This is a genomic window from Mesorhizobium sp. LSJC269B00 (genome assembly GCF_000502815.1).
Taxonomy (GTDB): Bacteria; Pseudomonadota; Alphaproteobacteria; order Rhizobiales; family Rhizobiaceae; genus Mesorhizobium.
Genome location: NZ_AYVN01000008.1, coordinates 1 through 54,435 on the forward strand (window position 1 = coordinate 1; position 54,435 = coordinate 54,435).

Genomic DNA, 54,435 nt, shown 5'->3' on the forward strand with positions numbered 1-54,435 from the left:
AAGCGATTCGTGTGTCATCGCAGTGTAGAATCACACCCGATTCCGCAGGGCAATACCTATCTTAGCGCCTATGCCCTCAAGGGGGGAGATTGGCAGCTCGCGCGCCTCGGTTACCAGTCGAGCTTGAACGCAAGCTTGCCGAAATGCTGCCCGCCTGCCGCCATGTGCGCGTAGGCTTCGGCCGCCTGCTCCTGGCTGAACACCTTGTCGACGACCGGGTCGATGCGGGCGGCGGCGATGGCGCGGACGGCGGCGCGAAGGTCAGATACCGACCCGGTGTTGTTGCCGACCACCTTCAGTGCCTTGATGATGATCGGCAGCAGGTCGACCGTGGCCTCGGCGCCGGTGACGAAACCGATGGTGAACAGCGTGCCGCCAGGCGCGGTGGCGTTGACGGCGCGGGCGAAGGTGGCGGTGCCGGCGGTCTCGACGACGAGGTCGGCGCCGAGGCCGCCGGTCAGTTCCAGCACCTTGCCGTCCCAGTCGGGCGTTGCGCGGTAGTTGATGAGATGATCGGCGCCGAGTGCCTTCGCCCGCTCCAGCTTCTCGTCCGACGAAGAAGTGATGATGACGGTTGCGCCGGCGGCTTTCGCCAGCTGAAGGGTGAAGATGGAGACGCCGCCGGTGCCGAGCAGCACGACGACCGAGCCCGGCCCGACATCGGCGGCGCGGACGGCGTTCCAGGCGGTGGTCGCGGCGATCGGCAGGGTCGACGCCGCCTCGAAGGAGAGACGAGCCGGTACCGGCACGAGCGAGTTGGCCGGCAGCGCGACATATTCGGCGAGCGACCCCGGCAGCGAAATTCCGCGCATCTGCGTCATCTCGTTAGGCCGGGGCGGACCGCCGATCCAGCGCGGCTTGGCATGGGCAACGACGCGATCGCCGACGGCGAAATCCGTAACGCCCTCCCCCAGCGCGACGATCTCGCCGGCGCCGTCGGCGACGGGAATGAGCGGAAAGCCGGGCACGCGATAATTGCCGCTGGCCACCGCCACATCGACGAAATTCAGGCTCGCGGCGCGCTGGCGGATCAGCACTTCGCCGCGCTGCGGTTCAGGCGTGGCAATGGTGGTGGCGCGAAAGGCGTCCAGCTTGGCGGCGGTCAGTTCGATGGCTTTCATGGCTCACGCATTCCTGTTTAAGGGGTCAATCGTCAGGATTGAGTGAAGCTATCTGCTGCGCTACAAGCAGATAATCTGGAATTTTTACATTTGAATCCTGTGCTTTATGCAGCAATCACACGACCCCGCCAGCCTTGCCGAAATGGCCGCCTTTGCGGCCATCACGGAAGCGCGCTCCTTCACCAAGGCAGCGTTGCGCGTCGGGCGCGACTCGACGGTTCTGTCACGCCGCCTGCAATCGCTGGAGGAGCGGCTCGGCGTGCGGCTGCTGCACCGGACCACCCGAAGCGTGTCGTTGACGGAGGCCGGAGCGGAGTTCCTGGTGCGTGTCCGCGCCATCCTCGCCTCGGTAGACGAAGCTGAGGCTGCTGCTTCCGCGCATGCCAGCGGGGCTCCGCGGGGCTTGCTGCGGCTGGCGATGCCGGGAACCTTTGGCCGTATGTGGATCGGGCCGCTGCTGCCGCAATTTCTAGCGACGTTCCCGGATGTCCGCATCGAGGCCGAGTTCTCCAACCGGTTCGTCGATCTCGTTGCAGAGAACTTCGATGTCGCCGTCCGTCTCGGCGCGCTGGAGGACTCGCGCCTGGTGGCGCGCAAGATCGCGACACGGCGGCGGTTGCTGTGCGCTGCTCCCTCCTACCTCGCCCGCCGGGGCACGCCGGAAGCGCCGGAAGCGCTCACAGAACACGCCTGCCTCGGCTTCTCCGGCTTCCAGACCTTTCCAACCTGGGAGATGACCGACAGTTCGGGACGCCGCGTCAACGTCGACGTCTCGGGGCCGATGGTGTGCGACGATGCCGAGGTGCTGGTCGAAGCCGCGGTGCAAGGCCTCGGCCTGATGATGAGCACCGACTGGCTTGTCGGACGCGAACTCGCCGACGGACGGCTGGTGCCGGTGCTGGCGGACTGGACGCTGGCCGACGAAGGCGCGGTCTATGTCGTCATGCCCTCGGCCAAGGGACAAGCCGCCAAGACACGCGCCTTCGCCGAGTGGATCGGCAAGCGCTTCGCGCCGGAGCCGCCCTGGACGTCGAGGCCGGTCTCAAAGGCTTGATCAATGGGGCGCGCCGGGGGCTAAGACGGCATATGCCGCTGTCACCAGGCCTTTTGTCCTGTATGATCTCGTTGAATGTAGCTTGGGAGGGGATCATGCAAAGTGCATTGGCGAAGTTCATGATGGCAGGTTCCGTTCTGGCCGCGCTGCAAGCCGCGCAGCCGGCTTTTGCCGCATCCTGCAACTGGAGCGCCAAGATGGAAGAAGACGAAGGCGGCAGCGTGCTGACGGCTTCGGTGTGCGGCGGACCGAAGGCCGATGCGCATCTGATGCTCGTCTGTTTCGACAAGCCGGTGCTGAGCTACGATCTGGGTGCGGCCGGCCAGCAGCTGGAACCCGGCATCAGCGCTTCCTTCACCTTCAAGGGCGGTGACAAGAGCGTGACCAAAAAGCTCGACCTCGAGGCCATGTATAATTACTTCACGGCTGAGCTGAGCAAAGACGATCCACTGCTCGGCCTGTTGCGCGGCAAGGGCGACGTCACGGTTACGGCCGACAAATATGGCGAGAACAGCTTTCCGCTGACGGGCTCGAGCGCTGCGATCGGTAAGGCGCTGGCGCAGTGCGGCAAAAGTTCGGCCGGCGACGCGGACTGAAGCTCCCTACTTTCGACCACGCAGCTTGGTCCCGCGCCTCCGTCAGGGCAAAGCCAAGCAGGTTCTCGCCGCGCCCGGTTTGCCGTTTCGCTCATCGACGAGGGCACGGGTTTGGAGGCGGCAATATGGGGCGCGAGTTTTCAACGCGAGCTGCGCTCTCCCTCCGGTGTCGCCACCAGCAAGGCGGCGGCGGCATTGGCCGTGGCAATCGCCGCTTCCATCTGATGGCCACGCGCAAGGCCTGCCGCGAAGGCGCCGACGAATTCGTCGCCGGCGCCATGGGTGCTGACGACCTTGACCGGGACGGCCGCCAGTGCGAAGGCCGCGCCGGTCCGGTCGCAATAGGCGACACCTTCGCCGCCGGCGGTGACGATCGCCGAGGGGTAGGTATCGATCAGCCGCCGCGCGGCTTCGGTTGCGCCGGCGAGCGTATCGACGACCGGAACGCCGGCCAAAAATTCCGCTTCGATGGCGTTGACGATGACGATGTCTATCAGCGCGGTCAATTCGGCCGACAGTGTTCGCGCCGGTGCGGCGTTGAGCACGACGCGGCCGCCGGATGCCTTCACCGCGCGCGCGGCAGCGATGTTTGCGGCGTCGGGCACTTCGTTTTGCAGCAACAGCACTGCCGTCTGTACCACCACCTCCCTTGCTGCCACGACGTCATCATCGTCCAGCGTGAGATTGCTGCCGGAGACGATCACCGCACCATAGTCGCCATCGCTGTCGAAGATCGCCACGCTCATGCCGGAGCCTGCGCCTGCCGCCACGCGCACGAAGCGGCGATCGACGCCGGCGCGATCTAGATTGGCCAGCAGCGCCGTGCCGAAATCGTCGTCGCCGACGGCGCCGATCATCGCCGCACGCACGCCGGCGCGTGCCGCCGAGACCGCCTGGTTGCCGCCCTTGCCACCGCATTTCGGCTGCCAGGCATGGCCGGTCACCGTCTCGCCCTTGCGTGGACGGTCGGGCGCGTCGACCATGATGTCGTAGTGCAGGCTGCCGAAGACGGTGACCAGCGGAACCGTCATGTGCCCCGGTCTTTTCGTTTCGAGGTGACGGCCGACATGGTGCGGCCGAGATTGCGCTCCGCCGCCTGATAGTCGCGCTGCGCCACCGCCACGAACAAAGCGTCGAGGATGTTGAGCTGCGCGATGCGCGCCGCCGCGTTTTCGCCCATCAGCGGCGAGCCTTGCGCGGTCGAGCACAGCACGATGTCGGCAATCTGGGCCAGCGGCGAGTTGTCGTAGTTGGTGATGGCCAGCGTGCGGGCGCCGCTCTTGCGGGCAAGATGGATGGCGTCGATGACGGCCGACGTGTTGCCGGAATGCGAGAAGCCGACGGCGATGTCGTCGGCGCCGAGGAGCGAGGCCGACATCAGCATCATGTGCGAGTCGTCATAGACAGACGCGCGGATGCCGATGCGTAGGAATTTGTGCGAGACGTCGCGGGCGATCTGGGCGGAGCCGCCGACGCCATAAAAATCGCGGTTCCTGGCGCGGTAGAGCAGATCGGCGGCACGGTCGAAATCGTCCATGTCGAGGATCGCGAGCGTCTCCTCCAGCGCCTGGATCGAGGTGCGGAACACTTTCTGCACGATCTCGGCCGAGCTGTCGTCGACCGACAGTTCCTGGTGCATCTCGGCGGTCGGGAGGCGGCTGTATTCATAGACGGCGGTGCGGAAGTCGCGGTAGCCGGAGAAGCCGAGTTTCTTGGCGATCTTGACCACCATCGCCTCCGACACGCCGGCCTCCTCGGCGATCTGCTTGAGCGGAATGGTCTCGTCGAAACCGCGCCGGCCGAAGACGGTTTCCACCACCTTGGCCTCAAGCGGGGTGAGATGCGGCATCATCATGCGGATGCGCGGCCCCACGGCTTTCAGATCGAGATTGCTCAACGTCATCCACGTCCCCTCGTCTCCGGCCCGAGCATGGCTTCCTGGACGATAGCCTGCGACGTCACGGCGTCCTGGCTGGCCATCGCGGCGGACAGGCGGTTATCCTTCTCCAGCCGGTCGACAACGCGCAGCAGGCGCTTGACGGTGGCGATGTTGACTTCGCATTCGCGCACCGGATCGAGCCCGGTCATGTCGGGGAAAGTGTCGAAGTAGATGGCGCCGGCGTAGCCGTCGCGACGGATCTGGCACAGCAGTTCGATGGTCTGCAGCGTGTGCACCGCGCCGACCATCAGGCCGTCGTCGCGCTTGGCATAGCCATCGTTGAGATGGACGCCGAGCAGCTTGCTGTGGCGAGCGATCAGCGCCGCGGCGAAGGCCGGCTGTTCGTCGGCATAGAGCACATGGGCGAAATCGAGCGTGACGCCGAGATTGGGTAGGCCGACCTCGCGGATCGCCAGCAAGGTGGTCGCCGCATCCGGCATCAGCGAGTAGGAGCGCGGTTCGTTAGGCTTGTACTCCAGGCTGATCTGGCAGCCGGGATCATGCGCGGCAACTTCACGAATCCCCTCGATTTCGTGCTGCCAGAGCGTCGCATAGTCAGTTTGAAATGCATAGTCGAAGCCATCCTGGCCCAGCCACAGCGTCATCAGACTGGCGCCGGCCGCGCGCACCGCATCGATACCGGCCTTGGTCAAGTCGATGGCTTCGCGGCGCACCGCCGGGTCCGGATTGGTGAAGGCGCCGAGCTTGAAGGCCGGATTGGAGTAGTAACGCATGGCAAAGCCATTGATGGAAAGCCCGAAATCGCCGAGCTTTCGGGCGATTTCAGCCGGCTTTTCACTGACATGATCGGGGAAATTAAGATCAAGATCGGTCAACCCGTCGACCTTGGCCGCGCGAGTGGCCATCTGCAGCATGGACGGCTTGCCGGTGAGATCAGGCCATTCGGCTTGCGGCCGCGAGGCGAAGGAATTCAGGCGGGTGGCGAAGCGACTGTTTGTCATGATCGACCTTTCAGTGATTTACTTCACATAAATACGAGTATTTGTAAAGTTATCATTTGCGAGGCGGTTTGTAGCGCGCAACATCCTGCTTGGCCGAGATCTTCGGCTGCGCCTCTGCATCCATGCCGGGAGTTTCGAGTCCCGCAACGGTGCGGATGCTGGTGCGAGCCCTTGCGCCCTGCCTGCCGATTGACCAATCTGGCCGACACTGTCATGAGCCGCGGTTGGGGGATCGCACATGCCAACGCTTTATCAACTGAAACCGGCCTTTCAGGCCAGGCTGCGGCCGTTGGCCGACCGGCTGGCCGATGCCGGCGTCACCGCCAACCAGATCACGCTTCTCGCCGCAGCACTGTCCATCGCCACAGGCCTGGTGGTCACTGCCTTTGCCTTCCGTCCCCTGGTGTTCCTGTTGATGCCGGTGGTGCTGTTTGTGCGCATGGCGCTCAACGCCATTGACGGGATGCTGGCCAGGGAACATGGACAAGCATCAAAACTCGGCATGTATCTCAACGAACTCTGCGACGTCGTCTCGGACCTGGCGCTGATCCTGGCCTTTGCCACCTTGTTCCCGGCCTGGGGTGTCGTCGCCTTCGCTATTACCGCCATGCTGGTCGAGTTCGCCGGCGTGCTTGGCGTTGCCGCAGGCAGCGGGCGCAACTATGCCGGGCCGTTCGGCAAGAGCGACCGGGCCCTGGCGCTCGGCGTCATCGCCTTCCTCATCGCCTGCGGCCTGTGGTTCCAAGCGATTGTGCCCTTTGTGTTTCCGGTCATGGCTACACTGTCAGTCGTAACCGCCATCAACCGGATACGCGGCGGCCTTAGAGCGGGCGGCGCATGATGCCAAAGCGTCAGGCGCCCGACCGCCAGAGGGAAACCATGATCCACCAGACCATTGCAGCCGGAGCACCGGCAAGCCTCGAGCGCATCGCGCTGGAGCGCACGTTCAAGAGCCATGACGGCACCGAGATCTTCTACCGCTACTGGCCGGCCGCCGGGTCGACGCCAAAGGGTGCGATCCTTCTGTTCCATCGCGGCCACGAGCATGGCGGCCGCATGGCGCATCTGGTCGACGAACTCGCCATGCCCGACCATGCCTTCTACGCCTGGGACGTGCGCGGCAATGGCCGCTCGGCCGGCGAGCGCGGCTATGCGCCATCCTTTGCCGCCCTGGTTCGTGACATCGACTGCCTGGTGCGTGAGATCGGCCGGGATGGTTTTGGCCAGCGCGACATCGCGCTGATCGCGCAGTCGTTCGGCGCCGTGCTGGCTGCTGCCTGGGTGCATGACTATGCGCCCGACATCCGCGCGCTGGTGGTGGCTTCACCGGCCTTTTCGGTCAAGCTCTACGTGCCCTTCGCCAAAGAGGGCATTGCGCTGTGGCAGAAGCTCAAGGGCCGCTTCTTCGTCAATTCCTACGTCAAGGCGAAGTTCCTGACGCATGATGCCGAGCGCATCGCTTCCTTCGACGCCGATCCGCTGATCACGCGACCGATCGCCTCCAACATCCTGGTCGAGCTTTACGACCACGCTGCCCGCATCGTCTCGGACGCGCGCGCCATCACCGTGCCGACGCAGCTCTTGATCTCCGGCAGCGATTGGGTGGTGCGGCATGGACCGCAGCACGAGTTCTTCGTCAATCTCGGCAGCAGCGCCAAGGAGCGGCATGTGCTGCCCGGCTTCTTCCACGACACGCTGGGCGAGCGCGATCGCAAGCAGGCGCTGGACCTGATCCGGCCATTCCTCGAAAAGCAATTTGCCACGCCGGAGAAAACCATCTACTTGCTTCAGGCCGACCGCGCCGGCTACACCCGCGACGAGGCCGAGAGGCTGGCCTCGCCGCTGGCGCTGCTGTCGCCAAAGGGTATCTACTGGGCGATAAGCCGCGCCTCGATCGGCATCGGCGCCTGGCTGTCTTCGGGCATGAAGATTGGCATCGCCACCGGCTTCGATTCCGGCTCGACGCTCGACTATGTCTACGAGAACGACGCGCGCGGCATCGGCTTCATCGGCCGCATGATCGACCGCACCTTCCTCGACGCCATCGGCTGGCGCGGCATCCGCCAGCGCAAGCTGCATCTGGAAGAGCTGATCGGCAACGCCGCCGCCAGCCTGAAGGCAGCCGGCCGTCCCGTCCACATGCTCGACATCGCCGCCGGTCACGGCCGCTATGTGCTCGATGCCGTCGCCAAATGCACTGAACCACCAGCAAGCGTGCGGCTGCAGGATTATTCCGAGCTCAATGTCGGGTTGGGTTCGAAGCTGATCGCCGAGCGGCGTCTGCCGACCAGCGTCAGCTTCCACCAGGCCGACGCCTTCGATGCCGACATGCTGGCCGGGCAAAAGCCGGCGCCGGACCTCGCCATCGTCTCCGGGCTTTACGAATTGTTCGCCGACAACACGATGATTTCCCGCTCGCTCGGCGGGCTGGCCAGCGCCATGCAGTCCGGCAGCCTGCTCGTCTACACCAACCAGCCATGGCATCCGCAGCTGGAGATGATCGCGCGCAGCCTGACCTCGCATCGCGGCGGCCAGGCCTGGGTGATGCGGCGGCGCACGCAGGGCGAGATGGACCAGTTGGTGACGGCTGCCGGTTTCGAAAAGATCGACCAGCGCATCGACCAATGGGGCATCTTCACCGTCTCGGTCGCACGGCGCGTCTGAGACCATGGCCCTGCCTGTCACTGACCCTGCCCCGGCGCGGGAACCCTATTTGGGCATCGTGCTGAGGGCCGCCCTTTGGCTGGCGCTGCTGGCGCCGTTCTTCTATTCGACCTATGGCTTTGCCAACTGGCTGGCGTCGCGGCGCGACCATGTCGGCAGCATCATGTTTGCCTGGGAACACGCCATCCCTTTCGTCGCCTGGACGATCGTGCCCTATTGGTCGATCAATCTGTTCTACGGCCTATCGCTGCTGCTCAACACGACCAGGCGCGGTGTCAACCGGCTCGCCGGCCGTTATCTCTCGGCGCAGATCATTGCCGTCGCCTGCTTCATCGCGTTCCCGCTGACGGCGACATTCGTGCGGCCGGAAACCACCGGCCTGCCGGGTTTCCTGTTTGCAGTGCTCGGTGGTTTCGACAAGCCGTTCAACCAGGCGCCATCCCTGCACATCGCACTCCTGGTGATCATCTGGGACCATTGGCGTCACGTTCTGGCACGTCACCGTCTCGGCGGCATTCTCCGCCCGGTCTGGCACGTCTGGTGTTTTCTCATCGGCGCCTCGGTGCTGACGACCTGGCAGCATCATTTCATCGACATTCCGACCGGCGCCCTGCTCGGCCTGTTTGCGCTGTGGCTGTTTCCGTCCAAGGGCGAGCTGCCATTCTGGGGTTTTCGGTTGACCGCCGACCCAAGGGCGCGGCGGCTGGCGGGTTATTACGGGCTGGGGGCGGCCCTTGCCCTGGCCGGCGCTGCCGAGGGCGCGTTGGTCTCCGCCGATTTTCTCATCCTGTTGTGGCCGGCATTGGCGCTGGCCATCGTCGCCTTCGGCTATGCTGGGGCCGGCGCCAAAGTGTTCCAGAAGGCAGCCGATGGTAGCGTCTCACTGGCCAACCGTATCCTGCTCCTGCCCTACCGGCTTGGCGCCCGGATCAATGTGTGGGTATGGACCCGCCAACTGGCGCCGCAAGCGGAGATCACCGACGGTGTTTTCCTCGGCCGGTTTCCGAGTGCCGACGAGGCCAACCGCTTCGGCACAGTGATCGACCTTGCCGGCGAGATGGAACGGCCGCGCGGCGTGACCTGCCGCTGGATCAGCTACGCGATGCTCGACCTCGTGGCGCCGCCTCACGACAGGCTGGAGCGAGCGGTGGCGGCGATCGAGCTGGCGCGCCGGCGCGGCACCGTCCTGGTCTGCTGCGCGCTCGGCTTCCAGCGCAGTGCGGCCATCGTCGCCGACTGGCTGGTGGTGACGGGGCGCTCGTACACAGCTGCACAGGCGCGCAAGAAACTCGCCGCGTCGGGCAGGCCCGTGCATCTTCAGATCGGGCTGGAAGAACCGACATGAGTTGGCCGGCATGAGTGGCGAGAATTTTCCCGAGAACGCCGAAATATTCGCCGCCGGACTGATGGTGCAGGCGGTGTGGCCGATCCTGCTCGTGGTGGCGGCTGTGATGGCAGCGCCGGTCATCGGCCTGGTGGCCGGGCCGCAGACGACAGCGCTGTCCGCGGCGGCCTGGCTGGTCACGGCGGCGAGCGCCGTGGCCACGCTGGCTCTTTCGGCCTTGCTTTTGTTCGATGCGCTGCTGTTCCGGCTGATGGCAAGCCACGCCAGCGAGGCCGCCGGGGGTGCCGCGGTCGACGATGTGCTGGCGCGCATGCGCCTGAAATCCACCACTGCCGGCGGCCGCTCGCTCGACCATCGCATGGCAGGCACGCGCCGCCTGCTGACAAGGCAGCGCATGGCGCTCGCCATGTTTGCTGCGGCATCCCTTTTCGCAGCATTTGTTTGAGCCATGACAAAACTTCACCTGCGCGCCAACACCTTCACCTTGCTGCAGACGGTGACGTCGGTCGGCCTGTCGGCGGCGGCCTGGGTGGTAACCGGCGTCAGACCAATCTGGAACGGCAGCCAGCCGTCGGAGCGGCAGCGCATCTACTTCGCCAACCATGCCAGCCATGGTGATTTCATCCTGCTGTCGGCTTGTCTGAGCGAGAAGGTGCGCGCCCGCACCCATGCGATCGCGGCGGCCGAATATTGGGGCAAGTCGCGGCTGCGCCGCTTCATCGCGCAGGACATGCTGTCGTCCGTGCTCATCCACCGGCAGTGGACCGACGAAACGCAACACCCGATCTCGATCATGCTGTCGGTGCTCGACGACGGCCACTCGCTGATCCTGTTTCCCGAAGGCACTCGCAACACGACGGAGGCGGATCTGCTGCCGTTCCGCTCCGGCCTCTACAATCTGTCGATGGCGCGGCCGGATGTCGAACTCATCCCGTGCTGGATCGAGAACATGTCGCGCGTGCTGCCCAAGGGCCAGTTCCTACCGGTGCCGCTTTTGTGCCGCGTCGTCTTTGGTCCGCCGGTGGCGATCGCGCCCGGCGAAGAACGCCGCACCTTCCTCGAGCGCGCGCGCCAGACGCTGCTGTCGCTCAACCCGCGTCCCGATCGGGACCACTAGCATGACCAGGCAAAGAGACTTCGTATGACACTGCCGCCAATGCATGAAACCGTCATCCTGCTGGCCGGCCTGATCTGCGTGCTCACCATGGCGAGCATCGTTGCCGGTATCCTCTCATGGCGGGCGCCGAAGCCGCTGCCCTCGACGCTCGTCAACTTGAACCAGCGCATCAACGCCTGGTGGGTGATGGTGCTGGCGATCACCGTCGCCTTCTTCTTCGGCCGCACCGGCATGACCATCCTGTTTGCGCTGATCTCGTTTGCCGCGCTGCGCGAGTTCGTGACGCTGACGCACAGCCGGCGCAGCGACCACTGGGTGCTGCTCGGCATGTTCGGCATCATCATTCCCTTCCAGTACTGGCTGGTGTGGACCGCCTGGTACGGGCTGTTCACCATCTTCATCCCCGTCTACTGCTTCCTCTTGATGCCGGCGATCACCGCGCTCAACGGCGACACCGAGCGCTTCCTCGAGCGCGTGTCCGCGCAGCAATGGGCGGTCATGATCTCGGTCTACTGCGTCAGCCATGTGCCGGCGCTGCTGACGCTCAACGTGCCCGGTTTCGAGGGCCGCAACCTCCTGCTCATCGCCTTCCTGATCATCACCGTGCAAGGCAGCGACGTGCTGCAATACATTTTCGGCAAGCTGTTCGGCCGGCATTTTTTGTCGCCGTCCGTTTCGCCATCAAAGACTTGGGAAGGGCTGATCGGCGGGCTGGTGTCATCGAGCCTGCTCGGCGCGCTGCTGTCGTTCCTGACGCCGTTCTCGCCGCTCGCGGCGGCAGGCGTCGCCTTCATCGCCTGCCTGATGGGGTTCCTCGGCGGGCTGGTGGCGTCGGCGATCAAGCGCGACCAGGGCGTCAAGGACTGGGGTCACCTGATCGAGGGTCACGGCGGCATGATGGACCGCGCCGACAGCCTGGTCTTCGCCGCACCGGTGTTCTTCCACATCGTCCGCTATTTCTGGACGTGAGCTAAGCCGTTCAATCGCGGATGGCGCGGCCTGCCTGCTGCAGCAATTCGAAGGCGGCGAAGCGCTTGTCGTGCCAGGGCACGAGGTCGCCACCGGCCGGGCGATAGATGTCGCCGATGCGCGACATGCCGGTCATCGCCGCGATCACATCGGGAAATTTTTGCGCCGCCACCGCAGCCAATATGGCTGAGCCGAGCAGCACCGGTTCGGGCGAGGTCGAACCGGCGACGGTCAGGCCTGTGGTGTCGGCCAAAAGCTGACGTACCAGCTCGCTTTGCGCCGCACCGCCGCTGACGACGATAGTGTCGATGGCAATGCCTTTTTTGGCCATCGCCGCCAGGATCTGGCGAACGCCGTAGCCGATGCCCAGCAGGCCGGCGACATAGAGCGCGACCAGACTGTCGAGGGACGTGTCCATGCCAAGCCCGGCGATCAGGGCCTTGGACTCGGGATCGGCGAAGGGCGAGCGGTTGCCGAGGAATTCCGGCACGACATGCAGTCCATCGGCCAGGTGCGCTACTGCGGACAGGTCGGCGGACTGTTTCGCCGCCTGCTGACCAAGCCAAGCGGTCAGGCCGAGACCTTCCGCCTTGGCTTTTGCGGATGCCTCAGCCGTGGCCGGATGGAAAGCGACGAGGTGGTCGATTGCAGCACCCGCCGCCGATTGCCCGCCTTCATTGAGCCAAAGCCCCGGCACCATCGAGGAAAAATACGGACCCCAGACGCCGGGCACGAAGGCCGGCTCGCTGGTGCTGGCCATGGTGCAGGCCGAAGTGCCGAACACATAGGCCATGCGCGACTGCAAGGTGCCGACGGAGCCCTGCCCGCCAACCGTGCCGACTCCCCCGGCATGGGCATCGATCAGTCCGGCAGCAACCGGCGTTCCCGGCAGCAGGCCGAGATCGGCCGCGGCGGCCTCAGTCAGGCCTTGGGCAAGTGCCGTGCCGCCTTCGACGATTTCGGTGCCGATGCGGGCAAAGCCTTCATCGGCGAGCGCGCCGAGGCCGACGGCACGGAAATAGGCGTCGTCCCAGCGCCGCTCATGACCGAGATAGGTCCATTTGCAGGTCAGCGTGCAGATCGAGCGCGCCAGGCTGCCGGTTGAGCGCCAGGTCAGATAGTCCGTCAGGTCGAAGAAATGCTCGGCCGCATCGAAGGTGGCGGGCAGGTTCTCGCGCAGCCACAGCAGCTTCGGCGTTTCCATTTCCGGCGAGATGGTGCCGCCGACATAGTCGAGCACGGCGTGCTTGCCGGCATTGATGCGCTGCGCCTGGTCGAGCGCGCGGTGATCCATCCAGACGATGATGTTGCGCTGGCTGTCGCCGGAACTGCCGGCCGGCAACGGCGCGCCATCCTGGCCGACCACGACCAGCGAACAGGTGGCGTCGAAGCCAATGCCGGCAATGTCGCGCCCGGCAAGCCCCGACTCCGTCACCGCCTCGCGCACGCTGGCGCAAACCGCGCGCCAGATGTCCTCGCTCGACTGTTCGGCGATTTCGCCGGGCTCGATGAACAGAGCGATGTCGCGCTTCGCCGAGGCAAGCATGGTGCCCTTGCTGTCGAACACCCCCGCCCTGGCACTGCCAGTGCCGACGTCGATGCCGAGGAAGTGGGACATGGGAAACCTCAGAAGTTAGGCAGTAGGCAGTAGGCGAGATGGTCGGCAGTGAATGGTCAGTTGCAAGAGCCTCTCCCCATTCCCTGCTGCCTAACGCCTAAGGCCTAACGCCTACTGCCTCACAAATCATTGCTCTGCGGCAGGATCACCAGATCCCTGATGGTGACGTTCCTTGGCCGCGTCAGCATGAACAGCACGGCTTCGGCGACCTCGACCGGCTGAATCAGGCCGCCCTTGGCCAGTTCATCCTCGAGCTTGTCCTTCGGCCAATCGCTGATCAGCGCTGTCACCACCGGCCCCGGCTGCACCGCGCCGACGCGCAGGCCGTGCGGGGCGACCTGGCGGCGCACCGTATGGACGAAGGCCTGCACGGCGTGTTTCGACGCTGTGTAGATCGGCTCCCAGACCACGGGCACCAGTCCGGCGATCGAAGACGTGACGATGATGTCGCCGGTCTTGCGTTCGACCATATGCGGCAGCACGGCGTGGATGGAACGAAAGACCGCATTGATGTTGAGGTTCAGCATGCGGTCCCAGGCATCCGGGTCGCCTTCGAGCACCGGGCCGCCGACATAGGCGCCGGCATTGGCGTGGAAGATATCGAGCTGGCCTGCCTTGTCCAGGATTTGCGGCATCATCGTCGCGACGCTGGCCGGCTTCATCAGATCGATCACCAGCGGGATCGCGTTGGGACCGAGTTCGGTGCAGACGCTTTTCAGCGCGTCTTCGGCGCGATCGACGAGCACAACGCGAACGCCGGCGGCAATCAGCGCTCTCGCGCATTCCAGGCCTATGCCCGACGCGGCGCCGGTGATCGCCGCGACTTTTCCACTCAAATCCTGAGCCATTCTTCTATCCTCGTATTCTCTGTTGGTTCAGGCTCGGCCGTGGGAAACCCGCGAGCGGCGTGCCAGGGAGTCGACGATGACCGCAATTGCCAGAACGGCGCCGGTGATCATGTAGCGAAGCGACGATGACAGATCGAGCAAGGTCAGCCCGCTGGCGATCGACTGGATGACGATGATGCCGAGCAGCGCGGAATAGGCGCTGCCACGGCCGCCAAACAGGCTGGTGCCGCCTATGACCGCCGCCGCAATGGCGTTGAGGTTGACGTCGCCGGTGCCGGCCTGCTGGCTGGCGGAGGCCAGCCGCGCCGCCGACAGGACGCCGCCGAGGGCGGCAAACATCGAGCACATGACGAAGGCGCTGAGGTAGATCGAGCGCACCTTGATGCCGGCCCGGCGCGCCGCTTCGCGGTTGCCGCCGACGGCGGTCATCGAGCGGCCCCATTGGGTGCGGGTCAGCGCATAGTTCATCGCCACCACCAGGCCGACGAACAGGCCGAACATCCACGGTATGCCGCGCGCCTGGTTGAGATAACCGACGATCAGTTCTAGCAGGATGGTCAGGGCGGCGACGCGCACGATGAGGCCGCCGACAGACGGCGCCGACAAATTGACGGCCCGGCGGCGGCTGACGGTGCGCAGGCCGGTGATCAGCATGACGATGCCGGGCAATGCCGCCAGTGCATAGGACAGCCAGTCCGGCATGACCAGCAACTGGCCGAAATTCACCAGGTTCGAGCCATAGGGCAGATTGATCGAGCCGGTGGAGCCCAGAATATACAGCTGCAGGCCCAGCACGGCGAGCAAGCCGGCCAGCGTCGAGACGAAACTCGGCATGCCGAGCCGGTTGAACAGCAAGGCATAGAGCGCGCCGATGAAACCGCCGACGGCAATCGCGGCGAGGATGGCGAGCGCCACCGGCCAGCCCTGGTTGACCCACAGCGTGCCCACCATGGCCGAGGCAAAGCCGCTGATCGAGCCGACCGACAGGTCGATCTCGCCGACCATCAGCACGAAGACTATGCCGAGCGCGATGACGCCGACGGTCGAGCAGTCGAACAACAGATTAACGAGGTTGCTTGACGAAACGAACACCGGGTTGAGCGCGGTGAACACGCTCCAGATGATGACCAGGCCGACGATGACCGGCAACGAGCCGAGGTCGCCGGAGCGGACGCGGTCGAAGAAGGCGCTGATGGCGCCACCGACGCCGGCCTGGTGCTTGACGCGGACGTCGCTGCGGTCGAGCGCCGTCGACGAAGAGGTGTCCTGCTTGGGCTCCGCGCTCATGGCCGCTGCTCCTGGTTGTGCGCTTGTTCGGCGGCCTTGCGCCGTTCGGCGCGGCGCGACACTGCATTGTTGGCGGCGCCGGTGATGGCGCTGACCAGTTCCTGGTTCGAGGCGTCGGGTTCGAAGACGCCGTTGTTGCGGCCGAGCCTGAGCACGACGATGCGGTCGGCGACGGCGCGCACGTCCTCCATATTGTGACTGATCATCAGCACGCCGAGCCCACGCTCGCGCACCCGGTCGATGAGGTTCAGCACTTCCGCCGTCTGGGCGACGCCAAGAGCGGCGGTCGGCTCGTCGAGCAGGATGACCTTGGGGTCGAGCAGCAGCGAGCGGGCGATCGCCACGGTCTGGCGCTGGCCGCCGGACAGCGAGGCGACCGCCTCGCGGACGCTTGGAATACGCGCCGACAATTCGTTGAGCAGCGTCCAGGCGCGAATTTCCATCGCCACCTCGTCCAGCCGCAGCGGGTTGATCTCCTTGCCTAGAAAGATGTTGGCGACGACGTCGAGGTTTTCGCACAGTGCGAGATCCTGGAAGACGGTGGCGATGCCGAGCGTCAGCGCGGCACTCGGGTCAGGCATGGTCACCTGCCTGCCGCGGAAATTGATGGTGCCCGAGCTCGGCTGGTGGACGCCGGCCAGAATCTTGACCAGCGTCGACTTGCCGGCGCCATTGTCGCCGACCAGCGCCACCACCTCGCCGGCATGGACATCGAGATCGATATCGGTGAGCGCCGAAACGGCGCCGAAATTCTTCGAGATGCCGCGCAGGCTGAGCACCAGCTCGCCTGCCGAAACCGGTCCGTCAGAGATGTCAGACATGGTGGCAAACCTTTCCGGATGGGCGGTCAAGAGTGACTGCGAACTTCCGGCCGCCGCAAGGGCGGCCGGAAAGCAGGATCAGGATTCTAGGTCATCCTTTTATGCATGTCGTTATCCCAAAACCGCTGCGCACTTTTGGGGCGACCTGCATTGTCACTTTGTGATGCCGAGCTTCTTGCAGCCTTCGGCATAGCGGTCGACGCAAAGCTCTTCGGCGGTGTTGATCTTCTTGTCGATGATCTCGGCCTTGAGGTTTTCCTGCGTCACCACCGCCGGCGTGAACAGCTGCGACGGGGTGTCGTAGAGGGTCATTTCGGCCTTCGGCGTCTCGCCCGACAGAAGCTGGACGGCGACGTTGGCTGCAGCCGCCGCAACGATCTCGCTCGGCTTGGAGATGGTGTTGTACTGGTCGCCGGCGATGATCAGCTGCAGGGCGGCGATGGTCGCATCGTTGCCGGTCACCGGCGGCACCGGATCGACACCGGCGGCCTTGAAGGCGGCGATGGCGCCACCACCGGTGCCGTCATTGGCCGCAACGACGCCGACGATCTGCGTGGAGAAGCGGGTGATCTGGCCGCTTGCCCATTGCTGCGCCTTCGGCGGCGCCCATTCCGGCGTGTCGTATTCGGCAAGGATCTTGTAGCCGCTGTTGTCGAGGCTGGAATGGATGCCCTTCTTGATCAGCCCGGCGGCCGCGTCGGTCGGCGATCCGTTGATCTGCAGCAGGCCGCCGCTGGCGGGGTCGACCTTCAGCGCCTTGAGGTGTTCGACGAGCGAGTCGGCAATGGCCTTGCCGATGCCTTCATTGTTGAACGAGACGTAGAAGTCGGCAGGTGCGGTCGGGATCGGGCGATCATACGCGATGACCTTGACGCCCTGGCTCTGCGCCAGCTTGACCAGCGAGGCGGCGGCGGTCGAGTCGACAGGGTCAAGCACGATCGCCTTGGCGCCCTGCGAGATTACCGAGTTGAACTGCTGCTGCTGGCGCGAGGCGTCGGCATCGGCGTTCTGGTAGATCACCTTGCAGCCGGGGCAGAGTTTTTTCATCTCGGCGACGAAGCCGGGATAGTCGTGCTGCTCGTAGCGCGTCGAGGCCTGGTCGGGCATCAAGAAGGCGACCGTGGCGTCGGTAACCGGGGCGGCAAAGGCAGCGGTGCCGCCAAGAAGAGACAGAGTGAGCGCAATGGCTCCCGTCGATTTCCAGGCAAATCTGGTCATTTTGATAGCTCCGTTTCAAGGAATGGTTTCATGAAGCCCTGGACACCACATGGCGCCGGGCCTTGACTGCAGTCGGCTGTTGCGAGGAACAACGGAGCACTTGATCCGTGCTGCGCATCCCCTTGATATCCCTGGATTTCGGGACAAGCGATCTCCAGCACGGGGCGCCTCCAACGCACCCCGCGTTCTTACCTCAGTAAATGTCTAGGCTCCTCCCGGTCCTCCCTGTTAGGCGGCAATCTCCGCGCTGATGTTTTCCGCCAGCAGGGCCCTGAAGCGCGAAGGCGACATGCCTTTCTGGGTCAGGAACTGGCGGTTGAAATTCGAGATGTTGTTGTAGCCGGCGGCATAGCAGATCTCGGTGATCGGCATGTCGGCCTCGCTCATCAGCAGTTGGCAGGCGAGGTTGATGCGCAACCGGTTGACATACTGCACCAGCGCCATGCCGGTATGGCGGCGGAAGCTGCGCGAAAACGCGCTCGGGCTGCGGCCGGCGATCGCCGCCAGATCGCTTTCGCTGAACGGCTCGGTCAGGTTGGCGTTGATATAGGCAAGCGCCTTGTTGACGCCGGCCGACATGAAGCCTGAGGGATCTGGCAGATAGCTGGCGCTGGTGAGCGTCCGCACATCGGCGGCGCGGCTCAGAATATCGATCAGCTCCATGAACAAAGCGATGCGGCGAACGCCTTGCGCTTCGACCAGTTCGGCCAGCACAGGTGCGGCGAGCTTGGCGGTAGCGGTGGAGAACAGCGCGCCGCGGCGGCTGAGCTCGAGAATGTTTTCACAACCGGCAAGTTCCGGCAACGCGGCGGTGGCGTCGGCAATGAACTCTTGCGAGAACTGCACGACGCGGCCGCGCAGCGGCACGCTGGCGCCTGCCGGCACGTCGCTGACCCAGTTGTGCGGCAGGTTCGGGCCGGTGAGCACGAGATTGCCGGGCTCGAACTCGCCGATGAAGTCACCGACGAAATAATGGCCCGTGGTGGCGACGACGTGATGGATTTCGTATTCGGGGTGGAAGTGCCAGCGCACCGTGTGGAAGGGGTAGCCGTGGGCCCAGGCCTTGAACGACTCGCCGCGTCTGATCTGGACGACTTCCAAGTCCGGATTCATGTCAGTTCCTCCCGGCGCCGGTCCGGTCATGCGACCAGTTGCAGTGCCATCTCCCGCAGGCCGCGTTTGCCGCTCTCTGCAGTGATCGAAGCTTAGGCGGCAATTCATGCAGCCGCCACCACGGTGTGTCCACCTCACTGATACTTTTTTGACGTTTTTGTGGTCAAGGCGATACGTTTGCGAGTACGCGGGAGAGATCAGGCCCCGCTTGCGAGACGGTGACGACGCAAACGATGTCGCCGGCGGCGAGAGCTGGTCGCTCGATTTCGGCTCCGTCACAGTGATAATATGCAAAGGGAGCGGATCGGCATGACAAGGACGTTCACCTACTCCGGCAGCCCTGCGCATATTGTCTTCGGCAATGGCGCGTCGTCCGAGGTGGGCACCTGGATCGAAAAACTCGGCTGCAATCGCGCGCTGGTGCTGTCGACGCCGCATCGGGCTGCCGACGGCGAGGCGCTTGCCAAATCCCTCGGCGCGCTGGCGGCCGGCACCTTTTCGGGCGCCGCCATGCACACGCCGGTCGAGGTAACCCAAACGGCAATGGCCAAGGCAACCGAGGTCAAGGCTGACTGCGTTGTCGCGCTTGGCGGCGGCTCGACCACCGGTCTCGGCAAGGCGATCGCCTGGCGCACCGACCTGCCGCAGATCGTCATCCCGACCACCTATGCCGGCTCGGAGGTGACGCCGATCCTCGGTCAGACCGAGAACGGCGAAAAAACCACAATGCGTGACGCAAGGATCCTGCCGGAAGTGGTGATCTACGATCCAGAGCTGACCGTCGGCCTGCCGATAGCGATGAGCGTCGCGTCAGGACTCAACGCCGTGGCGCACGCGGCCGAAGCGCTTTACGCGCAGGATCGCCATCCGATTTCCACCCTGATGGCGAAAGAAGGATTGCGCGCCATAAAGGCGGCGCTGCCGGTGTTGACCAAGGAGCCTGGAAATATCGATGCACGCGGCGATGCGCTTTACGGCGCCTGGCTGTGCGGTACGGTGCTCGGCGCCGTCGGCATGGCGCTGCATCACAAGATCTGTCACACGCTGGGCGGCTCTTTCGACATGCCGCATGCCGAGACCCATGCGGTGATGTTGCCGCACACGATCGGCTTCAACGCCGTCGCGGTGCCCGACTTGTTGAAGCCGGTCGCCGACTTGTTTGGCGGCAGCGCCGGTAGCGGTCTCCACGATTTCGCCAAGGCGGTCGGCGCGCCCCTTACATTGAAAGAACTCGGCCTCAAGCAGGCCGATCTCGACCGCGCCGCCGAGATTGCGACCAGGAACCCATACTGGAATCCGCGGCCTTTCGACCGCGCCGCAATCCGCGCCCTGTTGCAGCACGCGTGGGAGGGAAGGCGTCCGCAAAACTGACGGCAACAAGCAAGGAACTTACCCGCCGCGAATTCATCAGGATACCGCCACGACCGGTGTGCTCGCGGCGGCCTCGCGGTGCCGGCGATCGCCTGCCCTTTCGCATATAGCCGACAGGCATGAGTGGCTCCGCCTGATCGGCGCAGGCCGCTCACGCTTTTGTGCGCGTGAAAAACTGCGCGGCTCGAAAAGCCCATTGACATCAGCCGTATTTTCGACGCAAACGTTATATTGTTACTGTTATACAGTTACACAGCCCGCCTCTCCGGCGACATACATTTCAGACTGCAAGGAGACCACGGATGCGTCGCATTCCCTTTCTCGCCGCGCTGCTCGTCGCTGTGCCGCTTTTGACCGGCACGGCTGTCGGCGCCGAAGACAAGCTGACCATCGTGGCGGCCGAGAATTTCTATGGCGACCTTGCCCGCCAGATCGGCGGCAGCAACGTCACCGTCACCAGCATCCTGGCCAATCCCGATGACGATCCGCATCTGTTCGAGACCAGCCCGTCGACGGCGCGCACTATCGCCGACGCCAAGATCGTCATCTACAACGGCGCCGATTACGATCCGTGGATGGACAAGCTGCTGTCGGCCTCGACAGCCAAGGATCGCACGACCATCGTCGCCGCCGACCTGATCGGCAAGAAGTCGGGCGACAACCCGCATCTGTGGTACGACCCGGCGACGCTGCCGGCCATCGCCAAGGCGCTGAGCGCCGACCTTGTCAAGCGCGATCCGGCCAATGCGGTGCACTACGAGGCGAACCTGAAGGCATTCCAGACCTCGCTCGAGGCCATTGACAAGGAAATCGCCGACGTCAAGAACACCTATGCCGGCACCGAGGTGACGGCTACCGAGCCGGTCTTCGGCNGAGTTCAGACGTGTGCTCTTCCGATCTCTTCGGCTACATGGCGGAAGCGCTCGGTCTCAAGATGCTGAACTACGATTTCCAGGTGGCCTTGATGAACGATGCGGAGCCGAGCGCCACGCAGGTGGCGGCGTTCGAAAACAGCCTGAAGGACGGCTCGGCCAAGATCCTGTTCTACAATTCGCAGGTGACCGACGGGGCAACGACAAGGCTGCTCGACATCGCCAGGCAGAACAAGGTCACGATCATCGGCGTCACCGAGACGGAACCGGCGGGCCAGACGATCCAGACCTGGTTCCGCGGCCAGATCGACGCGGTCCAGAAGGCGCTCGCCGCCCGCACACAATGAACGTGACCTGCGAATGAATGTGACTAAATGAACGCAATCGAATTCGACAAGGTCACGCTGACCTATGGGGGACGCCGGGTTTTATCCGACGTCTCCTTTTCTCTACCGCAAGGCGCCTTTGTCGGCCTGCTCGGCGCCAATGGCGCCGGCAAGACGACGATGCTGCGCGCCATTCTCGGCCTGATCAAACCGGCCGGCGGCGCCATTTCGGTGCTTGGCAAATCGCCGACGCGCGGCAACGCCGACATCGGCTATATGCCGCAGGCGCGGCGCGCGCTTGGCGATGTCGGCGTCAGCGGCCTCGACTTCGTGCTGAGTGCCGCCGGCGGGCATCGCTGGGGCTGGCCCGTCGCATCGGCTGCCGAGAAGGAGGCGGCGTGGAAGGCACTTGAAGAGGTGGGCGCCGGCAGCCTCGCGCGCCGTCCCTTGGGCGAGCTTTCCGGTGGCGAGCGCCAGCGCATCCTGATCGCGCAATCCTTGATCGGCAATCCGCAACTGCTGCTGCTCGACGAGCCGCTGATCAGCCTCGATGCAGGCCATCAGCGCGCGATCATCGACCTGGTGCATCAGATCGGCGAGCGGCTCGGCATTGCCGTGCTGTTCTGCTCGCACGAGATCAACCCGCTGCTGCGCGCCGTCGACCGCGTGCTCTATCTCGGCAACCGCAAGGCGGCGATCGGTTCCGTCGACGAGGTCATCAGCGGTCCGGTGCTGTCGAAACTCTATGGCACGCATATCAATGTGGTGCGGGTTGCCGGCCGCATCTTCGTCATGGCCGACGATGTCGAACTGGAGAGCGGGGCGCATGTCCACGATCTTTGACTATGAATTCATGCGCAACGCCTTCTATGCCTGCACCATCGTCGGCATCGTTTCGGGCGCGGTCGGCTATTTCCTCGTGCTCCGGGGCCAGACCTTCGCCGGTCATGCGCTCTCCCATGTCGGCTTTCCCGGCGCCACCGGCGCCGGCCTGATCGGGCTGTCGCCGTTTCTCGGCCTCACCGTGTTTACCGTCGCCGCCGGCATCGGCATCGGCCTGCTCGGCGAACGCGCGCATCGCGACGTCGCCATCGGCATCGTTTTGACGCTGTCGCTCGGCTTGGGCTTGCTGTTTCTGCATTTCTACACCGCCTTCGCCTCGCAGGCGACCAACGTGCTGTTCGGCAATGTGCTGGGCATCAGCCTGCGCACCGTTATCGTGCTTGCGGTGCTGGCGGTGGCGATCCTTGTCGCGCTTTTGCTGATCGCGCGGCCGCTGCTGTTCGCCAGCCTGCAGCCGGAACTCGCCGAAGCGCGCGGCGTGCCGCTCACTCTTGTCTCGACCCTGTTCATGGTGCTGGTCGCCGTCGCCACGTCCGAGGCGGTGCAGATCGTCGGCGTGCTGCTCGTCTTCGCGCTGATGGTGGCGCCTGCAGCCACCGCGCTCAGGCTTACTAGCGGCGTCGGAGCCGGCGTGCTGACGTCCATCGCGCTTGCCGTGATCATCGCCTGGATCAGCCTGACGCTCGCCTTCCTGACCGACTGGCCGACGAGCTTCTGGATCACGGCGCTGGGCGCGGCGGCCTATGTCGTCAGCGGCATGGTCCGGCGCCCGTCGGTCCGAGAGACTCAGAGCGCCGACGCCGGCCCCTGAGGCTTGCCCTCCGGCGGGTCGATCGGGCCGGCTGGAGTGCAAAACTGACGTGAGGGAAATACACCCAAAAAAAGTCAGGTTTACAAATCGGCTCCTGAAACGTTTCAGCCGCGAAAGACAAATTCATCCAATCGCCTAGATCGCGACCTCTGTCGCGCCAAAGGGCCGCTCCGGAGCGGCCGGAACACCCGGAAAACCGCCATTTCAAGCGCATTTTGTAGCGGCGAATGGCTTGCGCGCGGCCGGTTGGAAGCTGGCCGGGAGGTGCAAAGGCGACCCCCCGCGGCCATTGCGGGCGGCGTTGACAGACCGCGGTGCTGCATGCGTATAGCAAGCCATGGGTCACGCCATGGCCGTGGCGGTTGAGACGGGGCTGGGGGGTTTCGTAACAACAGCATTGACGGCCCGGCGCCGGACGGGCGGCATGCACTCTCGAAGTGCGCCGCTCGCTCTTGGCTGACGCGCCGGCGACCCGGCAGCAGTCCTGGCCTGCGTTATCTCGACCAGGCTCCGCAGAACGCCATCGTCTCAGCTTTTCGATCCGCATCGGTTCGAAGCGAACGAGGTGACGCCCTCTTAACCGATATTCGCTTCGCTACGTCCCCCTCCCCCTGCTGGGCGAGGGGGACGCTGGCGATGAACCGCGCCGGCCGACGTGTATCGGCACCGATCAGGCACTCCTGACGACGCGATCAAGCAAGCCTGACGACGAGCCGATCAGGCGACCCTGGCGACGTCGATCAAGCAAGCTTGACTACGTCGATCAAGCAAGCTTGACGACGAAGTGCTTGGTTACCGGCTCGAGGATCTGCCAGGTGCCCTTGAAATCGGCTTCGACCACGAACGCATCGCCCGGACCGACCTCGACAGGCGTGCCGCCATCGGGCGTGATGATGATGCGGCCGGCGATCATGTGCACGAACTCATAGTCGGTGTAGGTGGCGTGATAAGTGCCGGGCGAGGCCCGCCAGGTGCCCGACAGCACCTTGCCGTCGGCGGTGGTGTGCTGCACGGCGGTCTGCATGGTCGGCCGGCCCGCGACAACGATCCAGCCCGGTAAGTCGCCGCCCTCGGCATGCTCGACAGCGCCGAATTTGAAAATGGTGGTGTTGGTCATGGGAGGCTCCGTTTGAATTGCATGGCTGCCGGTTGGATAGCCGATTGCGTGTGACGGGGGCAACGCAAGGGCCGACCCCGGATGTCGGAGATTTGGCGAAGGAGGCGGTGGCCGCGCGTGGAGCGCCTGCCTGCATTGCCGCCAGCGCCGCGCAGCCTTCCACGGCGCGCGCGGCCGGCTGTATTCTCTCCTTTGAGACGGTGACGCCGAAGGCCTGCGTGTTCGGCAACAAGGACGCCCCGCGCTCGATTGCGCTGTTCGGGGACTCGCATGCCGACCACTGGTCGACGCCGCTGATCGAGGCGGCCGAGAAGAACGACACCAAGGTCGTCACCTGGCTCAAATCCGGCTGCCGCGCCTCGCGGCTGACCGTATGGGCGACCAAGCTGAAGCGGAACTACACCGAGTGCGATCAATGGCGCGCGCAATCGATCCGGCAGATCATCGCCGCGCGGCCGAACCTGGTGGTGATCTCGGAGATCGCGTTGGACAGCCTGGACAAGATGTCGGCCGGCACGCAGGCGCCCGTCAGCCAGGATGCCGACGGGCGCGCCGGCCTGCACGCGACGCTCACCCCGTTCAGCCAGGCCGGGCTCAAGGTTGCCGTTATCCGCGATGTGCCGTTCAGCGACGATCATGTCGACACCTGCGTGGCACGCGCGCTGTGGCGCGGCGAAAGGCCGTCGCTGTGCGACCAGAAGCGGGCCGACGCCCGCCAATGACGGGGCGCGGCGAAAGAGCGCGACATCGTGCGCGCCGTGCCCGGCGCCAGCTACATCGACCTGACCAGCCAGTTCTGCGGCGCCAAAACCTGCCACGTCTTCATCAACGGCAAAATCGCCTACCGCGACCAGCACCATCTGGCGACGCCGTTCGCGGAGACGCTGGAGCAGGCGGTGGAGAAGGCGCTGTTTTAGGGGGTGAAATGACGCAGGCTTATGCGGAGAAGCAAAAATCCTGCGCGGCAAACGCTCAAAAAAAGATACTCTCTTCTCAAATAAAGCCTTGCCCCAGCTATTTGCCTTTCAATTCAGAAAGCTGAGTACGCAGATACGAGTTCTCCATTTTGAGTTGTTCGACCTGAAAACCCAATGCCTCGACCGATTTCAACAATTTTTCCGTTTGCGCCGCATTTGGCCCCAAATTCTCGCCCCCTTGCGACTTATACACGGCCATACTTGTCTGTAATACATCGATTCTTGAAACCATCGCCGCAATGTCAGTTCTATTCCCGAACCAAAATGAAGCCCAAATAGAAACGACAGCAACAATAGCCGCCAAAGCACCACCTACACCATAGTTTCTTATACTAGCCCTGACGGCTTCGGCCGCTTTTTTTGCTTCACTTGACTCCGCTGCGGCGATACTAGCGTCGCTTGCGGCTTCCTTGGCTTTCGTTTCAGCCTGGATTGCCGTTGATGGAATAGAACTTTGGATACCAATCATCGGACCCGATTTATTAAACTGTCTGGCGGCCTTCCGAATGAATACACTAATATCCCAGTGCTCTCCTTGCTCTTCCTCTAAGGGCACTCTTCCCTCGTCGTCGTCAGAAGTCGTTTTTGTGAATTCAACCCAAATTAGCCCTTCATGTCGCGGTATTTCGTAGTCTTTGTCGGTAAGATTGTGCAGCGGAATGCATAATTTTCCCCAGTAACCAGGGTCTACTAAAGGCCCAGTTCCAAGCAAAAGACCCCTGTGAACGTGCACAATTTGCAAATTAAATCGAAGCGCGATATTTCTGGGGAGTCTAAAATCAAGGTCACACTCAACAAAAACTATTGAATTTGCTTTCACGAGAAGAGAATGATCTGAGTTTCCCGAATCCAAAACATTTTCAAGCTTGTTGCTGCCATCTGGAAACGTAAATGCGCAAGAGCCAATCCGCCCTTCGTAGCTCGCTTTCTTAAGGCGAGACTTCTCGCCACCCAAGTGAAACGGACCAATTAACCCTGTCGCACGAACATACCTGGTGATGTCTGATGCGGACAGCAACGAGGGAGGGATATCTGGAAAAGGGTCTTTTTTACTATCTCGATGAACCTTCGCCAACCCTTCAGCGCGGGTTTTTGACACATCTTCGCGTTCGATATCCTTCAGTTCATAAGAACGCATTTCGGTGCTCATTCAGTGAGGCGTCCACAATTCCCAGTGGCGAAAAACCATACCAATCGATAGAGCGACCTATATTACCCTCGACATACGTGATGAATTGAGACAATCGGCTGTCGGACCGAGTCAAAGTTTCTTGGTTACCTACGTAGTCAAGATGATTCAACACAAGATTCGTCGGCGAGTTTGCTATCAGAGCTTTGCGAACAAGCTCTGGGTCAAATTTGCCGACTCGCCGTATTTTGTTTGTAACGGTGGTGTATTCGGTAAGATCAGAATCATCATCGATTTCGGCTCCTATCGACTTCCACGTAGTCTCACCTAACAACGGACCCGACTCTCCAGCTACCCTAATGGGATACGAACGAATTACCATTGTGACGTCATCAACGTCTAAGGGACTTAACCCGGTTTCCGCAAGCGCGGCAGCTGCCGTAGTCGCTCGCGAAGTCGCTTTCGGCCAGTAACCCCCGTCGAGCAGCGACAGACCAAAACCTTGCGTGCCTTCTACGATGACACGTTCACCAACATCGAGCTTCCTTCGAAGATGTTCGGATGCATCTCGGACGAATGGCGCCAGGGGCTCATAGTGCGCGGCATCCGGCGATGTCATTCCAAGATTTTGAGCCCCTCTAGCGACGGATGCCATAACCGCCCCTCCCACGCCGGAACCTGTAGATCCGATTGAGCCCACTAGACCAGCCTCCCGCTCCCAAGCTTTGTGCTGCTCTGTTATGATCCTCGCATAGGGACTGATAACCAAACGCTCTTTGGGATATCGGAGAACCTCAATTTCCTTCAAGAATACTTCTACGTCTATGTAGGAGCCTGCTGGAAAGACGACATCAACGTTTCGATCCACGCAACTTGCAGGCATCTGCCTCAACGCCCATTTCTTACCGCGATAGTCATACCCTGTATGCCCTGAGTTGGGTCCGCCGACACGAACAACAGTCACTGGCTCCTTGGCTCTACGAGCCAACTCGAGGGCAACTTTGCCCTTTCCCTCAGAGCCGAACTGGCCGCCGACTACAATTGAGATTGGCATTTTTCCGCCTCATTCACGCTTTTCAAAACGCGACCAACCTTCGCTTGGAGTTCGGACTTAGCCGCCTCATTCACAAAGATTTCATGCGCTAACGGACGCAACTGTTCGACTCTTCCTTCAACTTCTGAATGTGCGGCGTCGTCGAAACTCCCGTCGGCGGTTCGCTCGTGATACCGTACTCGCCTAAGGGGCTCCCCCGCGTCAATGAATATATGCCGAAAGCACGCCCCGAACTTTTCGACCAGAAAAGCATGGTCTTCAGGAAAGCGAAGGCCGTCAACAACAATCCTTTGGGCGCCCTCTACGCGCTTCAATGTTTGCTCAGCTAGCCATCGCTGTCGTCCAGAAGCGTTGATTTGGCGTCCCAAATCTTGACGGTTTGTCCGGTCAAGATCTCGGCCCTGCTCTCTGAGAATCTCATCGATTACCAGGCTAAAGCGGGTATATGCGAAGCCGGCTTGTTCTAGTGCTTGAGCGAATGTGGTCTTTCCGGCTGCGATAGGACCGCTCAGGCCTATAACTAAGGGACCTGGGACAGCATCCAGTTTGGGAATGATCAAAGGCGGCTCCTCCACGGCACCCAACGCTTCGGAAAGGCCGGCCATATGGAATGTGCCTACAAGTGCCGAGGTGATTGCATCTAGTTCGTCGTGGGAGATGTTGACGTCAGTGTAGTCCCCTTCAATGCCGAACTCACTAAGCCCCAGCTTCAGCCATTCCACGCCAGCGCCTTTGCGTGGAATTCGCATGATGTCCTGGGCGGCACCGGGATAGCTTTCAATAACAGGAATACCCTGCTGTCTTAGTACATTTGCAAGCCTCATGCCTCGGGCTGTGAGCTTCTGCATGCTTGGCAAAAGGCACGGATAGACGTTCACACCCCGTCGCTTCAGCTCACGTTCGCACACCCGCATAATACCAAATTGGTCGCGACCGGGGTCGGAGTCTTCTACCGTGAGTCTACCAGTTGGCAAGCAAAGAGGGGAATCGATCGACACCAGATCAGGCCTTGCGTCTATCGTCCGAGAGAGAATGGCATCGTCACTGAATATGGTTTCGGTGCTAGCAAGATTGCCGTTCAACAGGCACCAACCTGAGCCTCGGGCTTCCGACCCGGTGAGATCGATGCCAACGATGAGGGCCCTTGCAGCAGGACCATCTGCGAGAAGCTGATCGAAGTGAGGTGCAGAAAGTAGGTCAGGACCTGCGGGGCGAAGGGCCGGCAGATCGGTCCATCCCGTTGGCGCCGCCCAAGGCAAGAATTTCGTGGACCCTGTGAACAAATCTGGGTTGATCTGCACCAGGTCCAACACATGGTCAAATATGGCACCCATCGCCGCAATATCCGCGCGGTTATAGCGAACGAGCGTCTCGAGCGCGCCAAAATCACCCCTCAGATACCGGTGCCATAATAGAACGGCGGCGAATCCGTCCAAATTACCGATATCGCTTCGCAGATTGATGCCTAGCTGCCTTTCGATCGCCTTTTGTCCGCCCGTCAGGCCCACGCGACGGCACAGGTACATGAGATCAAGATGGATACCAGGCAGCTCCACGTCGGGAAACTCCTGCCGAATAAACCTTTGGTCGAACCGGATGCCATTGAATGTCACCATGGCGATCGCGTTCTTCGCATCCTCGACTAACTCGCGATGTTGATCTCCCTTCACCAGTGTGGATGCACGCCCTCCGATCGACCAACCTATGACCGTGATTTCATCGTAGTAGTGGCTCAGGCCGGTCGTCTCGATGTCGAGGAACAATACCCGCTCGGGCTGCATCGCGCACAAAGCGAGTTGCTCCCTGAGCCGAGAGGGAAGCGGAGCTCTAAGGACTGAAGACCGGTTTTCACCGATTGAAGGCGCCAACATCACGCATTCATTCCAATTGCGGCGCCGTGGCCGAACGACCTATCTAACATTTGGTAAAATTGACGCAGGAATTCGATCTCAAACTTTGCGGCCAAAACGCTCTCCCTTGGGCCGAAAATTCGCACCGCTCGTCTCACTGTGTTATATTTGCCACCCCGCCAAATGCTAACGCATTTTGGCGCTTGTTGGCGACCACCTCTGAGTCGTTATACAGAAAATACCAGACGCGAAGATGACGCGCACGGAGCTTATGACATTGAAGCGAAAGAAGTCAGGGTTCAAAGTCGGCCCATACGACGTGACCATCGATTCGACAATCGACAACGCTTCGCGCCTGCATGACTATGGATTTGACCGAGCTACCTGGCATCGAGGCGTCAGAATGATGCAACGCTACGGCTCGGACAATGCGCTCGAACTTATGGACGATCGTGCTGACAGGGCATTGGCCCGAAGCGACATAGCGACCTGCCAAAAATGGCGTGAGCTGATGGCAGTCATTCACGCGATTGAGAATGACGAACCCCAGCCAATTGACCGAATCCATTAGCTACTGCCAGCTACCCAGTCAACGGACCACGTGCTCTTCGCGTCTCCCAACAGCGGGGTCAATTCGCGACACAGCCTTCGTAGGCTCTCATCCACCGTCCAGGGGGGGTTGCAGATTATCATTCCGCTTCCCGCCAAGCGAATGCCATCTCTCAGATAAGGTAGGAACTCTGCCCGCAATATCTTCTGGAAACCCGCGGAGATCGTGGCCCTAGCCAACGCGGCTCCGGTCGTCGCGTCCTTGATCGGATACCACACAAGAAATACGCCGGTTGCCCATTTTCTAGCACCCTTCTGAAGGGCGTTTGCGAGGCGCTTCGTTTCGTCTTTCTGCTCGAAAGGTGGATCGATGAAAACCAGTCCACGTCGTTCTGGCGGAGGCAATAGAGCTCCAATCGCTTCATATCCATCGCGCAGTTGGACCAAAACCCTTCGGTCGCGCCTGAAGCGTTTTTGCAAAAGCCGCCCATCTTTGGGGTGCAATTCGCACGCTACAAGGCGATCACCGTCTCGGAGCATATTCCGAATAATCTCCGGGGACCCGGGGTAAATCCTCAGTCCGTCTCTATTCAAATCGTTTAGAAGGCTTGTGTAGCGGGGCGCAGAAGCTAGTTTTTGGCCAAGAACTTTTGCAACGCCGGAGTCTTTTTCGCCCGTCCGGTTGGCTTCCTCCGACGTCAAATCGTATGATCCAATACCCGCATGCGTGTCCAATACCATAAAGGGCTGCGTTTTCTGGGCTAGACGCTCAAGGACAATCGTTAAGGCGGCGTGTTTGAAAACCTCAGTATGGTTGCCGGCGTGAAATGCGTGCCGATAGTTCATGAATGCTGCTCTCGCGCCGTTTTGACACCTCTTGCCATAAACCGGAGTTCTCCCGCGCGCGAGCCTGGAACAGCAAATTCATTCGGCATTCATCGAAACAGACACCTGCGTCGGCCTAGGAAAGGTCACCTACCATCGCCTTCGCCAGCATCGAGTGCACTGTACTCAGGCGCGCCAGGCGCCACCCGCTTGCAAATCCCCGCCCCAATGCCATCTAGATCACAGGCGCACCACCGGATGCGCCTTAGCCACGGAGACAACCCTTGACGCAGCGAAGCGGCAGTGCGGACTTGCCGCTGCATGGCGGGCGGGTTCCGAAATGGCTGGGCGATCGCATGACGCGGCTGGGCGCTGTGCTGTGCGAGGCGATCATCCATCACTATGGCCGCGACGAGCTGTTGCGGCGGCTGGCGCATCCGTTCTGGTTCCAGTCTTTCGGCGCCGTCATGGGCATGGACTGGCACTCCTCGGGCATCACCACCTCGGTCGTCGGCGCGCTGAAGCGCGGGCTGAACCCGATGTCGCGCGAGCTCGGCATCCATGTCTGCGGCGGGCGCGGCGCGCATTCGCGCAAGACGCCGCAGGAGCTGACCGCGATCGGCGAACGCGTCGGCATCGATGGCGCGGCACTCGCCACCGCCAGCCGCCTGGTCGCCAAAGTGGACAGTGCGGCCGTGCAGGACGGCTTCGACCTCTATCTGCACGGCTTCATCGTCACCGACGACAGCCGCTGGGTGGTGGTGCAGCAAGGCATGAACGGCGACAGCCGCCAGGCGCGGCGCTATCACTGGCTGTCGGAAGGGCTGACAAGCTTCGTCGACCAGCCGCATGCGGCGATCGAGGGCGAGCGGCAGGGCGAGATCGTCAACCTGACCGACCATCGCGCCGCGCCGTCACGTAGCGGCCAGATCGACCTGTTGAAGACCATGAGCCCGGAACGGATCCTCGACGAGCTTGCCGTGCTGGAGCCGCCGCCGAAAGCAGCGCCTGCGAAACCGGCGGCGCAGCCGATGCTGCCCAATCTGGTGATGCCGGCGCATCACGACGTGCGCGAGAGCGACATCGTCATGCACCGGCTGCACGGCAACATTTCCGCCGCCATCGAAAGCGGGCCGGCCGACTTTCCCGAGCTGCTGCTGGTGCCCGGCGTCGGCGCGCGCACGGTGCGGGCGCTGGCCATGGTGGCGGAAGTGGTGCATGGCGCGCCCTGCCGCTTCTCCGATCCGGCGCGCTTCTCGCTCGCCCATGGCGGCAAGGACCGCCACCCCTTCCCGGTGCCGCTGAAAGTCTATGACGAGACGATCGCGGTGCTGAAATCGGCCGTCGGCAAGGCCAAGCTCGGCCGCGAGGAAGAGCTCGGCGCGCTGCAGCGGCTGGATGGCGAAGCGCGGCGGCTGGAGCGCTACGTCACCGGGCCAAGCCTTAAGGAGATCGTCGCCGGCGAGTTCGACCAGTCGCATCTGCTTGGAGGGCGCAGTGTGTTCGGGTGGGAGGGGGCGGCGGAAAGCGACGACGGTTCAGACAGGGGCCGCCAGTAGCTGCCTGTCCATCATGCAGAGATAGTGCGCGGCCCATAGAAACACGTGCTCGGCTTGTTTTGATAATGCTTGCAAAGACCCATTTCTCAAGTGATGCTCTGCCAGGCGAGGCTCGGCATGAAGACATTCGCATGGACGTTGGTTTTCGTGCTGCTGGCGATTGGCGGCGCGATCGCCCAAACGACGCCTGAGCCTGCCATACTGGCATATACACCGCCGATGCACTTCGTCGTTGTACGCAACAGCACGCCAGGATGCGAGCCGACATGCCCGGAATGGATTTCGGCGGAAGGTCACATCGTGGCCGGCACGCCAGCTTTGCTGAAGGCTTTGCTGAAAAAACTCGGCCCCCGCAAATTGCCTTTGGCGTTGAATTCCCCGGGCGGCGAGACCGATGCGGCGATGGCGCTTGGCCATATGATCCGCGCCAGCGGGCTCGACACGATGGTTGGCAAGACGGAGTTCTCCGAATGCGCGCCAGACACAAAAGCCTGCGGGCCGGGCGACCTCCGCTTCGGCGTCGCCAACCCCGTCGGCGCAGTCTGTTCGTCAGCTTGTACGATGGTTCTTGCGGGCGGCGTACGGCGCCTGGCAGACAGCCGCGCCTTTGTCGGCATTCACCGGATCATGCTGCCGGCCGCCAAGAAAATCCACGGCAAGAAGACCATCGTCCTCGTTCCGATACCCAAATGGTATGAACGCAAGGTCGACAGCTATTTCACCGAGATGAAAGCAGGTTCGTGGATCGTATCGGCCATGCAAAAAATACCCGACGACAGCATACGATACCTCGTGACATACGAACTTTTGGACCTGAATCTGATAACCGAAACCGGTCACGGCGACACGCGCACCTCCATCGATATCTGCAAGACCACGCCGCCGGCGGGCAACTGCCGAACGGTCAGGCAATAGGAATAGCGGGCCACGTAGGTCGTCGAAGCGCCTGTTTCTCAACAGCAACCCTTCACTTTACGCTGCGCCCTTCAACAGGTCTTCCGGCCGGCCCTCGACGAGCGCAGCAATATAGCTTTCCAGGCTGGTCGTGCCGCGCTCCGGGTTTTCCGGCTGCATCGGCTTGTCCAGCGTGGCCCCGGTCATGCGGGCATAGGACTCGGCCGCCGCTTTGGAGAAGCCTAGTTTTTCGTAGGTTTCTGTCCAGCGCTCCCGCGGCACCGTGACCACGCGCACGTTTTTGCGCAACGCCGCACTGAAGGCTGCGGCGACATCGGCGGCGGAGTAGCGCCGAGGACCCTCGATATAGTGCGTGCCGGTCTTGTCCGCCGGCTCCAGCAGACGTCTCGCCGCAGCCTCGCCGAGATCCTGCGGCGCCACCATCGGCAGCTCGAAATCCGCCGGGAAGAAGGAGGTGATGACGCCGTCGCGCCGCGCCGTCTCCAGGGCCTGATCCCAGTTGCTCATGTAATAGGCGGCGCGGTTGATGCTTGCCGGAATGGCCTGGGCCTTCAGCTTCTGCTCGAGGCCGTAAAGGACGGTGAGATCGCCGACACCCTCGCCGGCCTGCGCGCCATAGGTCGATTCCGCTACCACTTTTTCGAGGCCGGACCCCTCCAGTGCCGTCGCAATGGCGCCAACCGTCTTGCGCTCCTCGGCGTCGGTGTCGGTCGATGGATCGGCCGGCGGGTTGAGCAGAAACGCCCGCTTGCCGCGCCGCAAGACTTCACGCAGCGCCTCGACATCGAGCACATCGGCAACCGCGGCCTCCGCGCCCTGTTCAACCAACCATGCGGCCTTCGACTCGTCGCGCGTCACCACCGTGACATCCTCGCCCTGCCGCAACAGCGCCATTGCCGCCGCCGAGCCGACATGGCCGGTACCTCCAAGAATGACATGCATGGTCTCGTCCTTCCCTTGCTGATTCATGCCGGATTAATGGCTGGGGCGGCGAAGGGTTCAAAAATCGGGGGACGATGCTGACAGGAGGTGACGCTGACTTTCCTCGCAATGCACGGCGCAGGGGTCGTTCGCATCTTGCAAAATTATGGAACGAGGTCGTGTCCAGCGAGTTATATTAGCGCAACCTTGAATAGGAGGCAGCTATGAGAAAGCTCCTGCTTGCTTCGGCTATCGCTATCACTGCGGCGGCGGCGATGATCGCTCCGGCGAATGCCGGCGGGCGCGTCGTGATCGGCATCGGCAACGGCTACTATGACGATGACTACAATGACAGCTATGGCGACTATTACGATCGCTACGCTCCTCGCCCTTACTACCAGTATAATGCCTACCATAACGGCTTCAGGTACCACAGGTATCACAGGCACCATCGCCATTGCCGCATAGAGTTGGTCAAGCATTGGCGCCATCATCACAGGATCGTCGAGGAAATTCGCGTTTGCGAACGGTGATCCGATAAGGTGAAACCGGTTCGGCCGGCATCTGCCGGCCGGCCGCTTCACTACGCGGCTGCCGGCCTTATCGCGGCTTCCGCGTCATCATCCCGTAATCAACGGCCAAAAGGTCGAGCCCGACCTTCAACAGCTTCACCACCACATCTCGTCCCTCGCCGGTGCGTTCGGCGAGCGCCTTCACCGACTGGCCTTCGAGGCAGATTTTGCGAACCACCTCCGCCACTTCCCAGTGGGCCATGGCGGCGATGGCATGGGTGTGGGCGCGGCCGGCGTTGAGCACGCGGTCGGGGATGCCGCCATTGATGCGGCCGCCGTCAATGCGCTCTTCCCACGGCATCGGCCGCAGCCCGTCACGCGAGGCGCGCTCGAAATCGTCGCGAAACCGCTGGCCGGCCTCACGCTGCTGGCGGGTCAGTGAGGTGATGCCGACCAGCGGATCGACATTGCGCACCCGCACGATGCCGCCGGTCGCGGTGTAGCCGTCATTGGAGACCTCGTAGACGCGCCGCGCCTCTTCGGTGCCGACGCTCAACCGCTTGCGGCCGAAGCGATCGTCCTTCAGCGCGAAATCATGGCCGATCTCGCGGCGGATGCGCACCTGCTCGGCTTCGCCTGTGGGGAGTTTTGGTGGCTGCCGTTTCTGCGCGGTTTTTTTGCTCATCGGAGGATCCTTGTGGGATTGGGTTGTTGAGCCGGAAGGTTGGCGTTCCTTCGCGCCCCCCTCTGCCCTGCCGGGCATCTCCCCCACGAGGGGGAGATTGGCAGTTTCGGCGGCTGCGCCTCTGCAACGTTGGCAATTGGCGAAATCGGCGGCGATATCCGATCGCCCCCCTCGTGGGGGTTGAGGAGTGGTCCGCGAAGCGGACGGAAAGCCAATTGCTTGGCTTTCCGAGCGACGAACGTCCGGCAGGACAGAGGGGGGCGCTGTCCCGCCGGCTTTCGATCATTGGTGGGGTCGTCCGGAGGCGAGGAACGGAGCCCAGCCGCTCACACCACCTCCGCCACAGGTCGGTGGAAACGCGTCTGATGATATTCGCAGTAGCTTTTCAGCGCCCTTGTGCGCAGGCCGCAGCACAGCATCTCGAGCCCCGGCCGACTGCCGGGAGCATCGTTGTCGGGGTCTTCCTCCAGCGTCAGGTCGAGCGGCGCGCGGCAGCGGTCGAACAGGCAGTCGATGAAGCGCATGGCGGCGACATGCGGCTGACGCCCGAGCGAGGCAGGGCGCGGCGCCGGCACATTGAAGCGGTAGATTTCGCCGTCCACCACCAGCCGTCCTTCGCCCGGGATCGAGGGCGCCGGACGGGCTGGCAACAGAGGCCTGGCCGATGGCTGACGGCTCGGTTTGGCGGCCGGTTTGACCGGCGCGGCCTGCTTCGAAACTCCTACTTCCGTTACGGGCTTGCTTGGCTGCGCCGGCGGATTCCTCTTGGCGGTATTCTCGTTTGCCGCAGTCTTCCCCGTCGCATTCTTCCTCGGTCGGCCGCCGGACCTGCCGCCTCTGGGGTTGGCGAAGCCGATGGTCTTCAACGCGCTGTTGCGGTGGACGATGCCGATGATGGCATTGCGCGAGACCGGACTGCCGCGCAGCGCCGTGAAGCGGACGGCGATCCCTGTGGCCGACAGGCCATCCCTCAGCCAGACGGCGATCTCCTGCAATTCGGTGTCGGTATAGGCAGTCATGTCGGTATCCATTGATTGCGCGCGCAAGGCCGAGCGCCGGCCCCGAGGGCCCACGGGAAAAATCAGAGCGGATGGTCGGTGCGGTCAGCCGATACTGGCGGCCGGCAGCGAGCCGGCGAGATGCCGCAAGGCGGCTTCGGCGGCCGCTTTGGTGAGGGCGGAAACCGCCCTGCCCGTCAGCCGGTCGAACAGGATGACGGTGCCATCTTCCGTGCGGATGCAGGAAATACCCTGCCCGCCGGAGACAGCCCTTGGCGCGCCGGCGGCGCCATGGGCTGAAGAGGTGGCCGGAGCCGGGAGAGGAGCGGCTCCGGCCGTTCCGGTCGATCGGGGGGACGACGGTTCGACCGGATCCGGGGCAGAAGCCCCGGTTTGCGTCCGGACCGGGGAGGAGGACAGCCCGGACGATGGGAGAAAGCTGAGGATGTCTGCGGAAACGCTTGCGATTTGTTCGATCATGCGCTAAGCGTACGATATGTACGAAACGTACGCAAGCGAAATCGTACATATTGGACGATAAATTTCAGGCAATTTGTACGATGCAGGAACCGAGGCACAGATTGCAGCAGGCGCGGGCGGAGGCGGGCTATGCCTCGCCGAGCGACGCCGCGCGGGCATTGCGCGACATCAACAAGAACACCCTGATCAGTCACGAGAACGGCAACCGGCCGCTGTCGCGCAAGGCGGCGGAGAAATACGGCCGCCTGTTCGGCGTCGATCCCGGCTGGCTCTTGTTCAACGGCGACGGCGGCAGCCTTTCGGGGGGCCATTTCGGCTTTGACGAGTCGGGCCGGCAGATCCCGATGCCGTCGCTGGCCACCGTCGACGTGCCCATCGTCTCATGGATCAGCGCCGGCGAACTCGGCAGCCAGGACATGGTGGTCAATCTCAGCGACTATCCGACCATCCCCACCACCGATCTGGAGCAGGGCCAATGGATTGCGCTGCGCGTCGACGGCCCGTCGATGAACAAGATCTCGCCACCGGATTCGATCATCTTCGTCAACCTCAGGGACAAGCGGCTGGTGACCAATGGCTGCTATGTCATTTCGGACGAAAGCGGCCAGGCCACCTACAAGCGCTATCGCCCCAACGAGAACCCGCCCTTCCAGCCGGCCTCCTACATGGACATCCCGCCGCCGGCGCTCGAAGGCGCCATCACCATCATCGGCCGGGTGAAGCGCTCGATGATCGATATGTGAGGGAGAAGGCGGTGAGGCGCAATCTCCCCCCTCGAGGGGGAGATGGCCGGCAGGCCAGAGGGGGTCGCCTCGCGTAGAGTGCCAACCTCNCCCTCTGTCGCCTTCGGCGACATCTCCCCCTCGAGGGGGGAGATTACGCTCCCAAAAACTCGTTCGTAAAATACCCCCCGAAATCCGGCTTCTCCTTCAGAGCCTTGCCATCGCCATCGAGCAATATGCCGGCCCTGAAGAGGTAGGTACCGATCGCCTCGATCTTGGCCCTGTCGATGGTGCCGATGACGCCGTCCTGGCTGCGCAAGAAATGCCCGTCGACGAGCATCTTCAGCGAAGCGTGGATCAGCGCCGGGTCGGTCAGCGCATCCTTGTTGGAAGCCATCAGCAGATCGCCGGCTTCCTGCGGGTGATCGCAGGCAAATTGGTAGCCGCGCCGCGTTGCCTCGACGAAGGCCGATGCGGCCTTCGGGTTTGCCTGGAGATAGGCATTGCTGGAGGCGATCAAGGTAGTGTGCTCGTCGGGCACGCCGTAGTCGGCGTAGCGGAAGCCGCGCTGCCTGACGCCTTTCAGCTCGGCAGCGACGCCTTCCCAGGTCGAGACCTCCAGCGTGAAGTCGACCGAGCCGTTGGCCAGCGCCTCATAGGCCGAGGTGCCTAATGTCACCGTCTCGAAAACGCCCTTGCCGCCATCGTGGCGGATGATGGTCGAGATCAGCGTGTTTTCCCAGGCGCTGCCGAAGCCGCCATAGGTCAGACCGTCGAGATTCCTGGGACTCTTGATCTCGCCGCGATCCGCGTTGAAGACCAACCGGCCGGTCTCCTGCTGGACCACGGCGTAGACCGCCTTGAGATCGGCGCCGGCAGCCCGCTGGGTGAACAGGCCGACGCCGGCAATGCCGAAATCGGCGATGCGGTTGGCGACCAGCGTGCCGCCGCCAGTATCGCCATAGGGCAGGATCTCAACATCGAGCCCGACCTCGTGGTAGAACCCTTTGTCGCGGGCAACGAACAGGCCGACATGGTTGGTGTTGACCGTCCAGTCGAGCGCGACGGTGATTTTTTGCGTAGCCGCATGAGCGCGAGAGGCAAGCGGCAGTCCGGCAGCCAGCGTCAGCAGCAAAGCCTGCCGGCGTGTGAATTCGGTCATGAAAAACTCCTTTGAGCGGTCTGCGGGAACGAGGGCCGGTCAGTCCCGGGATTGAGCAGCGTGTCGAGGATGTCGGCTTCGAGCGCGGCGGCCTGGCGCGCGGCATCGCTGCCGGTGGTGCGCGGGCGCGGCAGCGGCACGGCAATCTCGCCGATGATGCGGGCCGGCCGCGCCGACATCAGATAGATGCGATCGGAGAGGTAGACGGCTTCGCGCACGTCATGGGTGATCAGCAGCGCCGTCCAGCGTTGGCGCTGCCACATGCCTTCCAGCCAGCGCTGCATACCCGCGCGGGTCAGTGCATCCAGCGCGCCAAAGGGCTCGTCGAGCAGCAGCATGTCGCGCTGCTGCACCACGGTGCGCAAAAGGGCGGCGCGCTGGCGCATGCCGCCGGAAAGCTCGGCCGGCCAGGCGCGCTCGAAACCGGCAAGGCCGAACTCAGCGAACAACGGCGCGACGCGTTCGCGCGCCGCCTTGCGGCCAAGACCCTGCACTTCCAGCCCCAGCGTCACATTGTCGATGACGCGCCGCCACGGCATCAGCGCGTCGCGCTGCGGCATGAAGGCGAAGGGGCTGCCCTGCAATGGCGCGCCGTCGAAGCGCATGTCGCCCTCGCCTTTCAGCGCGCCGGTCAGCAACTGGAACAGCGTCGACTTGCCGGCGCCGGAAGGGCCGAGGATGGAGACGAACTCGCCGGCCGCGACATGAAGCGAAATGCCGGCGAGCACCTCAAGCGCGCCGAAGTTCTTCCTGATGTCCCGGAGTTCGAGCCGCGTCATTGACGGTTCTCTTCTGCAGCTTCAACCTTGCCGTCGCGGCTTTCGCTCCCTGCATTCTCCCAAGGCATGGCGAAGCGCTGGACGAGCACCGCAATGGCGAACAAGACAAGCGTGAGCGCGGCGCTGACGGCGACCGCGGCGAGCACCAGATCGGGCCGAAAGTTGTTCTTGGCATTGAGCATGTAGATGCCCAGCCCCTTCGCCGCCCCCGCATATTCGGCGAAGATCGCGCCGACGACGGCGTAGGTGATGGAGATGCGCAGCCCGGCGAAGAAATAGGGCAGCGCCGAAGGCAGGCGCGCCAGCCAGAAGATGCGCCAGCGCCCTGCCCCCATGGTGGCGAGCATCTGCGAAATCGCCTTGCTGGTCGCGGCAAAACCCTCGACCAGCGCCACCATCATCGGGAAGAAGGTAACGAGCGCCACAAGCAAGATTTTTGGCATCAGCCCGAAGCCGAACCACAGTACGATGAGCGGCGCAATCGCGACCAGCGGCAAGGTCTGGCTGACAATCAGCAGCGGAAACAGCGCGCGGCGCAGCGGGGCCAAGAAATCGACCAGCGCCGAAAGCACGAAGGCAGCGACCAACGAGCAGGCGAAGCCGGCTGATGTGGCGCGGATGGTGGGCAGCGTGTTGTCGGCAAGGGCAGCGCGATGCTCCCAGGCCTGCTGCAGCACGCGCGACGGCGCCGGCAGCATGGTGGGCGCAGCGCCACCATAGCGGGCGTAGAGCTCCCACGCCGCGAGGAGCAGGGCGGAGGCGCAGGCGGCGGGGATGGTCTTGGCGATGGCTGCGGCTAATCTCCCCCCTCGAGGGGGAGATGTCGCCGAAGGCGACAGAGGGGGTCGTCTCGCATAGAGCGCCCACGCCTTGCCGATGCGAAAAGGACGTCGGCGCTCCACGCGCTGGGACCCCCTCTGGCCTGCCGGCCATCTCCTGCTCGAGGGGGGAGATTCGTGGGCATCGCGGTCTTCGCCAATCGCCAATGGCTCCCCTCCTCTCTGTGCTGAGGGGTCAGAGGCATCTCCTCCACGCAATGGGTCAGATAAACCAGCCACGGCAATATCCTCAAGGAACGACGCTTGAGCCGCGGCTCAGACGGCGCTCGGGCTGTTCGCCGAGATCGTGATGTCGAGGGTGACGTGGCCGGCGCCGGGGCCGAAGCGGCAGAAGGCCTCGTTGAGCGTGGCAAACACCGCACCGGCATCGCCACGCAATTTGGTGCAGAAGTTCTTTGAGCGCTCAAAGACGCCGGACTGTTTCAGGAAATCGATGCAGCCGTAGATCTCGTCCATATGGTCGCCCGTGCCCATAACGTAGAGCGAGAACTGCGCCGCCACCGGCTGGCCGGTCGACGGCGTGGCCTGGACAGCGCGGATCGCGGCGATCTTGCGCTCGTCCAGCGGAATGGCGGGGCCGCCGGTCTCGTCGGAGCGGCAGATCGGATCGTCGGGCTCGCCCGGACAGCCGCGCGAGACCGCCGCCGAAAGCACGCAGTGCTTGCCGCTTTTGGCCGCCGCGACGAACAGGTCGCGCATGGCGGGAAACAGCACCTCGGGCGGCCCGACCATAAGGGTCGAGATGTCATCGGTTTCGATCCGCAGCCGGTCGCGCCAGGGATCGAGCGCGCCGAGCGCGCCGAGGATGACGCCGACGAAATCGTCGGTCATGGGATAAAGGGAAATCTGTGCGCCTGAAAACATCGCCCGCCTCGCTCCGCTGGTATTATCCAGATCAGCTTTAGGGTCCGAAGGCTTGCCGCCCTCATCTCAGCCCCGACGATACGGAGCACCCCTGTGGATGGGCGGGTTAAAGCACCGTTCGCGGCATTGGGGAAGCCGTTTGTTGAGGCACTGCGGGAAAGTGTTTTGGGCCAGACGTGCCGGGCGCCCGGGCGTTAACAGACGACTCGTCAGTTCGTTGCGTTATAACGTTTCCACGAACTTCTTATAACTGCGTTGAAATTCAAGCTGATAAACGTAATTATAAGAAAACGGCAGAGACTCCGCGCAGCCCTTACGGTTTCTGGATTTCCTTATCCGCGACCCCATCCGGACTGTGCTCCTGCATCGCTCGGGCTTGCCTGTGCTGGTCCCCTCGCCCCAGCGCTACGCCATCCACAAGCTGATCGTCGCCTCGCGACGCGGGCCGAGCGCTGGCGCCAAGCGGGAGAAGGATCTCCATCAAGCGCGCCTGCTGACCCAAGCGCTCGAAGCCACGCGTCGCCAGGACGACCTTGCCTTCGCCTTCATGGAAGCGTGGGACAAGGGCGAAAACTGGCGCGAGACGATCCGGGGCGGCTTGAACCTGTTCGACGCCGCCACGAGGGAAAACAGTCACACCATCCTGGGGAAATCCCTCCGCGAAATTGGTGCGACTCCTGAAGGATTCACGATGCGGGATTAGCTGAAGCGACCGCTGCTATATTCATTTCCATCGTCCCAACCGTACGAAATTGGCTTGACGCTTATTCGTACATAAAGTACGATATCTCTTTTCGCAGAGAGGAATGTCCTTGAGCACAGCGAACCATGTTGCCTTCGCCGATCTCTCTCGGCCTTTGCTGTCACCCCCGTCGTTGCCGCCGCCTTTGTTGCCGCCGCCTTTATTGCCGCCCCCTTTGTTGCCCTTGTCATTCGATCAGTGCGAACGCCTCGCCGGGGCTTGGCGAATGGCCAGCCAAGACATCGCCGACGACATCCGCTTCATCCGCCAATATCTGAAAGTCGTTGCCGAGAAGGACGAGAGGCTGTCGACCGGCACCCTTGTTCACAGCCGCGCCTATGTCGAGGCCTGCGCCGGCTGGCTGCCACAGACTGTAACGCGCTATCTGCGCCACCTGCGCCAGATCACCGAATGCGAACTGGCCATGACAGCTGCCGGCATTCGCTTTGCGCTGTCGAGTTATGCCTGGGAGGCATGAGGGCGCCTGTCGCCAAACACAAGGAATTGCGCTGCCCGTCGCAGGCGCAATTCGTCAGGTTGAGAGGCTCGGGCGCGCCTGAACGGCGGGCGCCAAGGATGGCCCCGGCCAGCGAATTCCGGCCTTGCTTTATTTCGACTGGCCTTATTTCTGGCCTTATTTCGATTTGGCTTTGCCGGACTTTGCGGCGGCAGGCTTCGCCGCCTTTGGCTTGGCGGCTGCCTTGGCGGGCTTGGCGTCAGCTTTCTTCGCCGCCTTTTTGGGCTTGGCGACCGCGCCATCGACTTCAGCCGTGGCCTGCTCCCAGTGTTCCTGATGCGCGCCTTCAGGCCGGCCGGCCTTTTCCCAGATCTCGTGCGCGCGCTGGCGAATGCGGTCCTGTTTGTCGTCCGTCACTTAAGCCTCCGTGGTTGGGTCCGGCCGGTTGGTCCAGATTCCACGAAAACATTAGCCGAAAATTCGACCGGCGTCTTGAGTGACGAGACATCTCAGCGCGGGTCGGAAATCACCGCAACGCCGAGCAGCGCCGCTTTCTTGACGATCAGCCCGGCGAGGTCGGCATCCGAACGATCGGTGCCGGTGCGCTCCCGCAGGAGCGCGATCGCTTCCTTCATCGATAACAGCGCCGTGTTGCGCTCGGCCAGCAACTTGTCGCAACACGCCGCAACATTGGCGGAGTTCGGGGTCTCGACATGCGGCAACATGGCAATTCTCCTTTCATCATGTTCGTCATTCGGCCCTGCCGCCCTTTTGGGAAGAACGACAGGGCCGTATCACCGATGAATGGTTAGGTTGTCGAGCGTTACTCGACCACCTCGACAATCCTGCGCGTGCTGGGGTCGACCAACACGGTATGGTTGTCGACGACGGCGTATCTGTACTGAACGTCGGGAACCTCCTGCAGCTCGACAGTGTCAGGCAAGGCAGTGCCGACATTCAATTCGACGCCGAGCAGATTGACCGAGGCAAGCGGATGTTTCTTTACGTATTGGTGCACGACCGTGCGCTGTTCCGGGGTGATGATCACCTGCTGCTGTGCCGGCTGCGTGACGATGACCTCGTCGGCGGCGGCAATGCCGATACCAGCGATCATGGCGAGCCCGGCGACGGCGGGAATAAGGATGGTTTTCATCTTCGTCTCCTGTCGTTGTTGGCGAGCTCCGCCGTGTTCCCGCATGAGGCGAAAACAGCGCAGATCGAGGTGGCGGGCTCCTGGAGGCAAACGCAGCCGGTACGGTCTTGTTCCGCAAGCGGAGACTAAATTGATCGGCTTCCGGTCATGCCAGCAGAACCCGCACCCGCAAGATTCGCATTGAAGCACAATCCCTCAGGAGACCTTCGACATGGACGATGCACGGCTCCAATTCCGGTGGCGATCGCGGCCGGCGCCGGCATTGATCCGGTGACCGCGTCGTGCCCGGCCAAGACCGGAACCGACCGCCTTCGTGCCACGCCGTGAAGTTTCAAGCAAAGGTCATTGCTTCGGCGGCTGCGCAGGCACCTCGCCAGGCTTGATCACCGGCGTCTTGCCCTGATCCGGCGGCGGCTGCGTCATACCCTGGTCACCACTGGGCGGCGGCTGCAGCACGCCGCCGCAGGGACCGAGCGTGCTGGACGATTCGCCACCGCCATTGGCGGCCGGCGGCTTCTGACCATCGTCCTGAGGCTGCGCCTGGCAAGGCGCGGCAGGGCCGTGCTGGTCGCTATTGTCCTGCGCGGCCGCCGGGTCGACCAGCGCCAAGAGCAGCACGCATGGGATGAGGGGGAAAGTCTTCATGGTCCAGCTCCTCTGGATTCATCACCTTGGCAAAGCAGACTAGTCCTTGGCAAAGCAGACTGGCGGCAATTGGTTCCACTGAAGCTGGAGTGGTTGCTGGAACCTGGCAGCCGGAAGTGAGTTCCACCTTCTCGACGCTAAGCCGCCCAGAGGAGGCAATCATGGAACGAAACAGAAAACCCAATGACGAGGTCGAGGCGCCACCGAGCAAAAACGATGCCCGCGACAGGATCGCCAATGATGAAGTGGAAGCGCCGACGCCGGGTCGGCAGGATTGGGATGCGCTGCGTGGCGCAACGGTCCTGCCCGACGGAGCAGATGAGGAAAGCCTGCCGGACACCACCGGTGTCGAGAAGGAAGGCGAACTGCCCGAGGAGGATGACGACAACCCCTACCAAGACAGTGACGATGCCTTGCCCGACGACGCCGAGGAAGCCGCCATTGGTCACGACCTGGCGAGGCGCGGCGGCCCGTTCGACGACGTGTAAGGCAGCGACCGCGGACTTTCGAGAGGTTTCCCGGGACGTCCACGCCGTCACCAGTTGGACCAAGTATGAGCTGAAGGCGATGCCGGAGCATCGCGATATTTCGAAGGATCCGGCTGGCCGGATCCTTCGTTTAAGGCGCCTTGGCGATTTTGGCTTAGCCCTTGTGGTCAAGGGCTGGACGGCGACGCAATCTCAGCACGTTCGACAGCCGCGAGGCAGCCGAGAAGCACGAACGCGAAGTCCGATATTTCAAGCGCCGTGGAGGCCGCTCGCCTGAAAGCTTCAAAGTGCGCAAGAGATCCCCGGCGCGGGCGGTGCGGGCACGCTCGCATGCAGCGCTGCGAATCGGGCCATCGACCGCCGGCACTTGAGTGCCGACGGGCTCTGGCCTTCAGTTCGACCCGGGATCGCCGAGCGCCTCGGTGACGAAGGACGCCGCGATCAGGTCGTCGGCGTCGAGGCGTAGGGAGCCTTCGACACCCCCCATGATGGCCGCGACCTTCTGGAAGGTCTGCATCTCGTGTTCAGTAACGCTGGCGTCTCGCATCCTGGCTTTCAGATCGGCGATGCGTCGGCCCAGTGAGGCCGACGTTCCGATTTCTCTGTTCGACATGGTGGCCTGCTCCTCCCCCAACCCATGCTGTGGACGTACTCAAGTCTGCCTATATATAAGGCAGCGCGAATACAGTCGCCGCAACGCGCGATATCTGGGAAGGTTCCGGCGCCAAATAGTCACGAAATAATACGTGGTGGGACTCGGGTATGTTAAGCGCCGACGCGGCGATAGACACCGCAGCCAGCGGCTGCGGCCATCGGCCTGGCCAACCCGCGTGGCGGGTCGCGAACGCGGGTCGGACTTGATCGCTGCGCGAACAGTCAGCGAGAAGCCGGCACCACGCCGGACACCGAGCGCGCCGTTTCGGGCGAAAACACCACGAAAGCAAAAACCAGAACGGCAGCGGCGACGATGAGCGAGCCGCCGGCGACGATCGGTTCAAGCGCCGGGTTTCCCTGCAGCATCACATACAGCGCCGGCAGCATGATCACCAGGCCGAGTGTGTAGAGCCCGTAGTGGATCATGGCGATGCGACGCGCCGCCTTTTGCGGATTGAGCGCGTAGTAGCCGCCGAAGATGGCGCTCGTCACCCAACCGAGCAGATTGATATGCGCGTGCGCCGGAAAAGCGGCGTGGTCGCCCGAGATCGCCATCTGCAGGCCGGCCGCAATCCCCAACATCAGGAACAAGATGGCAGTTTTGAAAAAGAGTTCTGAAACCCTCGGCATGTCATTTCTCCCCCTATGCGGTCTGCGACCGCTTGCGACCTGGAGAATACACCCACGCGCAGAACTTTTCCACGCCCCGGTTATGGGGCCATGCCTGCACAGCTTTTTGCACGCTGTTCGACTTTTCTGGCTGCCACAACCCGGCGCCGCCGCGCTACGGCGTCAGCAAGATGTCGGCGCCCGCTCGCTCGTCGAACACCACCGCGCAGCCGCGCCCCAGCGCCACTGCCGACAGCGCGTTGGCCACCGTCTCGTCCGGCGATACGAAATCACCGGTCAGCACTCGCAACTCCTCTACCGCCCTGGCCATTGACACGCAGTGCCCGGCAACGCGATCGCTCGTGCAGGCGTCAACGACGCTGACGAGGTCGATCATCTCGAACTGGCCCATACCGGCCTCCACAAAAACAGCGTCCCGTCGCGGATATGAACGCTGAGGCGAGAGACAATGTTCCGCAGGTCCGATGCCCAGGCGGAGCACTCGACAGCCCGATCTGGAACGGACCGGCCGGCGACAACCGCTTCGCTTGACAATAGGCCCTGTTTGTTCTCTATTTGTTCGGCAAAAACGCCTCTCACAACAGACGCGGCTAATGCTGCAACGCCGCAAAGGGAACGGTCGGGATGGAGCCCACCATCCTGCATGCGGACCTCGACGCCTTCTACGCCTCGGTCGAGCAGTTGCTCGACCCGGCGCTCAGGGGCAAGCCGATCGCCGTCGGCGGCGGCGTCGTGCTTGCCGCCTCCTACGAAGCCAGGGTTTTCGGCGTGCGCGGCGGCATGCCCGGACGACGCGCGCGCGAGCTTTGCCCCGGACTGATTTTCGTCGGCGGCCATTTCGCCGACTATCAGCGGCTGGGCGACGCCGCCATCAAGGTGCTCGACGATTTCACGCCGCTGGTCGAGCGGATTTCCATCGATGAAGCCTTTGCCGACGTCGCCGGCTGCACGCATCTGTTCGGGCCGCCGGCCGAGATCGCCGCCACGGTGCGTCGGCGCGTCCGGGCAGAGCTCGGCCTGCCGATCTCGATCGGCGTGGCGCGCACCAAGCATCTGGCCAAGATCGCCTCGCAGGTGGCCAAGCCCGACGGGCTGGCGGTGGTCTATCCGGACACCGAACTTGCCTTCCTGCATGATCTGCCGGTCGGGCTGATGTGGGGCGTCGGCCCGGCGACCAGAGCGCGGCTGGCCGAGATCGGCATCGAGNCAAAGACGCATGGTGGGGCGCTGCGAAGATTGCTCGGGCCCGCCGCCGGCGAAAAGCTGGCGTCGCTGGCATGGAACCGCGACCCGCGAAAGCTCGAAACCCACAGGCGGTCGCATTCCGCCGGCGCGCAGTCGGCGCTTGGCAGACGGCCGGCCGAGGCGCGTATCTTCGGACCCGTCCTGCTGCATCTGGCAGACCGGGTCGCCAGCCGGCTCAGGGCGAAATCACGGCCCGGGCGCACGGTGACGGTGCGCGTGCGTTTCGCCGATCTGCACGCTGTCACACGCTCGCTGACGCTCGATCAGCCGATTTCGGCAACCGCGATGCTGGCCGAAATCGCCGGGGAGCTGGTGCGCGGCGTGCTGGCCGCCAACCCTCGGGAGAAGACCATCTCGCTGCTGGCGATCTCGGTNCGCCGGGGAGCTGGTGCGCGGCGTGCTGGCCGCCAACCCTCGGGAGAAGACCATCTCGCTGCTGGCGATCTCGGTGTCGCAGCTGGAAGAAAGTGCCGAGCTGCAGCTGGAGCTGCCGCTCGGGCTTGCCGATGAAAAGCAGCGGCCCGGCAGCAGGCAAGGCCTGGCGCGCTTTGGCGCCGACCGCGCCATCGACAAGATCCGCCAGCGCTTTGGCAGAGAGGCTGTCGGCTATGGCGCCGTGGCGCTGGAAGCCCGGCGCTCGGTTCCCGATGCCTTCCGCGAACTGGCGGAGAAGGAACTGTGAGTGCGGCGCGACGGCAAGGCCAATGTTTAGGCTGGGCCAGTCCGCGCTGCATTGCCGCTCTGTTTGACCAGGCCGACCAACCAGGCCAGACCCGCCGCCGTTTCGGACGTTTTCCGCACCGCAACCCGGCCGCGCCATGCACGCCCAAGAACAACGATTTCTCGATGAAGGTGGATTTGCGATTAACGCATCGGCGCCAAGAAAACCCGGGACGGGACGACGGCGCCGCGAAGGTTGACAGTGCCGATCCGTCTGGCATTATCGCGTAAGCTTGGAGGATTCACTATGAAGAAAACCTATTCGAAGCCTGTTCTGGTCAAAAAAGGCAAGCTTTCGCAGGTTACGGCGCTCGCCAATGGAGCGGGTTCCGGCCCGATCGAGTGAAGTCGTTGAGTCGGACTGTCGCCTGATCTGGCGGCCTCGCCTGACACTGGAGATGCGGCATGAAGAAGACCTATTCGAAGCCGGTGCTGGTCAAGAAGGGCAAGCTCTCGCAGGTTACAGCCGACAATGGTAACGGCTCCGGGCCGGTCGCAGTCTAGCAGCCGATTATCCGACGCCTCGTGCCGTCTGGCCGGGAACAGGGCTTTGGGTGCCCGACGTGGAGAGTGGAAAATGAGGAAGACCTATTCGAAGCCGGTGCTGGTCAAGAAGGGCAAGCTCTCGCAGATCACCGCGAACGGCGCTTCTGCTCCTATTCCGGGCTAAACTCGTTCCCCCGGTAGATCGAGATCCTCCTGACAGAGTCGGGCGGCTTGATCGTTTCCAGAGCATGATCTCCCGCAGGCGGCGGGACCGTTCAGCGCGCAACCACCAGATCGTCGAGCACGAGCTGCCAATAGTGGCTCGTGGAGAGGCGCACGCGCGTCACCGCCGCCAACATCGGCGCATAGTGGACGGGCGCCAGTGCCGACAGGACGATCGTGTCGCTGGCGATCAGCCGGTCGCCAAGCCAGCTCTCGACCAGTGCGGTTTCGCCTTCGGACTTCAACCATGCCGCCGTCAGCATCACGGAATGGAACCCGAACGGTTTGTCGCTCGAGAATTCGGCCGGGTGTCCGCTGCTCGTATAGCAGACATGGTCTCCCGAGATATTGCCGTTGACGTAGCCTTCGCTGCCTTCGGTATGATCGCGCGCCAGTGCGTTCAGGTTGAACCAGGTCAACCCGGCATAACCGGACGGCACCTTGCGCAGGCCGCGCGTCGTGACATCGTCGAAACCGATGGCCTGCAAGGACGCGGCGCTGTCGACAGCCGCGTTCTCGGGCGACAGCAGGCCGAGCTCGGTCGGGTAGGCCGACAAGACCAGTCGTCGTTCCCTGCCATCGCCGGTGACTTCGATCGCGTCGGCGTCATCGGGCAGATCGAGACGGAAGCCAGCGCCAGCACTTAGCGGATGCACCGCCACCTCTTGCCCTTTCGCCATCACCGAGATGCTCGCCGAGACACCGTCCGCTACGCGGCCGCTGAGCCGGCGTATCGCAAACAGGCCGACCGGCTGCAGCATTGCTTCCGAGACCAGCCCGGTGGGCGAGCCCGGCAGCGGCCGGAGGTGCTGCGACTGGACCTCGTTGGCGCTGCTCGAGCGCCAGCCGGGCGGAACCGACACGGTGAAGCGGTAGCTGCCCGGCACATGGATGGGCGCGGCCCGACGTTTCGCCGACGCCAGGAAATTGGCAAAGCCGCCGCGATTGCTCCGCGCCGCGGCGACGAAGCGGCCGTCGCCATCATGCAGTCTGACCATGATGCCGGCCATCGGGCGGTCGCCGAGCCCGTAGCGGCCGTCGCGATCGGAATCGAAATAGACAAAGGTCGAATGATTGAGCTTGCCGTGGTTGCCCGACCAGTCCCGGCGCACGGCGTAGTCGTTGGCCGGATCTTCACGAAGCCGGGCCTTGCGACGAGACCGCGCCAGCCGCCAGGCGAGAGCCGCAACGACAGCCGCGAACCCGACAAGGAGTATTGCCTTGATCACGGACGGCTCAAGCAATGCTGTCGGCCCTGCTCATCTGGATCTCCTGCGCATGCATCGATCCATATATCGATGCTGCAGGCGCTTGAGCAACCGGACACGGGACCGGCGGACCACGGCATCGGCGTCACATACCCATTTCAGGCACCTATTCCGGCGATGGCACCGGCGGCTTGGTGGTCAGCGCGGCTCCGAAGGCGGCGACGACCACGGCGGCGATGCCCGCGCATTGCAACGGGCTCAGGATCTCGTGCAGGAACAGGAAGCCGGCCAGCGCGCCCAGCGCCGGCTCCAGGCAGGTCAGCGTGCCGTAGAGCCTGGCCGGCATCCGGGTCAGCGCCACCATCTCCAGCCAGAACGGCAAGGCGCTGGAGAACAGCCCGACCAGCAGCGCGCTGACCAGGATCGCCGGTGCGATCAGGCCGGTACCCGCCTCGGCGAGGCCGAACGGCAGGCCGACGGCAGCGGCAATGACCAGGCCGTAAGCCGTGGTCTGGCTGCCAAGCTCGGCGCCCGCCTTTTGTGCAAAGACGATGTAGAGCGCCCAGCAGCAGCCGGCGGCCAGCGCCAGCATCACGCCGATCGGGTCGAGTGCACTGCCGGAGTGGATGAAGGGCGACAACAGCAATATGCCGGCAACGGCCAGCACCACCCAGACGAAGTCGGTGGCGCGCCGCGACGACAGCGTCGCCACGAGCAGCGGGCCGGAGAATTCGAGCGCCACCGCGACGCCGAGCGGAATTCTGGCGAGCGCTGCATAAAACAGCAGGTTCAGCGCCGCGAGGTTGACGCCATAGGCGATGAGCCAGGGCAGCACGGCGCGCGACGGCCGCACCCGCCACGGCCTCAGCACCGCCGCCAGCATCAGCGCGCCCACGGCCAGCCGCAGCGCCGTGGTGCCATTGGCGCCGATCAGCGGAAACAGGCCCTTGGCGAAGGTGGCGCCGATCTGGATCGACACCATGGCGCCAAGCAACGCGCCGATCGGCAAGCCCTTCGCTTCAGCTGCGGCAATCGGCGTCGACGTCAATTCCAGTCCCTCCGCGCGGTGCGCCGCAGCGTTGGCCCGAGATATGGATAATAGGCCTGGCTGTCGTGTGGCACGGGCAGACTGTTGATGGGGCAAGACGTGGAAGGCGAACGCCGACGCATTTCCTCTCCCCCGTCGATCGGGGGAGAGGTGTCGAGCGAAGCTCGACGGAGTGGGGGTCGACCGTTCATCCGCCTGATTGCCTGCTTGCAGGCGTTTCGCGCTCGCTTCCGTCGCTCCTGTTTTGCGGCGACCGTGGGTTTCATGAGCGCCTTCCCCCACTCCGTCGCCGCTTCGCGGCGCCACCTCTCCCCCTCCGGAGGGAGAGGAAAAGAGGCTAGCTCGCCAGCCCATACACCAGGCTCACCCGCCCATCCGACAGCTGGCCGACCTGGCGCAGTTCCAGTCCGTGCCGGGCGTGCACCGTGCCGAACAGCGCCTTGCCGTCGCCGGCGAGCAGCGGATAGACGATCAGCCGCATTTCATCGACCAGGCCGGCTTCGATCAGGCTGGCGGTGATGCGGGCGCCGCCCATGAGGTAGATGTTCTTGCCGGGCTCGCGCTTCAGCGCCGCGACGTCGTCGAGGCGGCGCAGGAAGCGCGTCGAGGCCCAGGCTGACGTCGTCATGGTGTTCGACAGCACATAGTGCGGGGTTTTCGCGGCAAAGCGCGCCCATTCGAGTTCGGCCGGGTCGACCAGTCTGCCGGTCATCGGCAATGGCTGGTCCGGCTCGTTCTGTTGGATCGCGCTCCAGTAGCGCTCATAACCGGCATACATGACGCCGCCGAGCAGGCAGGCGTCGATCTCAGGCATCAGGCCGTATTCCTCCGACCAGTTGTCGACCCAGTCGGCGAAGCCTTCGGGGCCTTCCATCTTGCCGTCGATGGAGATCTTCATTCCGGTGATCAATTTACGCATGACTTCCTCCTTCGGGCTTGCGGGATGCAAGCACGTTGCCTGGTTTCACTTCCGATGACGCGCCGCGGTGTCTGGCGATGGCGCGTGTTTCGCCGGCCCTTGCGACGGCATCCGGCGCAAGGGATCGATGGTGCCCCCCGGTTGGACCGGGCGATGCGTTAGGTCAGGTCAGGCCGGCAGGCGCCGGTCGTATTCCGCCACGATACGGCTAAAGCTGTCCCAGAACGGTTCGGGCTTCTCGGCCGCCACGCGGGCAACCAGGAGGTCGAGATGCACGTGCCAGCCGGCGGCATGCATCATCAGGCTCGAGCGGTCCGGCAGGCGGCGGTGGACCAGGGTGAGCAGGACGTCGTCGCCGCGCTGCGCCAATTCGAAGGTGACATTGCCGCTGCCGTTCCAGGTGATGGTGAGCTTGCGCGGCGGATCGCACTCGACGATCTGGTTGTGCATCCGCTGTTCGCCGCCACTGAAACTGGCCGGCCTGTCGCCGGGCGGGTCGGTCAGTTCGTCGTTGCGCCAGACCAGCTCGAAGGAAGAGCCTTCCTCCATCTCCATGTCGCCGGCCGCCAGCCATTGGCGGCGCAGGTCGCTCTGCGTCAGATATTCCCAGACGCGCTCCCTGGTTCCGGGCAAAAGCCGTTCGATCCTCAAAGTGGCCGGCTGGATCAGCTGGGCGTAGCCGTCGAAGCTGTTCATCTGGTTCATCGGTCGTCTCCCTCGGATGATGTTGGCCTGGGTGATTCCGGCTTCGATGGTTCTGGATTTGCCGGTGCCGGCGTTGTCTGCGCTGCCGGCGTTTTGCGCCCCGCCTCCTCGCGCAAAAGCTGTTCGAGCACATCGAGGCGGCTGTTCCAGAAACGCGCGTATTGGCCGAGCCACTGATAGGCGTTCGCCAGCGGGCGGGCCTCGAGGCGGCAGACATGGGTGCGGCCGCGCACTTCGCGCCGGATCAGGCCGGCATGCTCCAGCGCCTTGATGTGCTTGGAGGCGGCGGCCAGCGACATGGCAAAGGGCTGCGCCAACTCGCTCACCGTACGCTCGCCGCCGGCGAGGTCATTGAGCATGTGCCGGCGCGTGGCGTCGCCAAGGGCGTGAAAAATCTGGTCCATCTGGGGCGTCTCTAATTCAACCACGTAGTTGAATATAGAGGCGAGATTTTAGATAGTCAACTAGTTGGTTGAATATTTTTTGGGGAGAGGCGCGGGCCCCTACCTCCCCGTTGTGGGGAGGTCGGACCGTAGGTCCGGGCGGGGGTGCTTGGCGCAGGCGAGCGCGAGGAGCGCAATCTCCCCCCTCGTGGGGGAGATGTCCGGCAGGACAGAGGGGGGCGCGAAGGATCGCTACGTCTCAGCGAATCCAGATCTTCGGCAAAGCCGTTGCTAAATGTAATTGACAGGCCAGCGGGACAGTGCCCCCCTCTGGCCTGCCGGCCATCTCCCCCACAAGGGGGGAGATCAGCAGCTTCAATCTCACCCAGCCATGGCCAGCGGCACCGCGCTCTTGTTGGGGATCTGAATATCGATCTCCAGCGTCGACATGGTCTCGCCGCGGTCCATCGAGACTTGCAGATAGTCCTGGTCGATCTGCACATGCTTGGCGATCACCGCCATAATCTCCTCGCGCAGGATGGAGACCAGGTCCGGCTGGCTGCGGTTGCGGCGCTCGTAGGCGAGCAGCACTTGCAGCCGTTCGCGCGCCACCGGCGCGCTGGTGCGCCGCTTGAAGATGTCGAGCAGGTTCATGCCGCCCTCCTTCCCAAAAGACGATCGAGGAAGCCCTTGCGTTCGAAGGGCACGATGACCGGCAGCTGCTCTCCCTCGAGGCGCTTGGCCGCGTCGATGTAAGCCTTGGCGGCGGCGTTCAGCGGCTCCGACAGCGTCACCGGCGAACCGAGGTTGGAGGCGCGCAGCACATCCTGGCTTTCCGGAATGATGCCGAGCAGCGGCACCGACAGGATCTCCAGCACATCGTCGATGGACAGCATTTCACCGCGCGCGGCGCGTCCCGCATCGTAGCGCGTGACCAGCACGTGCTTGGCGATCTGCTCGCCCTCCTCGGCGCGCAAGGTGCGGGAATCGAGCAGGCCGATGATGCGGTCGGAATCGCGCACCGACGACACTTCAGGATTGGTGACGATGACCGCCTCGTCGGCAAAGCGCATGGCGAGCTGCGCGCCGCGCTCGATGCCGGCCGGGCTGTCGCAGAAGACATAATCGAAGACCGAGCGCAGCTTGCCGATGACCTCGGCCACGCCCTCCTCGGTCAGCGCATCCTTGTCGCGCGTCTGCGAGGCCGGCAGCAGGAACAAAGTCTCGACCCGCTTGTCGCGGATCAGCGCCTGCGACAGCTTTGCCGAGCCCTGGATGACGTTGACGAGGTCGAACACCACGCGCCGTTCGGCGCCCATGATCAGATCGAGGTTGCGCAGGCCGACATCGAAATCGACCAGCGCCACCTTCTTGCCGGTCTTGGCGACCGCCGCCCCCAGAGCCGCGGTAGAGGTCGTCTTGCCGACGCCCCCCTTGCCCGAGGTGACCACCACTACCTTGCCCATCAATAAAGCCTCCGTTGTTGTTCGTTATGTCGTTGTCGGGCGAGACGCATTAGCTGAAAGGGGCGATGCGCACCATGCCGTTGTCGAGAAATGCCTGCACAGGCTTGCCCCGGACTGACGGGTCCATCTCCTCGGCCGTGCAATACCAGCCATCGACCGACAGAAGCTCGGCCTCGTTCCTGCGGCAGAAGACACGCGCGGCGGTATTGCCCTGCGCCCCTGCCGACGCGCGGCCGCGCAGCGTGCCATAGACGTGGATCGAGCCGGTGGCGACGATCTCGGAGCCGGACGCGACCGAGCCCAGCACGATGACATCGCCATGCGGATGGAAGATCAGCTGCCCTGAACGGATCGGCGAGCGGATCATCAGCGTGCCGGCGTCCGGCGCGGCAATTTTGACGTCTTGAGGCTGCGTCTTGGCATCGCTCGCCG

The 54,435-nt window shown here is 63.4% G+C and carries 59 protein-coding genes, 4 pseudogenes and 1 riboswitch (1 of these 64 only partly in view); of the genes and pseudogenes, 26 read left to right on the top strand and 37 right to left on the bottom strand.

Annotated elements, in window-relative coordinates; translation table 11 throughout:
• Positions 1-110 precede the first annotated feature (110 nt).
• Entirely contained in the window at positions 111-1,121 is a 1,011-nt protein-coding gene (locus X771_RS145770; RefSeq protein ID WP_023688978.1) for an NAD(P)-dependent alcohol dehydrogenase, read from the bottom strand.
• Between the two features lie 106 nt (positions 1,122-1,227).
• On the opposite strand from X771_RS145770, the gene X771_RS145765 reads away from it, so the two are divergent.
• Positions 1,228-2,175 carry a LysR family transcriptional regulator gene (locus X771_RS145765; protein ID WP_023688979.1) on the top strand — a complete coding sequence of 316 codons (948 nt, stop codon included), beginning with the start codon at positions 1,228-1,230 and terminating at the stop codon, positions 2,173-2,175.
• A gap of 95 nt (positions 2,176-2,270) precedes the next feature.
• Positions 2,271-2,771 carry a hypothetical protein gene (locus tag X771_RS145760; protein WP_245262689.1) on the top strand — a complete coding sequence of 167 codons (501 nt, stop codon included), beginning with the start codon at positions 2,271-2,273 and terminating at the stop codon, positions 2,769-2,771.
• 140 nt (positions 2,772-2,911) lie between these two features.
• On the opposite strand, the gene X771_RS145755 is transcribed toward X771_RS145760, so the two are convergent.
• The 3 genes from X771_RS145755 to X771_RS145745 are packed head-to-tail and all read right to left on the bottom strand — an operon-like array spanning position 2,912 to position 5,672.
• On the bottom strand, positions 2,912-3,802 hold the full coding sequence (locus tag X771_RS145755) for a ribokinase (protein ID WP_023688981.1): 891 nt from the start codon (positions 3,800-3,802) through the stop codon (positions 2,912-2,914).
• Positions 3,799-4,674, bottom strand: coding sequence for a MurR/RpiR family transcriptional regulator (locus tag X771_RS145750; protein WP_023672510.1), 876 nt, complete (start codon positions 4,672-4,674; stop codon positions 3,799-3,801). The genes X771_RS145755 and X771_RS145750 overlap by 4 nt, the downstream gene beginning before the upstream one ends.
• Positions 4,671-5,672, bottom strand: coding sequence for a sugar phosphate isomerase/epimerase family protein (locus tag X771_RS145745; protein ID WP_023672509.1), 1,002 nt, complete (start codon positions 5,670-5,672; stop codon positions 4,671-4,673). The genes X771_RS145750 and X771_RS145745 overlap by 4 nt, the downstream gene beginning before the upstream one ends.
• Before the next feature lie 238 nt (positions 5,673-5,910).
• On the opposite strand from X771_RS145745, the gene X771_RS145740 reads away from it, so the two are divergent.
• Genes X771_RS145740 through X771_RS145715 form a run of 6 tightly spaced genes read left to right on the top strand, consistent with a single transcriptional unit; the run spans position 5,911 to position 11,767 of the window.
• Entirely contained in the window at positions 5,911-6,513 is a 603-nt protein-coding gene (locus X771_RS145740; protein ID WP_023688982.1) for a CDP-alcohol phosphatidyltransferase family protein, read from the top strand.
• A gap of 38 nt (positions 6,514-6,551) precedes the next feature.
• A complete protein-coding gene (locus X771_RS145735; protein WP_023688983.1) occupies positions 6,552-8,336 on the top strand; it encodes a bifunctional alpha/beta hydrolase/class I SAM-dependent methyltransferase in 1,785 nt (594 codons plus the stop codon).
• A gap of 4 nt (positions 8,337-8,340) precedes the next feature.
• Positions 8,341-9,681 (top strand): phosphatase PAP2/dual specificity phosphatase family protein, encoded by a 1,341-nt coding sequence (locus tag X771_RS145730; protein ID WP_023688984.1) that lies wholly within the window; start codon positions 8,341-8,343, stop codon positions 9,679-9,681.
• Between the two features lie 10 nt (positions 9,682-9,691).
• A complete protein-coding gene (locus X771_RS145725) occupies positions 9,692-10,126 on the top strand; it encodes a hypothetical protein (RefSeq protein ID WP_023688985.1) in 435 nt (144 codons plus the stop codon).
• A 3-nt stretch (positions 10,127-10,129) separates the two neighbouring features.
• On the top strand, positions 10,130-10,798 hold the full coding sequence (locus X771_RS145720; protein WP_023672504.1) for a lysophospholipid acyltransferase family protein: 669 nt from the start codon (positions 10,130-10,132) through the stop codon (positions 10,796-10,798).
• A 39-nt stretch (positions 10,799-10,837) separates the two neighbouring features.
• A complete protein-coding gene (locus tag X771_RS145715; protein WP_031201228.1) occupies positions 10,838-11,767 on the top strand; it encodes a phosphatidate cytidylyltransferase in 930 nt (309 codons plus the stop codon).
• Between the two features lie 10 nt (positions 11,768-11,777).
• Here the strand turns inward: X771_RS145715 and X771_RS145710 are convergent, their stop codons facing one another.
• The 6 genes from X771_RS145710 to X771_RS145685 form a co-directional block, all read right to left on the bottom strand.
• Positions 11,778-13,385, bottom strand: a complete 1,608-nt coding sequence (locus X771_RS145710) for an FGGY-family carbohydrate kinase (protein WP_023688987.1) — start codon at positions 13,383-13,385, stop codon at positions 11,778-11,780.
• A 119-nt stretch (positions 13,386-13,504) separates the two neighbouring features.
• Positions 13,505-14,233 (bottom strand): SDR family oxidoreductase, encoded by a 729-nt coding sequence (locus X771_RS145705; protein WP_023688988.1) that lies wholly within the window; start codon positions 14,231-14,233, stop codon positions 13,505-13,507.
• 27 nt (positions 14,234-14,260) lie between these two features.
• The gene (locus tag X771_RS145700; protein ID WP_023688989.1) at positions 14,261-15,520 is read right to left on the bottom strand and encodes an ABC transporter permease; all 1,260 of its coding nucleotides are present in this window, start codon (positions 15,518-15,520) and stop codon (positions 14,261-14,263) included.
• Positions 15,517-16,341, bottom strand: coding sequence for an ATP-binding cassette domain-containing protein (locus X771_RS145695; RefSeq protein WP_023688990.1), 825 nt, complete (start codon positions 16,339-16,341; stop codon positions 15,517-15,519). The genes X771_RS145700 and X771_RS145695 overlap by 4 nt, the downstream gene beginning before the upstream one ends.
• 153 nt (positions 16,342-16,494) lie before the next feature.
• Complete coding sequence (locus X771_RS145690; RefSeq protein WP_023672498.1) at positions 16,495-17,559, bottom strand: sugar ABC transporter substrate-binding protein; 1,065 nt, start codon at positions 17,557-17,559, stop codon at positions 16,495-16,497.
• 228 nt (positions 17,560-17,787) lie between these two features.
• On the bottom strand, positions 17,788-18,672 hold the full coding sequence (locus X771_RS145685) for an AraC family transcriptional regulator (protein ID WP_023672497.1): 885 nt from the start codon (positions 18,670-18,672) through the stop codon (positions 17,788-17,790).
• Positions 18,673-18,981: 309 nt separating this feature from the next.
• On the opposite strand from X771_RS145685, the gene X771_RS145680 reads away from it, so the two are divergent.
• From X771_RS145680 to X771_RS145670, 4 genes are all read left to right on the top strand, one after another.
• Positions 18,982-20,043, top strand: a complete 1,062-nt coding sequence (locus X771_RS145680) for a maleylacetate reductase (RefSeq protein WP_023688991.1) — start codon at positions 18,982-18,984, stop codon at positions 20,041-20,043.
• 910 nt (positions 20,044-20,953) lie between these two features.
• Entirely contained in the window at positions 20,954-21,262 is a 309-nt protein-coding gene (locus X771_RS1000000169770; protein ID WP_198025843.1) for a zinc ABC transporter substrate-binding protein, read from the top strand.
• Positions 21,263-21,289: 27 nt separating this feature from the next.
• Positions 21,290-22,084 carry an ABC transporter ATP-binding protein gene (locus tag X771_RS145675; protein WP_023688992.1) on the top strand — a complete coding sequence of 265 codons (795 nt, stop codon included), beginning with the start codon at positions 21,290-21,292 and terminating at the stop codon, positions 22,082-22,084.
• Positions 22,068-22,895 (top strand): metal ABC transporter permease, encoded by an 828-nt coding sequence (locus X771_RS145670; protein ID WP_023685454.1) that lies wholly within the window; start codon positions 22,068-22,070, stop codon positions 22,893-22,895. The genes X771_RS145675 and X771_RS145670 overlap by 17 nt, the downstream gene beginning before the upstream one ends.
• A 763-nt stretch (positions 22,896-23,658) precedes the next feature.
• On the opposite strand, the gene X771_RS145665 is transcribed toward X771_RS145670, so the two are convergent.
• A complete protein-coding gene (locus X771_RS145665) occupies positions 23,659-24,012 on the bottom strand; it encodes a cupin domain-containing protein (RefSeq protein WP_023688994.1) in 354 nt (117 codons plus the stop codon).
• A gap of 218 nt (positions 24,013-24,230) precedes the next feature.
• Between X771_RS145665 and X771_RS01000000165160 the strand changes: the two are divergent.
• Positions 24,231-24,929, top strand: a pseudogene (locus tag X771_RS01000000165160) (SGNH hydrolase domain-containing protein).
• A 97-nt stretch (positions 24,930-25,026) separates the two neighbouring features.
• Here X771_RS01000000165160 and X771_RS1000000168230 read toward each other — a convergent pair.
• From X771_RS1000000168230 to X771_RS1000000165940, 3 genes are read right to left on the bottom strand one after another with little or no spacing between them, the layout of a single operon-like run.
• A complete protein-coding gene (locus X771_RS1000000168230) occupies positions 25,027-26,139 on the bottom strand; it encodes a hypothetical protein (RefSeq protein WP_156936014.1) in 1,113 nt (370 codons plus the stop codon).
• Positions 26,114-27,172, bottom strand: coding sequence for an adenylosuccinate synthetase (locus X771_RS1000000166935; RefSeq protein ID WP_084566787.1), 1,059 nt, complete (start codon positions 27,170-27,172; stop codon positions 26,114-26,116). The genes X771_RS1000000168230 and X771_RS1000000166935 overlap by 26 nt, the downstream gene beginning before the upstream one ends.
• Complete coding sequence (locus tag X771_RS1000000165940; RefSeq protein WP_198025844.1) at positions 27,154-28,935, bottom strand: ribonuclease H-like domain-containing protein; 1,782 nt, start codon at positions 28,933-28,935, stop codon at positions 27,154-27,156. The genes X771_RS1000000166935 and X771_RS1000000165940 overlap by 19 nt, the downstream gene beginning before the upstream one ends.
• Before the next feature lie 364 nt (positions 28,936-29,299).
• Here X771_RS1000000165940 and X771_RS145660 point away from each other — a divergent pair, with 364 nt between their 5' ends.
• From X771_RS145660 to X771_RS1000000165945, 3 genes are all read left to right on the top strand, one after another.
• Positions 29,300-29,593, top strand: a complete 294-nt coding sequence (locus X771_RS145660) for a hypothetical protein (protein WP_156936015.1) — start codon at positions 29,300-29,302, stop codon at positions 29,591-29,593.
• Between the two features lie 1,087 nt (positions 29,594-30,680).
• Complete coding sequence (locus X771_RS145650; protein WP_023689001.1) at positions 30,681-31,955, top strand: DUF763 domain-containing protein; 1,275 nt, start codon at positions 30,681-30,683, stop codon at positions 31,953-31,955.
• A 147-nt stretch (positions 31,956-32,102) separates the two neighbouring features.
• The gene (locus X771_RS1000000165945; protein WP_155923295.1) at positions 32,103-32,870 is read left to right on the top strand and encodes a hypothetical protein; all 768 of its coding nucleotides are present in this window, start codon (positions 32,103-32,105) and stop codon (positions 32,868-32,870) included.
• A 57-nt stretch (positions 32,871-32,927) separates the two neighbouring features.
• Here the strand turns inward: X771_RS1000000165945 and X771_RS145645 are convergent, their stop codons facing one another.
• Positions 32,928-33,812 carry an NmrA family NAD(P)-binding protein gene (locus X771_RS145645; protein ID WP_023689003.1) on the bottom strand — a complete coding sequence of 295 codons (885 nt, stop codon included), beginning with the start codon at positions 33,810-33,812 and terminating at the stop codon, positions 32,928-32,930.
• A 203-nt stretch (positions 33,813-34,015) separates the two neighbouring features.
• On the opposite strand from X771_RS145645, the gene X771_RS145640 reads away from it, so the two are divergent.
• Positions 34,016-34,324: a hypothetical protein gene (locus tag X771_RS145640; RefSeq protein WP_023689004.1), complete on the top strand. Its 309-nt coding sequence runs from the start codon at positions 34,016-34,018 to the stop codon at positions 34,322-34,324.
• Between the two features lie 67 nt (positions 34,325-34,391).
• On the opposite strand, the gene X771_RS145635 is transcribed toward X771_RS145640, so the two are convergent.
• The 3 genes from X771_RS145635 to X771_RS1000000166945 form a co-directional block, all read right to left on the bottom strand.
• Positions 34,392-34,988 carry a DUF6456 domain-containing protein gene (locus tag X771_RS145635; protein ID WP_023689005.1) on the bottom strand — a complete coding sequence of 199 codons (597 nt, stop codon included), beginning with the start codon at positions 34,986-34,988 and terminating at the stop codon, positions 34,392-34,394.
• A 326-nt stretch (positions 34,989-35,314) separates the two neighbouring features.
• Complete coding sequence (locus tag X771_RS145630; RefSeq protein ID WP_023689006.1) at positions 35,315-36,007, bottom strand: GcrA cell cycle regulator; 693 nt, start codon at positions 36,005-36,007, stop codon at positions 35,315-35,317.
• Between the two features lie 84 nt (positions 36,008-36,091).
• Positions 36,092-36,466: a hypothetical protein gene (locus X771_RS1000000166945; protein ID WP_023689007.1), complete on the bottom strand. Its 375-nt coding sequence runs from the start codon at positions 36,464-36,466 to the stop codon at positions 36,092-36,094.
• 80 nt (positions 36,467-36,546) lie between these two features.
• Between X771_RS1000000166945 and X771_RS145625 the strand changes: the two genes are divergently transcribed.
• On the top strand, positions 36,547-37,209 hold the full coding sequence (locus tag X771_RS145625; protein WP_023689008.1) for a S24 family peptidase: 663 nt from the start codon (positions 36,547-36,549) through the stop codon (positions 37,207-37,209).
• 133 nt (positions 37,210-37,342) lie between these two features.
• Here the strand turns inward: X771_RS145625 and X771_RS145620 are convergent, their stop codons facing one another.
• The 4 genes from X771_RS145620 to X771_RS145605 form a co-directional block, all read right to left on the bottom strand.
• Complete coding sequence (locus X771_RS145620) at positions 37,343-38,350, bottom strand: ABC transporter substrate-binding protein (protein ID WP_023689009.1); 1,008 nt, start codon at positions 38,348-38,350, stop codon at positions 37,343-37,345.
• Positions 38,347-39,129, bottom strand: a complete 783-nt coding sequence (locus tag X771_RS145615; protein WP_023689010.1) for an ABC transporter ATP-binding protein — start codon at positions 39,127-39,129, stop codon at positions 38,347-38,349. The genes X771_RS145620 and X771_RS145615 overlap by 4 nt, the downstream gene beginning before the upstream one ends.
• A complete protein-coding gene (locus X771_RS145610; protein WP_023689011.1) occupies positions 39,126-39,968 on the bottom strand; it encodes an ABC transporter permease in 843 nt (280 codons plus the stop codon). Before X771_RS145610 ends, X771_RS145615 begins: the two co-directional genes overlap by 4 nt.
• Positions 39,969-40,223: 255 nt before the next feature.
• Positions 40,224-40,832 carry a YkoF family thiamine/hydroxymethylpyrimidine-binding protein gene (locus X771_RS145605; RefSeq protein ID WP_023670364.1) on the bottom strand — a complete coding sequence of 203 codons (609 nt, stop codon included), beginning with the start codon at positions 40,830-40,832 and terminating at the stop codon, positions 40,224-40,226.
• Positions 40,823-40,935, bottom strand: a riboswitch (TPP riboswitch). (Overlaps the previous gene by 10 nt.)
• 198 nt (positions 40,936-41,133) lie before the next feature.
• Between X771_RS145605 and X771_RS145600 the strand changes: the two are divergent.
• Positions 41,134-41,430: pseudogene (locus X771_RS145600) on the top strand (GSU2403 family nucleotidyltransferase fold protein); the annotation flags it as partial.
• Between the two features lie 370 nt (positions 41,431-41,800).
• Positions 41,801-42,052, top strand: coding sequence for a hypothetical protein (locus X771_RS145595; protein ID WP_023684826.1), 252 nt, complete (start codon positions 41,801-41,803; stop codon positions 42,050-42,052).
• A 156-nt stretch (positions 42,053-42,208) separates the two neighbouring features.
• Here X771_RS145595 and X771_RS145590 read toward each other — a convergent pair whose 3' ends face one another.
• The 4 genes from X771_RS145590 to X771_RS145575 all read right to left on the bottom strand — a co-directional run bounded on the left by X771_RS145590 (position 42,209) and on the right by X771_RS145575 (position 43,829).
• Positions 42,209-42,448, bottom strand: coding sequence for a DUF2934 domain-containing protein (locus X771_RS145590; RefSeq protein ID WP_023684825.1), 240 nt, complete (start codon positions 42,446-42,448; stop codon positions 42,209-42,211).
• 92 nt (positions 42,449-42,540) lie between these two features.
• Positions 42,541-42,756 (bottom strand): hypothetical protein, encoded by a 216-nt coding sequence (locus tag X771_RS145585; protein WP_023670360.1) that lies wholly within the window; start codon positions 42,754-42,756, stop codon positions 42,541-42,543.
• Between the two features lie 98 nt (positions 42,757-42,854).
• The gene (locus X771_RS145580; protein ID WP_023670359.1) at positions 42,855-43,184 is read right to left on the bottom strand and encodes a DUF1236 domain-containing protein; all 330 of its coding nucleotides are present in this window, start codon (positions 43,182-43,184) and stop codon (positions 42,855-42,857) included.
• A 342-nt stretch (positions 43,185-43,526) separates the two neighbouring features.
• Complete coding sequence (locus X771_RS145575) at positions 43,527-43,829, bottom strand: hypothetical protein (RefSeq protein ID WP_023689013.1); 303 nt, start codon at positions 43,827-43,829, stop codon at positions 43,527-43,529.
• Between the two features lie 161 nt (positions 43,830-43,990).
• On the opposite strand from X771_RS145575, the gene X771_RS0134425 reads away from it, so the two are divergent.
• Positions 43,991-44,317: a hypothetical protein gene (locus X771_RS0134425; protein ID WP_023689014.1), complete on the top strand. Its 327-nt coding sequence runs from the start codon at positions 43,991-43,993 to the stop codon at positions 44,315-44,317.
• 13 nt (positions 44,318-44,330) lie between these two features.
• Positions 44,331-44,411: pseudogene (locus tag X771_RS1000000169890) on the top strand (PRC-barrel domain containing protein); the annotation flags it as partial.
• A 297-nt stretch (positions 44,412-44,708) separates the two neighbouring features.
• Here the strand turns inward: X771_RS1000000169890 and X771_RS145570 are convergent.
• From X771_RS145570 to X771_RS145560, 3 genes are all read right to left on the bottom strand, one after another.
• A complete protein-coding gene (locus tag X771_RS145570) occupies positions 44,709-44,930 on the bottom strand; it encodes a hypothetical protein (RefSeq protein WP_023670355.1) in 222 nt (73 codons plus the stop codon).
• 263 nt (positions 44,931-45,193) lie between these two features.
• On the bottom strand, positions 45,194-45,601 hold the full coding sequence (locus tag X771_RS145565) for a hypothetical protein (protein WP_023684822.1): 408 nt from the start codon (positions 45,599-45,601) through the stop codon (positions 45,194-45,196).
• 154 nt (positions 45,602-45,755) lie between these two features.
• Positions 45,756-45,992, bottom strand: coding sequence for a hypothetical protein (locus X771_RS145560; RefSeq protein WP_023689015.1), 237 nt, complete (start codon positions 45,990-45,992; stop codon positions 45,756-45,758).
• 233 nt (positions 45,993-46,225) lie between these two features.
• Between X771_RS145560 and X771_RS09960 the strand changes: the two are divergent.
• From X771_RS09960 to X771_RS1000000166970, 4 genes and pseudogenes are all read left to right on the top strand, one after another.
• A pseudogene (locus tag X771_RS09960) lies at positions 46,226-47,528 on the top strand (DNA polymerase IV).
• Positions 47,529-47,813: 285 nt separating this feature from the next.
• Positions 47,814-47,912 (top strand): hypothetical protein, encoded by a 99-nt coding sequence (locus tag X771_RS1000000166960; protein WP_023670351.1) that lies wholly within the window; start codon positions 47,814-47,816, stop codon positions 47,910-47,912.
• Positions 47,913-47,971: 59 nt separating this feature from the next.
• Positions 47,972-48,070: a hypothetical protein gene (locus X771_RS1000000166965; RefSeq protein WP_023684816.1), complete on the top strand. Its 99-nt coding sequence runs from the start codon at positions 47,972-47,974 to the stop codon at positions 48,068-48,070.
• 73 nt (positions 48,071-48,143) lie between these two features.
• Positions 48,144-48,236, top strand: a complete 93-nt coding sequence (locus tag X771_RS1000000166970; RefSeq protein ID WP_023689018.1) for a hypothetical protein — start codon at positions 48,144-48,146, stop codon at positions 48,234-48,236.
• Between the two features lie 91 nt (positions 48,237-48,327).
• Here the strand turns inward: X771_RS1000000166970 and X771_RS145555 are convergent, their stop codons facing one another.
• The 8 genes from X771_RS145555 to minC all read right to left on the bottom strand — a co-directional run.
• A complete protein-coding gene (locus X771_RS145555) occupies positions 48,328-49,503 on the bottom strand; it encodes a hypothetical protein (protein WP_023689019.1) in 1,176 nt (391 codons plus the stop codon).
• Between the two features lie 145 nt (positions 49,504-49,648).
• Complete coding sequence (locus tag X771_RS145550) at positions 49,649-50,530, bottom strand: DMT family transporter (protein ID WP_023689020.1); 882 nt, start codon at positions 50,528-50,530, stop codon at positions 49,649-49,651.
• 337 nt (positions 50,531-50,867) lie between these two features.
• Positions 50,868-51,449 (bottom strand): dihydrofolate reductase family protein, encoded by a 582-nt coding sequence (locus X771_RS145545; RefSeq protein WP_031202852.1) that lies wholly within the window; start codon positions 51,447-51,449, stop codon positions 50,868-50,870.
• Positions 51,450-51,617: 168 nt separating this feature from the next.
• Positions 51,618-52,154: an SRPBCC family protein gene (locus X771_RS145540; RefSeq protein ID WP_023684811.1), complete on the bottom strand. Its 537-nt coding sequence runs from the start codon at positions 52,152-52,154 to the stop codon at positions 51,618-51,620.
• Positions 52,151-52,582, bottom strand: coding sequence for a metalloregulator ArsR/SmtB family transcription factor (locus tag X771_RS145535; protein WP_023689022.1), 432 nt, complete (start codon positions 52,580-52,582; stop codon positions 52,151-52,153). Before X771_RS145535 ends, X771_RS145540 begins: the two co-directional genes overlap by 4 nt.
• A gap of 336 nt (positions 52,583-52,918) precedes the next feature.
• Entirely contained in the window at positions 52,919-53,191 is a 273-nt protein-coding gene (gene minE, locus X771_RS145530) for a cell division topological specificity factor MinE (RefSeq protein ID WP_023684809.1), read from the bottom strand.
• Positions 53,188-54,003, bottom strand: a complete 816-nt coding sequence (minD, locus tag X771_RS145525) for a septum site-determining protein MinD (protein WP_023670342.1) — start codon at positions 54,001-54,003, stop codon at positions 53,188-53,190. Before minD ends, minE begins: the two co-directional genes overlap by 4 nt.
• A 49-nt stretch (positions 54,004-54,052) precedes the next feature.
• On the bottom strand, positions 54,053-54,435 hold the final stretch of the coding sequence (minC, locus tag X771_RS145520; RefSeq protein WP_023689023.1) for a septum site-determining protein MinC. It continues 442 nt past the right edge of the window; 383 of the gene's 825 nt are visible here — the last part of the coding sequence; its start codon lies off the right edge, out of view; the stop codon is at positions 54,053-54,055.

Excerpts from the sequence above, each read along its gene's own strand:
- X771_RS145770 (WP_023688978.1), bottom strand. The coding sequence starts at position 1,121 with ATGAAAGCCATCGAACTGACCGCCGCCAAGCTGGACGCCTTTCGCGCC.
- X771_RS145765 (WP_023688979.1), top strand. The coding sequence starts at position 1,228 with ATGCAGCAATCACACGACCCCGCCAGCCTTGCCGAAATGGCCGCCTTT.
- X771_RS145760 (WP_245262689.1), top strand. The coding sequence starts at position 2,271 with ATGCAAAGTGCATTGGCGAAGTTCATGATGGCAGGTTCCGTTCTGGCC.
- X771_RS145755 (WP_023688981.1), bottom strand. The coding sequence starts at position 3,802 with ATGACGGTTCCGCTGGTCACCGTCTTCGGCAGCCTGCACTACGACATC.
- X771_RS145750 (WP_023672510.1), bottom strand. The coding sequence starts at position 4,674 with ATGACGTTGAGCAATCTCGATCTGAAAGCCGTGGGGCCGCGCATCCGC.
- X771_RS145745 (WP_023672509.1), bottom strand. The coding sequence starts at position 5,672 with ATGACAAACAGTCGCTTCGCCACCCGCCTGAATTCCTTCGCCTCGCGG.
- X771_RS145740 (WP_023688982.1), top strand. The coding sequence starts at position 5,911 with ATGCCAACGCTTTATCAACTGAAACCGGCCTTTCAGGCCAGGCTGCGG.
- X771_RS145735 (WP_023688983.1), top strand. The coding sequence starts at position 6,552 with ATGATCCACCAGACCATTGCAGCCGGAGCACCGGCAAGCCTCGAGCGC.
- X771_RS145730 (WP_023688984.1), top strand. The coding sequence starts at position 8,341 with ATGGCCCTGCCTGTCACTGACCCTGCCCCGGCGCGGGAACCCTATTTG.
- X771_RS145725 (WP_023688985.1), top strand. The coding sequence starts at position 9,692 with ATGAGTGGCGAGAATTTTCCCGAGAACGCCGAAATATTCGCCGCCGGA.
- X771_RS145720 (WP_023672504.1), top strand. The coding sequence starts at position 10,130 with ATGACAAAACTTCACCTGCGCGCCAACACCTTCACCTTGCTGCAGACG.
- X771_RS145715 (WP_031201228.1), top strand. The coding sequence starts at position 10,838 with ATGCATGAAACCGTCATCCTGCTGGCCGGCCTGATCTGCGTGCTCACC.
- X771_RS145710 (WP_023688987.1), bottom strand. The coding sequence starts at position 13,385 with ATGTCCCACTTCCTCGGCATCGACGTCGGCACTGGCAGTGCCAGGGCG.
- X771_RS145705 (WP_023688988.1), bottom strand. The coding sequence starts at position 14,233 with ATGGCTCAGGATTTGAGTGGAAAAGTCGCGGCGATCACCGGCGCCGCG.
- X771_RS145700 (WP_023688989.1), bottom strand. The coding sequence starts at position 15,520 with ATGAGCGCGGAGCCCAAGCAGGACACCTCTTCGTCGACGGCGCTCGAC.
- X771_RS145695 (WP_023688990.1), bottom strand. The coding sequence starts at position 16,341 with ATGTCTGACATCTCTGACGGACCGGTTTCGGCAGGCGAGCTGGTGCTC.
- X771_RS145690 (WP_023672498.1), bottom strand. The coding sequence starts at position 17,559 with ATGACCAGATTTGCCTGGAAATCGACGGGAGCCATTGCGCTCACTCTG.
- X771_RS145685 (WP_023672497.1), bottom strand. The coding sequence starts at position 18,672 with ATGAATCCGGACTTGGAAGTCGTCCAGATCAGACGCGGCGAGTCGTTC.
- X771_RS145680 (WP_023688991.1), top strand. The coding sequence starts at position 18,982 with ATGACAAGGACGTTCACCTACTCCGGCAGCCCTGCGCATATTGTCTTC.
- X771_RS1000000169770 (WP_198025843.1), top strand. The coding sequence starts at position 20,954 with ATGGCGGAAGCGCTCGGTCTCAAGATGCTGAACTACGATTTCCAGGTG.
- X771_RS145675 (WP_023688992.1), top strand. The coding sequence starts at position 21,290 with ATGAACGCAATCGAATTCGACAAGGTCACGCTGACCTATGGGGGACGC.
- X771_RS145670 (WP_023685454.1), top strand. The coding sequence starts at position 22,068 with ATGTCCACGATCTTTGACTATGAATTCATGCGCAACGCCTTCTATGCC.
- X771_RS145665 (WP_023688994.1), bottom strand. The coding sequence starts at position 24,012 with ATGACCAACACCACCATTTTCAAATTCGGCGCTGTCGAGCATGCCGAG.
- X771_RS1000000168230 (WP_156936014.1), bottom strand. The coding sequence starts at position 26,139 with ATGAGCACCGAAATGCGTTCTTATGAACTGAAGGATATCGAACGCGAA.
- X771_RS1000000166935 (WP_084566787.1), bottom strand. The coding sequence starts at position 27,172 with ATGCCAATCTCAATTGTAGTCGGCGGCCAGTTCGGCTCTGAGGGAAAG.
- X771_RS145645 (WP_023689003.1), bottom strand. The coding sequence starts at position 33,812 with ATGCATGTCATTCTTGGAGGTACCGGCCATGTCGGCTCGGCGGCGGCA.
- X771_RS145640 (WP_023689004.1), top strand. The coding sequence starts at position 34,016 with ATGAGAAAGCTCCTGCTTGCTTCGGCTATCGCTATCACTGCGGCGGCG.
- X771_RS145635 (WP_023689005.1), bottom strand. The coding sequence starts at position 34,988 with ATGAGCAAAAAAACCGCGCAGAAACGGCAGCCACCAAAACTCCCCACA.
- X771_RS145630 (WP_023689006.1), bottom strand. The coding sequence starts at position 36,007 with ATGACTGCCTATACCGACACCGAATTGCAGGAGATCGCCGTCTGGCTG.
- X771_RS1000000166945 (WP_023689007.1), bottom strand. The coding sequence starts at position 36,466 with ATGATCGAACAAATCGCAAGCGTTTCCGCAGACATCCTCAGCTTTCTC.
- X771_RS145625 (WP_023689008.1), top strand. The coding sequence starts at position 36,547 with ATGCAGGAACCGAGGCACAGATTGCAGCAGGCGCGGGCGGAGGCGGGC.
- X771_RS145620 (WP_023689009.1), bottom strand. The coding sequence starts at position 38,350 with ATGACCGAATTCACACGCCGGCAGGCTTTGCTGCTGACGCTGGCTGCC.
- X771_RS145615 (WP_023689010.1), bottom strand. The coding sequence starts at position 39,129 with ATGACGCGGCTCGAACTCCGGGACATCAGGAAGAACTTCGGCGCGCTT.
- X771_RS145605 (WP_023670364.1), bottom strand. The coding sequence starts at position 40,832 with ATGTTTTCAGGCGCACAGATTTCCCTTTATCCCATGACCGACGATTTC.
- X771_RS145595 (WP_023684826.1), top strand. The coding sequence starts at position 41,801 with ATGGCCAGCCAAGACATCGCCGACGACATCCGCTTCATCCGCCAATAT.
- X771_RS145585 (WP_023670360.1), bottom strand. The coding sequence starts at position 42,756 with ATGTTGCCGCATGTCGAGACCCCGAACTCCGCCAATGTTGCGGCGTGT.
- X771_RS145580 (WP_023670359.1), bottom strand. The coding sequence starts at position 43,184 with ATGAAAACCATCCTTATTCCCGCCGTCGCCGGGCTCGCCATGATCGCT.
- X771_RS145575 (WP_023689013.1), bottom strand. The coding sequence starts at position 43,829 with ATGAAGACTTTCCCCCTCATCCCATGCGTGCTGCTCTTGGCGCTGGTC.
- X771_RS0134425 (WP_023689014.1), top strand. The coding sequence starts at position 43,991 with ATGGAACGAAACAGAAAACCCAATGACGAGGTCGAGGCGCCACCGAGC.
- X771_RS145570 (WP_023670355.1), bottom strand. The coding sequence starts at position 44,930 with ATGTCGAACAGAGAAATCGGAACGTCGGCCTCACTGGGCCGACGCATC.
- X771_RS145565 (WP_023684822.1), bottom strand. The coding sequence starts at position 45,601 with ATGCCGAGGGTTTCAGAACTCTTTTTCAAAACTGCCATCTTGTTCCTG.
- X771_RS145560 (WP_023689015.1), bottom strand. The coding sequence starts at position 45,992 with ATGGGCCAGTTCGAGATGATCGACCTCGTCAGCGTCGTTGACGCCTGC.
- X771_RS1000000166960 (WP_023670351.1), top strand. The coding sequence starts at position 47,814 with ATGAAGAAAACCTATTCGAAGCCTGTTCTGGTCAAAAAAGGCAAGCTT.
- X771_RS1000000166965 (WP_023684816.1), top strand. The coding sequence starts at position 47,972 with ATGAAGAAGACCTATTCGAAGCCGGTGCTGGTCAAGAAGGGCAAGCTC.
- X771_RS1000000166970 (WP_023689018.1), top strand. The coding sequence starts at position 48,144 with ATGAGGAAGACCTATTCGAAGCCGGTGCTGGTCAAGAAGGGCAAGCTC.
- X771_RS145545 (WP_031202852.1), bottom strand. The coding sequence starts at position 51,449 with ATGCGTAAATTGATCACCGGAATGAAGATCTCCATCGACGGCAAGATG.
- X771_RS145540 (WP_023684811.1), bottom strand. The coding sequence starts at position 52,154 with ATGAACCAGATGAACAGCTTCGACGGCTACGCCCAGCTGATCCAGCCG.
- minE (WP_023684809.1), bottom strand. The coding sequence starts at position 53,191 with ATGAACCTGCTCGACATCTTCAAGCGGCGCACCAGCGCGCCGGTGGCG.
- minD (WP_023670342.1), bottom strand. The coding sequence starts at position 54,003 with ATGGGCAAGGTAGTGGTGGTCACCTCGGGCAAGGGGGGCGTCGGCAAG.